Source organism: Ralstonia sp. A12 (assembly GCF_000801955.1).
Classification (GTDB): Bacteria; Pseudomonadota; Gammaproteobacteria; order Burkholderiales; family Burkholderiaceae; genus Ralstonia.
This window is the reverse complement of record NZ_JSZO01000001.1, coordinates 626,628-684,298: the sequence shown is the minus strand read 5'-3', so window position 1 is coordinate 684,298 and position 57,671 is coordinate 626,628. Positions and strand designations below refer to the sequence as shown.

Below are 57,671 nucleotides of genomic sequence, written 5' to 3'. Positions count from 1 at the left end.
CGACCGTGCTGGTGCAGAACGACGACGGCTCGGCACAGACCGGCGACATCGGCAAGCGCATCCTGTCGCTGCTCGACGAGCAACTGCGGTAATCGGCATCATGCGTTACGGCTGCCTGGGTGGGCGATGACACTGAGATTCGCCAGCCTCGGCAGTGGCAGTGAAGGAAATGCGCTGCTCGTCGAATCCACGGATGGAACGACGAGTACGCGCATCCTGCTTGACTGCGGATTCGGTATCCGCGAAACCGTGCGCCGGCTGGAGCGTCTTGGCTGCGCACCGGAATCCCTCAACGCCATTCTCGTCACGCACGAGCATGGTGATCATGTTGGCAGTGCCTATGCGGTTGCTGCCAAATACAACATCCCGGTCTGGACCAGCCATGGCACATATCGCGCCACCGTGAACTTGCGCGGTGCCGATCGAGCCGCCGTGCGCTTTTGCCGTGCCGATGACATGTTCAGCGTTGGTGACCTGCAGATCCTGCCGTATACCGTGCCGCACGATGCGCGCGAGCCGCTGCAGTTTGTCTTCAATGATGGTGCGCGGCGCCTCGGTGTATTGACGGACGCCGGCATGTCGACCGAGTACCTGTGCGCACATCTGGAAAACATGCATGCGCTGGTGCTGGAGTGCAATCATGACCGCGAGATGCTGGCCAACTCGGCGTATCCATGGTCATTGAAGCAGCGTATCGGTGGGGATTTCGGTCACTTGGCCAATGACATCGCCAGCGCGATTCTTGCGCGCGTGAGGCACGCGGCATTGCATACCGTGGTGGCTGCGCATTTGTCCAAGCAGAACAACACGCCGCTGTTGGCGGGCCAGGCAATTGCAGTGGCGTTGGGCATTGATGCTGGCGATGTGCCGATCGCCGATCAGGAGGAGGGGCTGCCCTGGTATGCCGTCTAACGCGGGTGCGGGTGGCCTGTAAGATTCAGATACAACTTTGAGTGGCGAGTGGAGACGGCAACGACGTTGTTCGATCATGCGCCCATGAAAAAAGCCGACCCGAAGGTCGGCTTTTTTGTCTCGCGAGAAACGCGATTATTGCTTGGCAGCCGGAGCCGAAGCTTCTGCAGCCGGAGCAGCAGCAGCGTCCGAGGCAGCCGGAGCGGCCGGAGCAGCAGCAGCGTCCGAAGCGGCCGGAGCAGCAGCCGGAGCCGAGGCTTCCGGAGCAGCCGGTGCAGCGGCCGGAGCCGAAGCTTCCGGAGCAGCAGCCGGAGCAGCAGCTTCTTCCTTCTTACCGCAAGCAGCCAGAGCCACAGCAGCCATCAGCGAGGCGATCAGGAGAGACTTTTTCATTTTTTCGATCCTTAAACTGAATATGGAAAGCGGACAACAGAAAGCGCGATGAATAATTACCGGTAATTATCGCTCTGGAACTACACCTTCTTCTGTGCTTCCAGCCAAGCTGCACAAAGGCAACCCCGGCCAGCAAGCTAGCGACGGATTATAGCGACCTTTACACACCCTGTGTAGTTGAGTCCGGCTTGCTGCACACGGGATTCATGCGCTTTTGTAACGATCTGTTTCAACGCGGATCAGCGCGAACCCGGCCCTGCCAAACGCAGCCAACCTTCTTCATACCAGGCATGCAGCGTGTCCATCAGGTCCGGCTGATCGGCTGCCGCGTCGACGGATGCTCCGCTGGCGCTGCGTTGGTCCGACAACGCTGAGAGCCACGCAAGCAGCGTACCCGGTGGTTCGAACGTGTCACCGTTGATCCAGAAGTGCTGGCCGCTGTAGAGCGCCTGTGTGCGTGCATCCAGCACGACGCCTTCCTTGCGTGCCCGGGCAGTGAAGCGCGCGAGGGGCAGGCGCGGCTGTGTGATGAAGTCGATGTGGTCCTTCGGCTCGGTCAGGTAGGCGCCGAGGAATTCGCCGACAAGCTCGGGCGTCCAGCGCAGCGCGTTGAGCTTCTGTGCGAGCGCCTTGACCATGGCCGCAGGCAGTTCGCCGGGGCGCTCCGTGGGTTTCTGCTCCGGGTCGGTGTAGCGGCCTTCAAAGTTGGTGTCGTCTTCCAGCGTCTGCGACAGGAAGCCGAGGAAGTGGCCGGCCAGCTCGCGGTACGACGGTGATCGGAAGCCGATCGAATACGTCATGCAGTCACCCTCGGCCACGCCGTCGTGCGCGTAGTGCGGGGGCAGGTACAGCATGTCGCCGGGCTCCAGCACAAACTCTTCTTCGGGCTGGAAGTTGGCGAGGATCTTGAGCGGCAGGTCCGGTACGAGGGTGAGGTCATCCTGCGCCGAAATGCGCCAACGCCGCTTGCCATGGGCTTGCAGCAGGAATACGTCGTAAGAATCGAAATGCGGGCCGACACCGCCGCCGTCGGTGGCAAAGCTGATCATCACATCATCGAGCCGCGCGTCGGGGATGAAGCGGAAACGCTGCATGAGCGCTTCAACCGCGGGTTCGACCAGGTTCGCACCCTGCACGAGCACCGACCAGTTACGCGTCTTGCGCGAGGGTAGGGGGCGTTCGTCGAACGGGCCTTGTGTGAACGACCAGCGCCCGCGTGATTGGGCGATCAGGCGGGATTCGACGTCCGGACGTTCAGCCAGGGCCAATACGCGCTCGGGTGACAGCGGAAAGTGCAGCGCACGCATCTCTTCAGGCGATAGCGCCTGGCGGATCAGCAGCGGCTTCTTCTGCCAGTGCGTGCGCATGAAATCGCGCGGTGATAGACCGCCCAGCAACTGTGCCGGACGTCCCGCCGGAAGGGCAGTTTGTGCGCTGCCTTGGACGCCGCCATCGGCAGCGTATAATGGGACTTCGTTCATGGAGTGCGCAATTGAAAATCGCGAAGAATACGGTGGTGTCGGTGGCTTACAAACTGTCCGACGCGCAGGGCAACGTCATCGAGGAATCCGATGAGCCGATGGTGTACTTGCACGGCGGCTATGATGGCACGTTCCCCAAGATCGAGGAAGCGCTCGACGGCCAGGAGCAAGGCTTCGAGACCAAACTGCAACTGGAACCGGATGACGCTTTCGGCGAGTACGACCAGGAGTTGATCAAGATCGAGCCGCGAGACCGCTTTCCGGAGCCGCTCGAAGTCGGCATGCAGTTCGAGGGCGTGCCCGAAGACGGCGACGAAGAAGACGCAGTTGTCTACACTGTCACCGACGTGGCGGAAGACAAGGTTGTGCTGGATGGCAATCACCCGCTGGCTGGCATGGCGTTGCGCTTCGAACTGAAGGTAACGGACGTGCGTGAAGCCACTACCGAAGAGATCGAGCACGGTCACGTGCACGGCGAAAGCGGCATCGAAGTGGTTGACGAAGACGAAGACGACGACAAGCCGCACACGCTGCACTGATCGTCTGATTCTGATGCACACATGAGAAACGGGAGCCTCGGCTCCCGTTTTTTATTGCACCGAGTTTTGTGCCGGTGCGGGTGAGGCTTCTGGCAGTGGCTCGCTGGCGACGCGGCGGCCGCGTACGTGAAACAGCGGCATGCGGCCCGGTGTGACCGACACTTCCAACCATTGATCAAGCGTGGGTGAGCCATACGTGCGGGCGCGCATGACATGCGGGTCTGGCCGGCCGTCCTCGTCCTTGAGCGGGCGGTCGAGCAGGAAGCTCTGGCTTGCGCCGTGAATGAGCAGGACGGCGCCGTCATAGTCGCGCGTGAGGGTGCGCAACTGACGCTTGAGCGCCAGATAACCGTCATGCGGGCGGCGGCGCAGCAGACCGTCCAGCAGGTTGGGTGCGCGACGACGCTCCCAGCCATCTTCGAACAGTGGGTCGGCTTGCATCATGATGACCACACCGGGCGCCTTGCGCTGACGGGCAACCGCAAAGGCGCGCGCCAGCCACTGGCGATTGGCTTCGAGGCGGTCTTCGTACTCACCGTTGCGGCCGCCGGCGGTCTTGTAGTTGTTGTTGTCGCCAGGCACGTTGAGGGTGACGAACAGCACGCCGTCGGTTTCCCAGCGCGTGTTCTCGCGGTAGCTGCGGAACTTGACCTGATCGGACTGGCGCATGATCGTCATGGCGCGCTGACCGAGTGTGTTGTCGTCGGGGTAGAACAACTCGCGCAGGCGCAGCAGACGTTCGATCGGGTCGAAGCGGCCAGCGGCGGGGCGCTGGCAGTCGCTCCAATCATGGTCGCCCGGAATGTAGATGAGCGGCGCGCTCAGGCTGTCGAGCAGATCGTGGCGTGCTTCCAGCAGGCGGTCCGCGCAGGATTCGTCGCGGCCTTTCAGGTTGCCCAGGTGGACGACAAAGGCCGGGTGTTCGGCGTCGATGGCGTCGAGCAACGTGCGTACCGGGCCTTCCTCGTCGGCGCGTTCGGGCACATTGCCGATGACCGCAAAGGTGAAGCTGGACGGGGCGGAAGGCTTGGAATCCTTGGGCGCGGCGGTGGCCGCCATCGAGGCAACCGGCGCCAGCATCGCCAACGCAATGACGATGCCTTTGAGCGTGTGCGAAACCGAGCCGAGCCGGGTCATCAGGCAGATGGGTTGGACAACGCCTTGAGCCGGTACAGCGCGTCGAGCGCTTCACGCGGCGTCATGTCGTCGGGGTCGATGTCGGCCATTGCATCCGCCAGCGCGCTGTTGGCTACGTCGGCGGGTGTCTCGTCTTCATCCTCATCGTCGATGGGGGTTTCCGCTGCGAGGGCGAAGAGATCGAGTTGCGGCGTGGCGCCGGTATCGGCGGAGTGCTGCTCCAGCCAGGCCAGCCGCTTGCGCGCGGCGCGAATGACCGGCTGCGGCACGCCCGCCAGTTGTGCGACCTGCAGGCCGTAGCTTTGGCTGGCGGGGCCTTCTTGCACGGCGTGCAGGAAGACGATGCCGTCGCCGTGTTCCACCGCAGAGAGGTGCACGTTGGCGGCCTGCGCAAACTCCTGCGGCAGTTGTGTCAGCTCGAAGTAGTGCGTGGCGAATAGCGTGTGGCTGCGGTTGTGCGACAGCAGATGGCGCGCGATCGCCCAGGCGAGTGCGAGACCATCGAAGGTGCTCGTTCCACGCCCGATCTCATCCATCAGCACCAGGCTGTTGGCCGTGGCGCGATGCAGGATGGCGGCGGCTTCGGTCATCTCGACCATGAAGGTGGAGCGCCCACCCGCCAAGTCATCCGCTGCGCCGATACGCGTGAAGATGCGGTCGATCGGGCCGATGGTCGCGCCTTCCGCCGGTACGAACGCGCCCACGTAGGCGAGCAGTACAACCAGCGCGGTCTGGCGCATGAAGGTTGATTTACCGCCCATGTTCGGGCCGGTGATGAGCAACAGCTTGCGTGCTTCCTGCAGGACGCAGTCGTTGGCGACGAACTGTTCGACTTGCTGTTCGACCACGGGATGGCGTGCGCGCGCGAGTTCGATGCCCGGGGCATCCGTCAACGTCGGGCGCGACCACGACAGCGCATACGCGCGCTCGGCCAGCGTGGCCAGCACGTCGGCCTGCGCAAGAGCGGCGGCGATGCGCTTGAACTCGGCCAGGTGCGGCAGCAGCTTCTGCAGCAGCTCTTCGTAGAGCAGCTTTTCGCGCGACAGCGCGCGGTCTTGCGCGGAGAGCGCCTTGTCTTCAAACGCTTTCAGTTCAGGCGTGATGTAGCGCTCGGCGTTCTTGAGCGTTTGGCGGCGGCGGTAGTCATCGGGCACCTTGGCTGCCTGGCCGTTGGTGACCTCAATATAGAAGCCGTGCACGCGGTTGTATTCGACGCGCAGGTTGGCGATGCCGGTGCGCTCGCGCTCGCGGGCTTCCAGGTCGACGAGGAACTGGCCACAGTTCTCGGAGATATCGCGCAGCTCGTCCAGATCGGCATCGTAGCCGCGGGCGATGACGCCGCCGTCACGCACCATGGCAGCGGGTTCAGCCATCACGGCGCGCTGCAGCAGGGCGTGGGCGTCTTCGGGCAGCGTGAGCGCTGCATACAGTTCAGCCAGCAGCGGCGCGGCATCGCTCTGCGGGAGTTCTTCGCGAATCTCAGGCAGGCGCGCGAGCGTATCGCGCAGTGAAGACAGATCGCGCGGGCGTGCACTCAACAACGCCAGCCGCCCGGTAATGCGTTCCACATCCGACAGCGTGCGCAACGTTGCACGCAGCGTCTGCCAATCGCCTTCGAGCAAGGTCTCGATGGCCTGCTGACGCGCCTGCGGCACCGCGCGATCGCGCAGCGGATGGTGCAGCCAGTGGCGCAGCAGGCGGCTGCCCATGCTGGTCGCGCACGTATCGAGCAACGAGAACAGCGTCGGCGATTCCTGACCGCGCAGCGTCTCCGTCAATTCCAGGTTGCGGCGCGTGGCGGTGTCCAGGCCGATGAATTCGCTCTCATGCTCGACGGTCAGGCCGATCACGTGGCGCAGCGACTGGCCTTGCGTGGCGGCTGCATAGTTCAGCAGCGCGCCGGCGGCGGCCAGTGCAGCCGTCAACGTTTCCGCGCCAAAGGCGACGAGGCTTGCGACGCCGAGTTGCTCGCGCAGACGGCGCGTGCCGGCTTCCACGTCGAAGTGCCAATCGGGCAATCGTGTGCGGGCAACGTCGATCTGGATGGCGTTGAGCGTTGCATCATCGGCCAGCACTTCAGCGGGGCGGATGCGTTCGAGTTCGCGCTCGAGCTGGTCGGGGCTGCACTCCATCATGCGCAGCTCGCCGCCAACCAGGTTGAGCCATGCAAGGCCGATGAGTGGTGCGCTGCCGCGCTTGCCTGGCAGGTTTGCGATGGCCAGCAGGTGGTTGTTGACCTTGTCGGACAGCAGCGCCGCATCCGTCAACGTGCCAGGCGTGACCACGCGTACGACCTTGCGCTCAACTGGGCCCTTTGTGGTGGCCGGGTCTCCAATCTGCTCGCAGATGGCGACCGACTCGCCCAGCTTGACCAGCTTGGCAAGGTATTGCTCGGCAGCGTGGAACGGAATGCCCGCCATGCGGATCGGGTGCCCGTTGGAGCTGCCGCGTGCGGTAAGCGTGATGTCGAGCAGGCGGGAGGCTTTCTCGGCGTCTTCGAAGAAGAGCTCGTAGAAATCGCCCATGCGATAGAAGACAAGCGTGTTCGGATGCCCAGCCTTCAAGCGAAGGTACTGCTGCATCATTGGCGTGTGCTTGTCGAAGGGGCCGTATTTCGGGTCGATCTCCAGAGCCGGAGCGGAGTGTTCAGCCATGCGGTGTCAATGCTTAGCGCGCAATCGATCGATCGCGCGCGGAAGGTGTTGAATCGCGCAATTGTTGCACAGGTGGGCAGTGGCTTCCTGGCGAATTGTCCGCAACGGAAGGGGCAGAACGTCAGGCGTAGAACGCGGGGTGGTAGGTGACTTCACCGCTGGGCAGCACGCCCCGGAAGATCAGGGCCTGGAAGTACTCGGTCGGCACGCCTGGAAATACGAGCGAAGATTCTGCGCGAAAGTCGAATCGACCGTAGTAAGCCGGGTCGCCGAGTACAACGCAGCCTGCTGCCCCCAGCTTGCGCAACGCGTCCAGCGCAGCGTGCATCAGACCAGCGCCGACGCCCTTGCCCTGGCATGCAGGCAGCACGGAAATCGGCCCCAGTCCAAACCAGCCAGGTGCGCCATCGGCAATCGATACAGGTGAGGTGGCGACATGCCCGACAACGTTGCCATCCATCTCGGCGACAAGCGAAACAGTGAGCGCGTCCGCCGCGCGCAGCGCACGGACGATTTCCTGCTCGTTGTGGCTGGTGTGCTCCGCTTCGCGAAAGGCGGCGATGGTGACGGCTTCGATGGCCTGTGCGTCAGCAGGGGCTTCGGGGCGGATCAATACGTGTGAAGTCATGGCGTCAGGCGGCAAGTCGCGCCTCCAGAAAATCAAGAAAGCACGCAATGCGTGAAGCCAGTTGCGTGTTGCGGTAATAGACCGCGTGAATGGGTTGCAGCACCTCGACCGTGGCATCCGGCAAGACCTGTACGAGATCACCTGCGCGGCGGTCTTCGGCGGTCATGAAGTCGGCCAGGCAGACGATGCCGGCGCCTTGCAGTGCGAGCTGGCGCAAGGTTTCGCCGCTCGATGCCTTGAGCGCAGGCTCGATGCGCAGATGGTCGCCGTGCGGGCCGCGCAGGGGCCACTGGTTGAGCGATTCCGGCTGCACGAAACCAAGCAGGGTGTGGTGTTTCAGGTCGTCTACCGAGCGCGGCCGGCCATGTGCCTTGAGATACGCGGGGCTTGCCAGCACGCGCAACCGGCGGGTGCCCATGAGCCGCGCACGTAGCGTGGAATCGCGCAGTGTGCCGATACGGATGGCGATGTCGGTGTCCTCTTCCAGCAGATCGATGATCAGGTCGTTGGTGTTCAACTCCAGCTCAATCTGCGGATACTGCGCGCGGAAGTCGGGCACCAGCGGCGCGATCACGTGCAGCATGAACGGCATGGCGGCATTCACGCGCAGGCGCCCGGCGGGTTGCTGGCGGCGCAGAGCGATCTGCTCTTCGGCCTCATCCACGGCGGATAGGATCTGCCGCGCCTGTGCCAGAAACACCGTGCCTTCGTCGGTCAGCGACAGACGGCGCGTGGTGCGCGACAGCAGGGTGGTTTCCAGCTTCTCTTCCAGCCTGCGCAGCGCACGGCTCACACCCGAGACGGTCTGGCCAAGCTGCTCGGCAGCGGCCGTGACAGAACCGGTATCCACCACCGTGCGGAAGGCGAGCAGTTCTTCGAGCGTGGTCTTCATCGTTGATTGTCAATTTCTAGTCAAGAATATTCTGCACAAGGCGGACATTTTTGCAAAGTCACGCGCGTCTCGACCGTGCTGACCATTGGGGTGCTCGCCACCTGCGCCTGACTGCTTGCCTATGCGGACTACTCAAGATTGGTGAATACGGTGCCGATAGACCATCCGGAACTCTAAAACCATAGGGAGACGTATTGCGCACATTGCGCAATCGATTCCCACTCCGGAGACTCTGGAATGAGTAAGCTCAGCTTCCGCCAAAAGCTTTGGCTGCCGCTGGTGATCAGCCTGATCGCGCTGACCTTGATCTCGGTGTTCAACGCCTACCAGGCGCGCGAGATCCGCATCGAGGAACGCAAGAACAACCTTGTGAGCGTCAGCACCATGGCCATGAACCTGGCCAAGCAGTACGACGATCTGGCCAAGAGTGGCGCACTGACCAAGGACGAGGCGCAGAAGCAGGCGCTGGACCGCTTCAAGGCGCTGCGCTATGGCAAGGACGGCTACTTCACCATCACCAGTTCCAGCAACGTGGTGGTCATGCACCCGATCAAGCCGGAGTTCATCGGCAAAGACCAATCTGGCTTCAAAGACGCGCAGGGCAACGCTGTGTACGTCCTCCTGACCGGCGCTGCCAAAGACCCGGCAGGTGGATTCACCAGCTACGTCTGGCCGAAAGTCGGCGGCACGGAGCCGGTGCCCAAGACCGCCTTCGCCATCCGCTATGAACCGTGGGACTGGGTGTTCTCGACCGGCGTATACATGGACGACATCAACGCCGCGTTCATGACCTCGCTGTACCAGACGGGCGGCTTGCTGGTGCTCGTGGCCTTGGCGCTGGTGGCGCTGGCGAGTGTCGCCAACCGCAGCCTGCAGCGCACGCTGGGCGGTGACCCCACCTACGCGGCCGACGTGGCCAACCGCATTGCCGGCGGTGACCTGACGGTGGAGATCAACACCCGCGCCGACGACAACCACAGCCTGTTGTACGCCATGGGCCGCATGCGCGGCGCGCTGGTGCAGACCATCGGCCGCATCAAGGGCGCGTCGGACACCATCGGCACGGCCACGCGCGAAATCGCCAGCGGCAACCTGGATCTGTCGTCGCGCACCGAACAGCAGGCCAGCTCGCTGGAAGAGACAGCCTCGGCCATGGAAGAGCTGATGTCGACGGTGCAGCAGAACGCCGACAACGCACAGCAGGCCAACCAGCTTGCCGTATCCGCATCTGACGTGGCAGTGCGCGGCGGCGAAGTGGTGACGCGCGTGGTGGAGACGATGGGCTCGATCAACGCGTCGTCGCGCAAGATCGTCGACATCATCGGCGTGATTGATGGCATCGCCTTCCAGACCAACATCCTCGCGCTCAATGCCGCTGTGGAAGCCGCACGTGCCGGCGAGCAGGGCCGTGGTTTTGCCGTTGTTGCTGGCGAGGTGCGCAGCCTCGCGCAGCGCAGTGCGGCGGCGGCCAAGGAGATCAAGGCGTTGATCGACGATTCCGTCATCAACGTGGATGCAGGCAGCGCGCTGGTGGAAGAAGCCGGCACGACCATGCGCGAGATCGTTGCGAGCGTGAAGCGCGTGACGGACATCGTGGGCGAGATTTCCTCCGCGAGCCAGGAGCAGCGCTCGGGCATTGAAGAAGTGAGCCACGCCGTTACCCAGCTTGACGACGCCACGCAGCAGAACGCCGCGCTGGTGGAAGAGGCGGCCGCTGCTGCGCAATCGCTGGAAGAGCAGGCCGTGAGTCTGACGCAAGTGGTTGCGCAGTTCCGCCTGGATGCCCACGCGCTGCGTGCGCCGGCGATGGTTGCCAAGATTGAATCGACCGTCGCACCTGTTGCACCGGTAGCGCCGGCTGCACCCAAGGCCGAAGCGCCACGCCGAGAACCTGCCAAGCCGAGCGCTGACGCGGCCAAGCCAAAGCTGACGCCGCGCAAGGCACCGCTGCTGCGCAAGGCGGCAGGCAAGCCGATCGACAAACCGGCGGTTGCAGCATCTGTTGCTGCCCCCGCCAGCCTTGCGAAGCCCAAGCCACTGGTGGCCGCCGGCGACGATTCCGATTGGGAAACCTTCTGATCGATTCCCTTCGCTGATCTTGCGGGCGCCATGGCGCACCTGCTTCCGGCGCGGCGCAATCGTGTGCTGACCGGGCTCTGGAGACAAAGATGGACCGCGTTCTGAAGAACACCAGCGTGCGCGCTGGCCTCTTGGCGATTCTGATCACCTTCGCGCTGATGATCGTGGTCGGGGCTGCCGTTGGCGTGATCGCACTGCGCACGACCAATGCCGCGACCGAGCGTGTGCATGACATCTCGGATCGCAGCATGCTCCTGAACGACGCCTACAAGGACATGCAACGTGCGCGCACCGGTATGTCGCGCCTGTACAGCGTGCTGCGCGAGAACATGGACGATGCCGCCAAGACCGCCGCGCTTGAAAGCTCGGAGAAGGGCCTGAAGAAGTCCATCGCGCAGGTGGAAGCGTTCAAGAACGCGCCACCCATCGAGGGTGTGGACGATGCGCTGCGCCAGTCGATCGTGCAGGCTGCGCAAACGCACATCGAAGCCGTCCAGCGCGCCCTGGCAGCACTGCGTGCCGGCGACGCTGCGGCCTATGCGCCCCTCAACTACAAGGACGTGACCGACACGGGCGCAGCCTGGTCGACCCAGATTGAAAACTTCCAGCAACTCGTCAAGAAGCTGGCCAAGGACCAGGCCGATGGTGGTCGCGCGCGCTACGAGACGATCCTCAAGTTCGTTGCGCTGGGCATCGCCATGGCGCTGGCGCTGATCGTGGCTGTGTTCTACGCGCTCAGGGCCTTCGTGATCACGCCGCTCAATGAAGCGGTGACGGTGCTCTCACGCGTGGCCGAGGGCGATCTGGCAGTCCATGTTGAGACCGGTGGCCGCAATGAACTTGGTCGCCTGCTGGCGGCGGTGGCACGCATGCGCGAGAGCTTGGTGAATACCGTGCGCCAAGTACGCAGCAGTTCGGATTCGGTTAACACCGGCGCGCATGAAATCGCCAGCGGTAACCTCGATCTGTCCACACGCACCGAGCAGCAATCGGCCTCGCTGGAGAAGACAGCGGCCAGCATGGAGCAGATGACGTCCACCGTCAGCAACAACTCCGAGAGCGCCCGTCAAGCCAGTGCACTTGCCTCGAACGCCGCCGATCTGGCGTCGCGTGGCGGTGAGGTGGTACGCGGCGTGGTGGCCACCATGGACGACATCAGCGCGGGCTCGCGCAAGATGGCTGACATCATCGGTGTGATTGACGGCATCGCTTTCCAGACCAACATCCTTGCGCTTAACGCCGCCGTGGAAGCCGCGCGTGCCGGCGAGCAGGGCCGCGGGTTTGCCGTGGTGGCCGGCGAGGTGCGTGCGCTGGCCCAGCGCAGTGCGGCCGCTGCCAAGGAAATCAAGACGCTGATCGACGATTCGGTCTCGCGCGTGCAGGCCGGCCACACGCAGGTGTCGCAGGCGGGGGAGACGATTACCGAGACGGTGGAAGCTGTGCGCCGCGTTGCCAACATCGTCGAAGACATTGCTGCGGCATCGGCCGAGCAGACGCAGGGCATCATGCAGATCGGCCAAGCCGTGTCAGAGATGGAGCAGGTGACGCAGCAGAATGCCGCGCTGGTGGAAGAGGCTGCCGCCGCCGCGCAGTCGCTCGAAGAGCAGGCGAAGAACCTCACGCAGGTGGTATCGCAGTTCCGCTTGGATGGTGCCGAGACGGTCGCGTTTGCAGCATCCCAGCTGGCGAAACCCGCCAAGCCTGCTGCCGCAACAGCCACGGCCGTCAAGCCGGCCAAGCCCGTCAAGTCACCGAGCCCAGTGGTTCGTAAGCGTGAACCGAAGTTGGTTGTTCCGCCGACGACCTCCCTCGCAACGACTCCCACGCCTGCCAAGAAGCCGCCGCTGGCCGTGGCTGGTGGCGGTTCTGATGCCGATTGGGAAACCTTCTGATCAGGGCGTAGTACTCGCTGGGCCATCAATGCGCTTGGCCCAGCTCTCCACCTCGCCACGCGCGAGGCGGCCTTCCACGAGCTTGCGCCACGACGGCGTGAGCGGCAGCGCCGCCATGTCTTCCAGCGCGGCGCGATCCAGCATGTTGCGATAGAGCACGTCCAGCACACGCGCCAATGGCCATTGCGGCCACGGGCGTTCGAGCCATGCAAGCGTGTCGCCCGCTCGCAGCGTGCCGCCTTCCAGTACCCGGTAGTACCAGCCTGTGCGGCCTGTGTGTTGTACGCGGCGCGCCATGTCGCGCGTGTCGAAACGGTCGTTGAGCTTCCAGCATGGCTGGCGCAGTTGCGACACTTCCAGCACCACGTTGCCCACGCGCAGGCGGTCGCCCACGCAGATGTCCGCTTCGGTGATGCCGGTGGTGCTCAGGTTCTCGCCAAACGCGCCGGGTTGCGCGAGCACCGGCAGCGCACCGATATCTGCCCGCCACGCGGCGTAGTGGTCGAACGGGTAGTGGTGGATCGCCTTGTCGGGGCCGCCATGCACACGCAGGTCGCCTTGTTCGTCGCCGAGGATGCCGTTGATGTCCACCTGCACCGCATCGGTCACGGGGTGCTTGTCGATGGCGCTGCGTGAGCCGGGGCGCGTGTAGTCGACAGCGCGGCCGGTGAGGATCGTGTCGATGCGGATGGGCGCGGGCAACGTCATGCCGCCTCCGCGCGATCGAGCCAGGCGGTGAACACAGCGCGAGCGCACCGCGCCAGACGTTCAGCAATTGCCGGCGCTTGTGCACGCAACGTGCATGGGTCGATGCCCGCCGCGCCGAGTTCCGCTGCGTGGCCGATCAGCCACGCCTCCAGTTCATCCAGATTCGCTTCCAGGTGGAATTGCAGGCCGAGCGCGTGATCGCCGATGGCGAAGGCCTGCTCTGCGCAGACCGCTGTGAACGCAAGCCGTCGCGCACCGGGCGGCAGGTCATAGCGGTCACCATGCCAGTGAAGCACCGGCGTGCCGTCGGCCAGCGGCGCGAGCGGCGAATCTTCACCCTCGGCGGTGAGCGTGATGGGCGCAAAGCCGATCTCCTTCACGCCCATCGGCTTGACCGCAGCACCCAGCGCTCGCGCCATCAACTGCGCGCCCAGACAAATGCCGAGCAGCGGCTTGCGCGCCGCCAGCCGTTGCGCAACGGCCTCCGCCTCGCCGCGCACGAACGGATACGTCGCATCGTCATACGCGCCGATGGGGCCGCCCAGCACGATCAGCAAATCGGCCGTGGCCATGTCACCGGCCGGCACGGATTGCACCCCCACGTCCACATAGCGCACCGCATAGCCGCGAGCCTCCAACAGCGGCTGCAGGATGCCGAGATGCTCGAACGGAACGTGGCGCAAGGCGAGGGCGGTTTTCATGGCCAGGCAAGAAGGATCGGCAGGTTTGCATTGTATGACACAAGGTGTCATATGTGACAATCTTGGCGATACCAATGACACGATCGTCCCCATGACCGTACGCCTGAAACCGCTGCGCAAGAACCACGGCTGGACGCTTGAGACCCTGGCCGAACGCACCGGCCTGACCAAGAGCTACCTCTCCAAGGTCGAGCGCGGGGTTTCGGTGCCGTCGATTGCCGTGGCGATGAAGCTGGCGCAGGCGCTCGGTGTGCCCACCGAAGACTTGTTTGGCGAGACCGCTTCGTCCGCCGCCATCACCATCGTCCGGGCGGACGAGCGCACGCGCGTTGGCAACGCCGGCACGCAGCCGCTGTACGAGGGGATTGCCACGCAACGCAGCGGCAAGACGCTGCTGCCGTTCGTGATCTATCCACCCGCCGATTTCAGCGCGTCGCCATTCAAGGAGCACGACGGCGAGGAGCTGCTGTTCATCCATCGCGGCGAAGTGGAAGTCGCCTTTGCCGGCCAGACCGTGCTGCTGGCGGTGGGCGATTCCGTGGTGTTCGATGCGCGCATTCCGCATCGGACGCGTTCGGTAGGGGTGGAACAGGCGGAAGTGTTGGTCGTGGTCAGTGCGCCAGATGCCGCCGGCTAAAAATCGCTTAAATCAGCCTTTAGAAAATTGCATCGTCATCCCCTCGAAAAATCAGACTCGGGGGGATGTCACCTTTACGGCACTTCACTAAGATCGCTCCCCGAAAGGGCCGCATCACGTGGCACCCATAACAAGACAAGATCAGGGAGTGAGTTGTGCGAAAGCCCATGTTGCATGTGGTTGCGGCATGCATTGCCGTAGCCGCCCTTGGCGCCTGTGCGCCGATGGTATCCACCGCACCGGCCACGCTGGCCACCGATAACGCGACAGGCTCGTCGCGCCTCCAACTGAAAACGCCCACCGAGATTCGCCTGGAGACGGGCTACACGCGCACGCTCGCGGCAGGCTCCAACTGGCAGCGTGTGGGCACGCTGTCCCAAGGCGCGGTGTATCGCCCGGTTGGCACAATCTTCACGATCGAAGGCCGCCAGGTTCATGAAGCCTATCTCGTCATCGCTGATCAACGTCTGGTCGGGTTCTACCTGCCGGGCGAGCAGGCGTATTCCCCGCTTTCCAAAGCCGTTCCAATCACAACAGGAGAACCACAATGAAGGGAGTTTTGCGCGCACTGGCTTCGGCCATTGGTATCACCGTCCTTATGGCAGGGTGCGCCTCGGGCGTGAAGTATTCCGAGATGGCTTCGACCATCCCGACGATCAAGCAGGACCAGGGCCGCGTGTACTTCTTCCGCTCGTCGTCGCTGATCGGCGCCGCACTGCAACCGGACATCAAGCTCAACAGCGAAGTGGTGGGGCAGTCCAAGCCGGGTGGCTTCTTCTTCGTGGATCGCCCTGCGGGCAAGTACGTTGTGTCGACCGCAACCGAGACCGAGAAGACGCTGAGCTTCGCGCTGGACGCGGGTGAGACCAAGTACGTGCGCACCTCGCCGTCGCTGGGTCTGATCGTCGGCCGTGTTGTGCCGGAGCTGGAAACGCCGGAAAAAGCGCAGGCTGAGCTGCCGTCGCTGAGCTTCGCACCGAACGAGCCGCCGGCAGCCAAGAAGTAACGAAACCGCAGCAGCAAAAAAGCCCGCTTTCTAGCGGGCTTTTTTACTTTCCGGCAGGGCGGGCTTATTCCGATGCCTTCGACCGCGAGAACGGCGTTGTGATCTTGAGCATCTGCACGAAGGCCTTTGGGTTGCCGGCCAGGATTTCGCCCTGGTCCAGGTAGCCGGCTTCGCCGCAGTAGTTGCCAACCAGGCCGCCCGATTCCGTGATCAGCAGCGAGCCGGCGGCCATGTCCCACGCGTTGATGCCTTGCTCGAAGAAGCCGTCGAGACGGCCGCAGGCCACGTAGGCCAGGTCCAGCGCAGCAGCACCCGGGCGACGCAGGCCGGCGCAGTTTTCCGTCATCGTGGTAAACAGGCGGGTGTAGTCGTACAGGCCCTCCATGTCGCGGTATGGGAAGCCAGTGCCGATCAGGCAGTCTGCCAGCTTGTCGCGGCGCGTGACGCGGATGCGGCGGTTGTTCAGGAAAGCGCCCGCGCCCTTGGAAGCGGTAAAGAGTTCGTCGCGCGTCGGGTCGTACACCACGGCTTGCGTGACCACGCCACGCTGCATCAGCGCGATCGACACGCAGTATTGCGGGAAGCCGTGGATGAAGTTAGTGGTGCCGTCCAGCGGGTCGATCACCCAGACGTTTTCGCTCACGGTTTCGCCATCGGCCCAGGATTGGCCGGACTCTTCCGCTAGAATCGCGTGATCGGGGTATGCAGTCTTGATGACTTCGATGATCGCGGCTTCAGCTGCGCGATCGACTTCGGTGACGAAATCGTTGTGTTGTTTGCGCTCGGTGCGCAGGCTATCGACGTCGAAGGACGCGCGGTTGATGATGGTGCCGGCCTTACGAGCAGCCCGGACGGCGATATTGAGCATCGGATGCATGACGGATCTCCGCGCCAGCGCGCTTTTTTGGCGGCAGGCGAACAACACAGCGAATTGTAGAAGAACGAGCGGCGGGCAAGATCCCGCCGTCAAAAGAGTGGCCGTATTGTATATGAACCCCGCCCCCAGCGCCCTGGAAAACACGCCGAACGCCGCGCCCGCTGACCCCGAAACGTTGCGCCAGCGCGCCGCGCGTTGCCGTTTCGTGCTGGTCGAGACCAGCCATCCTGGCAATGTCGGCTCGACGGCACGTGCGCTCAAGACCATGGGATTTGGCGCGTCCGGCAGCTTCGTGCTCGTGCGCCCGCGCGAAGCCGAAGCCCAGTCCCATGCAGATGCCGTTGCCATGGCAAGCGGCGCGGATGATGTGCTGGCCGGAGCCCGCGTGGTTGATGACATTGGCGAGGCACTGGCCGGTGCCTCGCTCACCATCGCCTTGACGGCCCGCCCGCGCGAGTTCGGCCCGCGTCGCATCGGTCCGCGTGCCGCAGCGGAAGAGGTGGCCGCGCTGCTGGCTGCCCCGGACACCACCGTTGCCTTCGTCTTCGGCAACGAGCGCTTCGGCTTGCCTAACGAGGTGGTGGAGCGCTGCCACGTCGTCACGCACATTCCTGCCAACCCGGCGTATGCGTCGCTCAATCTCTCGCAGGCAGTGCAGTTGATTGCGTATGAAGTACGCATGGCGCTGCTGGCCGACACCGGCACTGGCGACACCCGCATGGACGGCGTGGGCTTCGTCGGCGAGCCGGCTACCGCCGAGCAGATCGACGGCATGTTCGAACACCTGGAGCAGGGCTTGGTCGAGATCGGTTTTCTCGACCCCGCCCAGCCGAAAAAGCTGATGCCGCGCCTGCGGCGGCTGTTTGCCCGTACGCAGCTGGAGGCCGAAGAGGTCAACATCCTGCGCGGGATTGCCAAGCGCATGCTCGGCCGCCGCGCCGAGGTTGTCACGCCCCCCACTGGCGCCGCCGACGACTGTCGCTGACCTCCCAGAAGCCGCCCGTTGTTGACCAAGCAGGGCGGCATCCCCATGCATGTCGGGCGAAAACCCTTGCCGTAGAAGGTCAAGGGAATGCCTTACACTGCCCTCAGCGCATTGCGCATATAGATATAACGCTTCACACACGACCCAAGATGTTCACACGCACCCGCGAAGATATCCGCGCCATCATGGAGCGAGACCCGGCCGCGCGCAGCCGCTGGGAAGTGCTGACCTGCTATCCGGGTCTGCATGCCATCGTCATCCATCGGGTTGCACATGCGTGTTGGCACGGCGGCTTCAAGCTGCTGGGGCGGTGGTTCTCGCACCTCGGGCGCTTTTTGACCGGTATCGAGATCCACCCGGGCGCGACTGTCGGCCGGCGTGTATTCATCGATCACGGTATGGGTGTTGTGATTGGCGAGACGGCCGAGATCGGCGACGACTGCACGATCTACCAAGGCGTAACGCTGGGCGGCACCTCGCTGTACAAGGGCGCCAAGCGCCACCCGACGCTCGGCAAGGGCGTGGTGGTGAGCGCGGGTGCCAAGGTGCTCGGCGGCTTTGTCATCGGGGATGGCGCGCGCGTTGGGTCCAACGCGGTGGTGCTCAAGCCGGTGCCGCCGGGCGCGACGGCGGTGGGCATTCCGGCGCGCATCATCGAACGCGATGTGGCCACCGAGGCCCCGTCGGCGCTCAAGCAGGAGTTCTCGGCCTACGGCATCACGCCGGATGCGGACGATCCGGTGTCGCTGGCGCTCAAGCGGTTGATCGACCACAGCGAGCTTCAGCAGGAACGCATCGAGTCGATCCTTTCTGCGCTGGACCGGCTGGGCGCGCACCTGGAGAACTCGCCGAACGATCCGTTCGATGCGAGTGAGCTGAAGCGGATGCTGAAGTAAGGAGGGCGGGTGACGGCAGCCTATGCTGTCACTTGCTCGACCGTCAGTGCATCGTCTTGCAGCTTGAGGAAGCTGCCACGCGGCTGCGCCTGATCGAAATCCCAATCGGAGAGCACCCAGCGTTCACCGCTCGGCTCGTGGTGCCGTTGCGGGCGATGCGTGTGGCCGTGGATCAGCGTGGGCGTGCCTGCGGCCTTGAACAGCGCATCGACGGCTTCCGGGGCCACGTCGCCCATCATCGCGGCGGCGCGCGGTTCGCCGGCCACATTGGCGGACATGGCGCGGCCGGCTTCGCTTTCCGCTCGCATCTTCTGCGCGATCTTCAGCCGCCAGCGCAGCGGCATCGTCAGAAATATCCGTTGCACCCAGCGCTTGCGCGTCCAGTGTCGAAAGCGCATGTAGGCCACGTCGCGTGTGCATAGGGCATCGCCGTGGGCGAGGGCGATGCGTTGGCCATCGACTTCCAGCACGCTGGGATCGGGCAACAGCGTTGCATGCGCGGCAGCCAGGAAGCGCTTGCCGAGCAGGAAATCGCGATTGCCGTGCATGAACAGCACGCGTGTGCCGGCCTTCGCCAGTTCGGCGAGCAGGTTGGCGACGTGCTGATGAAACGGATCGGCGAGCTCTTCATCGCCGACCCAGTATTCGAAGAAGTCACCCAGGATGACGAGCGTGCGTGCCTCGCGTGCGCGCGTGCGCAGGAAGCGCTCGAACGCGGCGGCGGTGGCCGGCATGCTGGCCGTCAGGTGCAGATCCGAAATAAAAAACACCGGCCCGGAAACCCGGACCGGTGTCTTCAGCGCGGATGCCTGTGAGGCGTGCGCCGTGTCGATCATTCGATCACTTCAGCGCTTTCGATGACCACGTCTTCCATCGGCACGTCCTGGTGGAAGCCGCGGTTGCCGGTGCGCACCGAGCGGATCTTGTCGACCACGTCCATGCCCTCGGTCACCTTGCCGAACACGGCGTAGCCCCAGCCTTGCGGCGTCGGCGAGGTGTGGTTCAGGAAGTCGTTGTCGACCGTGTTGATGAAGAACTGGGCCGTAGCCGAGTGCGGATCGTTGGTACGTGCCATGGCAATGGCGCCACGCTCGTTCTTCAGGCCGTTGTTGGCTTCGTTGTCGATCGGGGCCTTGGTGGGCTTCTGGCTCATTTTCTCGCCCGGCTCGAAACCGCCGCCCTGGATCATGAAGCCCTTGATGACGCGGTGGAACACCGTGCCGTTGTAGTGGCCGTCCTTCACATAGGCGACGAAGTTGGCAACCGACTTGGGTGCCTTTTCGGCGTCCAGGGCCAGGGTGATGTCGCCGTGGTTGGTGTGCAGCTTGACTTGGGTCATGGTGAGTTCCTTGGGGTATTGCGGAATGCGTTGCTTGGGTGTTGCTCGGGCGTTACTTGGTGACGATGCTGGCCGATTCAATCGTGATCGGCTTCACGGGCACATTCTGGTGCGGGAACTTGGTGGTGGTTTCCACCGCTTTGATCTTGTCGATGGTGTCGGTGCCGTCGACCACCTTGCCGAAGACGGTATAGCCGTAACCGTCCTGACCAGGGTAGTTCAGCATGTTGTTGTCGACCACGTTCACATAGAACTGCGCGGTGGCGGAGTTCGGGTCCATGGTGCGAGCCATGGCGATCGTGTACTTGTCGTTCTTCAGGCCGTTCTTCGATTCGATCTCAACGGGCGGGCGCGTGTCTTTCTGCTTCATGTCGGGCGTGAAGCCGCCGCCCTGGATCATGAAGCCATCCATCACGCGGTGGAAGATCGTGCCCTTGTAGAAGCCGTCCTTCACGTATTGCAGGAAGTTGGCGACGGTCTTAGGGGCCTTGTCCGGATAGACCTCGACGGTGAAGTTGCCCATCGACGTTTTGAACTGCACGCGCTGGGTTGACGTAGCTTGCGGCGCGGCTGCAGCAGCAGCGGACACAGCCAGTGCACACACGAGCCCGGCAAAGAGAGAGCGGATACGGAGCATGGTCTAGGAGAGCTTTGGGGTGGGGAAAACGGGGTCGGCCGTTTCTTGTGGTTACTTGGCCGGCTTGGCGTTCACGCTGCTGGCAGCGGGCACCACGGCAGCAGGCGCGGCGGGTTTTGCGGGTGCAGCCGCCGGATGCACGCCCGGCACATTGGGCAGGGCATCAAGACGGGCGCGCGCCGTAGCGTTCTTGGGATTGAGCTTGAGCGCGCCCTGATAGGACTGCGCAGCCAGGCGGACGTAGACATCGCCGAGGTTGGCCTGCGCCTGCGCATTCTCCGGCGCCACGCGGCTCGCCATGATGAGGCTGTCGCGGGCGCGCAGCAATTCACCGCGTTCTGCGTAGAGTGCCGCCAGATTGATATACGGCTCGGGCAGTTCGGGGAAATCCTGCGTCATCTGGCCGAATGCGACGATGGCGTCGTCACCACGGCCCAGGCCGGCAAGCGCCACGCCACGCTGGAAGCGGGCCTGCGCGTTGCGCGGTTGTTCGGTGATCTCCTTGTCCAGCTCCGTCAGCGCCTGGGTGTATTGCTTCTTGGCGAGCCAGTCGTCGATACGTTTCTGGCGCGCGACCTGCGGCTGCTGCTGGGTGCTGGGCGTCAGATCGGCCGGCAGGGCAATGCCGGCGGTCTGGGCAAAGGCGGGCGCGGCTGACGTGACAAGCAGGGCGCCCACGATGGCAGCGCACAGGGTTGCAGCGTGCGGGGTTACAGCGCGATCTCGCAGCGGTCTGTTCATGAGAATCGGTTCCGTTATACTCCGCCGCATTCTAACAAACCGTCTTTGTGCGCAGCAGCGGCAATGCGCACCGGAAAAGGTTCTTGGCGGGAAGCAGCCGGGCACGTTGGTCGCCCGCCTCGTCGGCCCTGTTCAGGCAGTTCCGGTAAGATATGCCGCTGGTTTTACAGTGCGTCGCCAGCCGACGTTCTGCGCCCGCCGGCATCCAGCCCAGTACCTCAGTACGTGGCGGCGCACCGAATCTCCCGACACCGCTTCATGGAATCACTCAAGATCTACAACACGCTCGCGCGTGAGAAACAGACGTTCGTCCCCATCGAGCCCGGCCGCGTGCGCATGTACGTGTGCGGGATGACGGTGTACGACTACTGTCACGTCGGGCATGCGCGGGTGGTGGTGGTGTTCGACATGGTGCAGCGCTGGCTGCGTGCGTCGGGCTATGACGTGACCTACGTGCGCAACATCACCGATATCGATGACAAGATCATCAAGCGCTCGGTCGAGAACGGCGAGACCATGAGCGCGCTGACTACGCGCTTCATCGACGCCATGCATGAGGACTTCGCCGCGCTGGGCACGCAGCGCCCCGACCACGAGCCGCGCGCGACCGAATATGTGCCGCAGATGCTGAGCATGATCGGCAAGCTGCAGCACAACGGCTTGGCCTATCAGGCCACCGACGGTGACGTGAACTATGCGGTGCGCAAGTTCCCGGGCTACGGCAAGCTCTCGGGCAAGTCGCTCGAAGACCTGCGTGCCGGCGAGCGCGTGGCCGCCAACGACGCCAAGCAAGATCCGCTCGACTTCGTGTTGTGGAAATCTGCCAAGGCTGACGAGCCGGCCGAGTCGCGTTGGGCGTCGCAGTGGGGCGAGGGCCGCCCTGGCTGGCATATCGAATGCTCGGCCATGAGCTGCGAACTGCTGGGCGAGCACTTCGACCTGCACGGCGGCGGCGCCGATCTGCAGTTCCCGCACCACGAGAACGAGATTGCCCAGTCTGAAGGCGCGACCGGCAAGACGTTCGTCAACACCTGGATGCACAACGGCTTCGTGCGCGTGAATGACGAGAAGATGTCGAAATCGCTCGGCAATTTCTTCACCATCCGCGAGGTCCTGAAGGTGTACGACGCCGAAGTCGTGCGCTTCTTCATCCTGCGTTCGCACTATCGCAGCGACTTGAACTATAGCGACGCCCATCTGGACGACGCGCGCCACGCGCTCACACGTCTGTACACGGCGCTCAAGGACGTGCCCGCTGCTGCCAACGCCAAGCCTGACTGGAACGAGCCGCACGGCAAACGCTTCCTGGAAGCGATGAACGACGATTTCAACACACCGGTGGCGGTATCGGTGCTGTTCGAGCTGGCAAGCGAAGTGAACAAGACGCGCTCGCCCGAGCTGGCCAATCAACTGGCGGCGCTGGCAGGGGTGATGGGCTTGCTGGGGCGTGATCCGCATGCCTTCCTGCAAGGCGGCGTGACGGCCGATGGCCTGGACGCCGCTGAAGTGGACGCGCGTATCGAAGAGCGCCGTGCCGCCAAGGCTGCGCGTGACTTCGCACGTGCAGATGCCATTCGCGCCGATCTGCTGGCAGCCGGCATCGTGCTGGAAGACAAACCGGGTGGCGTGACCGAGTGGAGACGCGCATGAACGCGGTGGCCAAGAAAGCCAGCGCAGTGCGCAGTACGGTTGCCAAGAAGGCGCCGGCCGTGAAGGCACCTGCGAAGAAGGCAGACGCCAAGAAGGTTGACGGCGTTGCCAGCAAGACGGTGGCGGCCAAGAGCACAACCATCAAGGCAGGCAAGGTTGCCAAGGTCATCGAAAAGGTGCCAGCCAAGCGCGCGCCCGCATCGAAGGTGCCCTTGCCCGAAACGCTTGCCACCAATGAGCCGGTGCCGGCCGAAGTCGTGCTGTCCGGCCCGCCTGATTACTGGCAGGAAGCCTGTGCCGATCTGATGAAGCGCGACCGCATCCTGCGCAAGATCATTCCCGCGTATGGTCCGGCGCATCTGGCGTCGCGTGGCGATCCGTTCGTCACGCTGGCGCGGTCGATCGTCGGTCAGCAGATTTCGGTCAAGGCGGCGCAGTCTGTTTGGGAGCGGGTGGTGGCGGTATGCCCCAAGCTGGTGCCCGCACAGTTCCTGCGCGCCGGCCAAGAGAAGCTGGCAAGCTGTGGTTTGTCCAAGCGCAAGGCCGAGTACATCCTGGATCTCGCCGATCACTTCCGCAACGGCACCCTGCACGTTGCCAAGTGGGCTGAGATGGACGATGAGGATGTGATCGCTGAGCTCACGCAGATCCGCGGCATCGGTCGCTGGACAGCGGAGATGTTCCTGATGTTCAACCTGATGCGCCCGAATGTGCTGCCGCTGGACGACATCGGACTCATCAACGCAATCTCGCAGAATTATTTCAGTGGCGAGCCAGTCACTCGCAGCGAAGCGCGCGAAGTGGCCGCTAACTGGGAACCGTGGCGCACAGTGGCCACGTGGTATATGTGGCGCAGCCTCGACACGGCGACCACCTATTGATCTGTTAATTTCGATGAAACGCACAGCATCGTCCGGCGGTCAAAATCCGGTAGAATGCGCGCCTTCAAGAGCCTTTCAGAAGATCCATGAAAACAACCTTCCTGGAGTTCGAGCAGCCGATCGCAGAACTTGAATCGAAGATCGAAGAACTTCGATTCGTTCAAGACGATTCCGCTGTCGATATTTCTGAAGAAATCTCCCGCCTGGCCTCCAAGAGCCAGCAGCTCACCAAAGATCTGTACGCCAACCTGACACCTTGGCAGGTCGCACAGATTGCCCGGCACCCGCAGCGTCCGTACACGCTCGACTACGTCCGCGAAATCTTCACCGACTTCCACGAACTGCACGGCGACCGCACTTTCGCGGACGACCTGTCGATCGTGGGTGGTCTGGCCCGCTTCAACGGCCAGCCGTGCATGGTGATCGGTCACCAGAAGGGCCGCGATACGAAGGAGCGCGCGCTGCGCAACTTCGGCATGTCCAAGCCCGAGGGCTACCGCAAGGCCAAGCGTCTGATGGAACTGGCCGACAAGTTCGGCCTGCCGATCTTCACCTTCGTCGATACGCCGGGCGCGTTCCCGGGCATCGATGCGGAGGAACGCGGCCAGTCGGAAGCCATTGGCCACAACTTGTTTGTGATGGCCGGCCTGAAGGTGCCCCTGATCGCCACCATCATCGGTGAGGGCGGTTCGGGCGGTGCGCTGGCCATTGCGATGGGCGATTCGGTGATCATGCTGCAGTTCGCCACGTACGCCGTGATCTCGCCGGAAGGCTGCGCGTCGATCCTGTGGAAGACCGCTGAGAAGGCACCTGAAGCCGCCGAAGCGATGGGTTTGACGGCGCATCGCCTGAAGGCGTTGGGCCTGATCGACAAGATCGTCAACGAACCGCTGGGCGGTGCACATCGCGATCCTAGGGGTATGGCTTCGATGCTCAAGCGCGCGCTGGCTGAGTCGCTGCGCCAGTTCCAGGGCATGAAGACGTCGGAACTGCAGGCGCGTCGTCACGAGCGGCTGATGGCCTATGGCAAGTTCAAGGAAACCGAAGTTCGCTGATTCGTCAGCCTGCCTGGTCGACAAGGTCGCACAACGCGTTGCCGCGTGTGCGGCCTTTGTTGTTTCTGACGAGGTGCCGACGGTGGCGATTGCCTTGTCGGGCGGGCGTGATTCCGCGGCGCTGTTGCACGCGTGCTCCGCGTGGCGTGATGCCGGTGTGCACGTGCGCCTCGTCGCGCTGCATGTTCACCATGGCTTGCAAGCTGATGCGGATGCGTGGGAATCTGCCTGTGCTCGCATGGCCCAAGCTGCCGGTGTTGAGTTTCATGCGCGCCGTGTGAGCGTTGCCATCGATGCCGGGCGTGGTGTGGAAGCGGCGGCGCGCGAGGCCCGCTATGCCGCACTCGCTGACCTGTGCGCGCAGACCTGCGCGACGATTCTGCTCACTGCGCATCACCAGGACGATCAGGCTGAGACTGTTCTGCTGCAACTGATGCGCGGTGCCGGTCTCGATGGTCTATCCGCCATGCCGATGACGCGAGCGAGCGATGTGACGTTGCTGCGCCCCTGGCTTGATGTGCCGCGCAGCGACATTGAGCACTACGCCCGCGCCCATGCGCTCGAGTGGGTCGACGATCCTTCCAACGACGATGCGCGCTATGCGCGCAATGCGCTGCGGCCGCTGCTGGCGGGCATGGCGACACATTTCCCTGCGTATCGCGAGGCGCTTGCACGCAGTGCGGCCCATCTGGCAGATGCCGCTGCGCTGATCGAAGAGGTGGCGCAGGCGGATCTGGCGCAGATGGCTTCTGCAGGAGAGCTTGAGGTGGCTGCGCTGATGGCGTTGTCCACGCCGCGCCAGCGTGCGGTGCTACGGGCGTGGCTGGCCCAGGCCGGTATGCGCGCGTTGTCCACACGCCGCCTTGAGGATCTGCGTATCCAACTGATTGAGGCACGCGGCGACGGTGCGCTGTGCATTGCATTGCCGGCAGGGCAAATCAGACGTTATCGCGGTGTTGCGCGGATCGAAACCGGTGCCCGTGATACATCCGAGCCGGCTGCTGTCGTTATTGCTGCCGAGCAGTTCGACCCCGCACGGCGGATCGATCAACGTGTGAATGTGGTTGAGTGGGGTGGGGCGTTGGTGTTTTCGCCCGTTGCAGCGGACGGCGTTGCAGCGCAAGTCTTGCAAGCGTCATTGTCCTTGACGCCCCGCCGTGGCGGAGAGCGCATCGTGCTGCGCCCGGGTGGGCCATCACGTGCGCTCAAACAGGCCTATCAGGAAGCTGGTATCCCAGCCTGGGAGCGCCAGCGTTTGCCGTTGCTCTATGCCGGTGAAACCCTGGTTTTTGCGGCGGGGCTAGGCATGGATCGGGCGGCCGCAGGCGGCGGCCCCGGCTGGCGGATTGCATGGTTTGCCACCGCCGAGGGTGCGCGCTGATACACATCTTCACTGGCGAATTGCTTGCCGATCGATGCAAATTGCTGTATTTTCAAAAGCTTTTGCACCGTTCCGCCTCCTCTCGATCTTTCCAAGATGGCTCTCATCGTTCACAAGTACGGTGGCACCTCGATGGGTTCTGTTGAACGCATCAGGAATGTCGCCAAGCGCGTTGCCAAGTGGCACCGTGCCGGTCACCAGATCGTGGTCGTTCCGTCGGCCATGTCCGGCGAAACCAACCGCCTGCTGGGTATGGCCAAAGAGATTTCGGCCCAGCCTGACCCGCGTGAACTCGACATGATTGCCTCGACCGGCGAGCAGGTGAGCGTGGGCCTGCTGGCCATCGCGCTGCATGCCGAAGGTATTGACGCCCGCAGCTACACCGGCTGGCAAGTGCCGGTGAAGACCGATTCGGCCTTCACCAAGGCCCGCATCCAGTCGATCGATGACGAGCGCGTGAAGAACGACCTCGACGCTGGTCGCGTGGTCGTCATCACGGGCTTCCAGGGTATCGACGGCGAAGGTCATATCACCACGCTCGGCCGTGGTGGTTCGGATACCTCGGCCGTGGCGGTTGCCGCCGCGCTCGAAGCCGACGAATGCCTGATCTACACCGACGTCGACGGCGTCTACACGACCGACCCGCGCGTGGTGGACGACGCCCGCCGCCTGGACAAGATCACCTTCGAAGAGATGCTGGAAATGGCCAGCCTCGGCTCGAAGGTGCTGCAGATTCGCTCGGTGGAGTTTGCCGGCAAGTACCGCGTGAAGACCCGCGTGCTGTCGTCGCTGACTGATCCGCTGATGTCGCTCGACGTTGAGATGAACTCGGGCACGCTGATTACTTTTGAGGAAGATTCGAACATGGAAGCCGCCGCCATTTCCGGCATCGCCTTTGCCCGCGACGAAGCCAAGATCACCGTGATCGGTGTGCCGGACAAGCCCGGCATCGCGTATCAGATCCTGGGTCCGGTTGCCGACGCCAACATCGACGTCGACATGATCATCCAGAATCAGTCGGTCGAAGGTAAGACGGACTTCACGTTCACCGTGCCGCGCGGCGAATATCAGCGCGCCCTGGCGATCCTGAATGACAGCGTGAAGGGCCACATCGGCGCCGCCAGCGTGTCGGGCGACCCGAAGGTGTCGAAGGTGTCGGTGGTGGGTGTGGGCATGCGCTCGCACGTGGGCATCGCCAGCAAGATGTTCCGCACGCTGTCGGAAGAGGGCATCAACATCCAGATGATCTCCACCTCGGAGATCAAGATCTCGGTGCTGATCGACGAGAAGTACATGGAGCTGGCCGTGCGCGCGCTCCACAAGGCGTTCGAGCTGGATCAGGCGTAATCGACTGAGCTGGCGCCGGGTGGCGACCCGGGGCCACAGATTCTCACCGCATGTCATGCAGTTGTCGTTGACCGGGTGGGGTGAAGTGGCTAGAATACGCGCTTCGTTGCACGGGCTCCTTCGTGTGACGCAAGTTTGGGAGACGTGGCCGAGAGGTCGAAGGCACTCCCCTGCTAAGGGAGCATCCGGGCCAAAACCTGGATCGAGGGTTCGAATCCCTCCGTCTCCGCCAATTTGGTGGAGAAAACCCCGGAAGATTGCGGTCTTCCGGGGTTTTTGTTTTTCTGGCCCATCACACAGCCCATCACTCGATGTGGGCTAGGTTTCGGATGGGGTTTGGCTCATGTTTAGGTTTCTTGCAGGTGGGCCGACCGGGAGTTGGGCAGTGTGGCCAGGGTGAAGACGTGACCGGCATCGTGACGACAAGATTCCGGCTCCGTATACTTCGGCCATCCGACATTCCACCCAACGAGGCACGTGTGCAACTCCGCGTCGAACTGCCGTCCGGCCCCCTGATCGAGTTCCAAGGTTTTTGCAGGGCAATCGCTCAGACGGTCTGCCCGCTGAGGGAGCGCGGGCTTAAGGGGATGGAGTGTGTCGTGGGGAAGGTGGCGAAGCACGAGGTCGTCACGGCTCCGTCAGCGGATTCGCTGGCCTGGGCACTCCGAGCGGGATTTCAGAGTGTGCTCCTATCCGCAGACGGCCGTACGCTCGACCAGATGGTTGCCGACCAATACAACGGTGCCGAACCCGCTGAGCCGGAATTGCCGTTGGGCAAGCAAGTCGTTGAGTTCTTGTCGCCATACCCGTTAGACGACAATGATCGGCGTGTGCTGGAGGCTCTTTTGCCGCAGTTGCCGCCACTGAGCTATCCGATGTCGGATGAGGCCGCCGCCGCTTTTCTTGACGCCTACCGCGACCTGTCTGGACGCCCTGCGTGGGAGCCGGTCCTGATGGATGCTGTGTATATCGAGCGACGCCGGGACGAGCAGATGCGCGTGATGGAGCAACATCAGCGCGAACTGCGGGAGGAGTTTGCGGCTGGACGCTTTGTTGCCGTGGATCGCCGCCACCTGCGTGTAAAGGCGCTGATGGCTGGCACTTACATTCTGCGCGAGGACGCCATCGCTTACTTGAAGGAGCGTGGACTTACGGGAGGAGATGTTGATGTCGCCCTTGATGTCGCGCCTACTGAGCGCTCAATTGAGCCGGAGCCAGGCGTGGCTCCGGCAGCTATGCCGGCGAAGCTGGACGCCGTTGTACAGGCCGCGCCCAACGAAGCAGCGCTGCCAGCGCCAAATGTGCCTGAAAGCCCAAAAGAGGCCGTGCCAGCCGCTGATGCAGAAGCTTGCTCTCCGGCACCATCGGGCGTAGCGATCAAGAAGGTAGGTAAGGTCGTGCGCTTGGCTCAGGTCCGGGCGCTGACCGGCTTGAGTCGGAGCTCCATCTATAACCGGATGGACGAACGATCGCCGCATTACGATCCAACGTTTCCCCGCCAATTTCCCCTGGGTCTGACGGTAGGCAGTGCAGTCGGCTGGGATGCGGCTGAGGTCGAGACTTGGGTCGCCACCCAGGCAGAACGAGTACCTGAGCCTAGTCCGCGCAGAGGAAAGCGGTCTGATACAGCGTAGGTGTTGGCTCGACTGCGGTGAGGCCATGGCTAGAGGATCTGCTGCACGCTTTCTCCCGCGACCATCCCTGCGAACGGCAGGCAAGCGCCGGTTGGCGAACGTATGGCCCCTTGCGTCGGTCGGCAGTCAACTAGGAAGGGCTTTTCCAACAAGGGCGACCATCTTGAAGTGATGGAAGCTGCGAAATGCCCCTGTGCTGGCCCATGGAGCAGATCATGCAACTGCCCATGGATGGGCCTTTCAACGTCATCGCGTTGACAGCTACGCGTCAGGCACTTGCTTGACGAATTCACATCGAGCTTTGGCTGTTCTTCACACGCCCACCAGAAAACAGCGTCTTCGCCGTCCGATCGTTGCCGGTCGGCATGCCGGGGCTTCGCAACTCAGGTGTTGCAATTGCGCTGCGGTATTTTCACAGATCAAAATCGATGTTTTGGAAAGCGTTGGATTCGGCTGAATTAGGTTGGAAATAATCACCTCAAAGTCCAATTTTTACGGCACTTGACCGGTAGTTTCTGGCTTGCTTATTGTGAAAGAGATTGGCGCCGTTGTGGTGCTGTTGCTTGGGTCCGGGCCAGTCGGACCCTCTCGATCAGGAGGGCATGAACGGAATGCACATCGGGTAAAGAAACGGTTCCACCATATTTTCCGACGCAAGTCGAACGCTGATGACATGGTCATCACGTTCGGGGCTGTTGGGCAGCTTCGGTCCGTAGTAATTGGTATTGTGCGGCGGCGCGGCTAACCATCGCGTCAGCTTTTCTAAATCCATATATCCCGTAAATAGTTTTCCGGCCCGGTACGCCTGTGGCCGGACGCCTCATGCCGCCTATTTTTTGGCGTAAGGAGTCTTGCATGCACTCAACTCAATTTGTAGCGATCGGTACTGATGCCGTTCACGCCAGCGATGTTCATATTCGCGCATCCGAACGACCAGACCAGTTGCCTGTCGGCAAATCCATTATCCCGCTGTCGCTAACGGCAGTGTGCGCAGTGTCGGCCAGTGCGGTGTCGCTTGGTATTGCGATGTACGGAGGCTGGCAGCGTGGCGGCACGTTCATCGAGCAGGTGACGAGCGTGGCGCTCGGCGGCGTGGTGGTCCTTTGCACGCATCTGTTGCCCATGTGCTGGAGCACGTTCCGCGCAATGCCGCGAGCTACCGCGTTCGTATTGTGGTGTGTCAGCGTTGCGGTCGTACTGTATGGGCAAGTCAGCTTCTTCATGGTCTCGCAGCAGCATGCAAGCAATCAGCGGGCAGCAGCGGTTCCTGCGACCGTCATGCCGCCCGGTGCGAGTCCTCCATCAGGCCGTAGTCTTACGGAGATCGCGCAGGATGCTGCCAAGGTTAGCGCTGACCTCGCCCGTGCGGAAATGCGCCGTTGCGTGGCCGACTGCTCGGCGCTTAAGACACGCAAGACCATCCTCGCAGCGCAGCTTGCGGCATTGGATACTGAGGCGAGCGAGGCACGCCGCCGCGAAGCCGAAGAAGACCGCCGGAACGACCAAGCTGACCGCGATGAAGCACTGCGCGCGACGTTGCGTGCCGATCCGGTCGCGTCGACGGTCGCATCCTGGTTTGGCACGACCGAACGCCGACTCGAACTGTTTCTTGCGGTCGCCTGCGCGGTCGTGCTCGAAGGCGCTGCCATCATTGGCTGGCTGCTGGTGCAGATTGCCTTGGCTCGTACAGGCGGTCGCGCAGTGGTCGCATCCGATCGCGACGCTGATGCGCCGAACCGTGAGGCGGTCGTGTCGGAACGTCAAGTGGTCTTACCTGTATGCAGCCCTGCGACCGGCGACCGAATAGTCCCGGCCGATGGTCGTGCAGCGGTCGCGTCAGGCCAAGCGGTTACCGCTGTGGAAAACCCAGGTGGCCCGGACACGTCAGAAGATGAACTTCTGCTTGCCCGAATCCATGAGGCTGTCCTGATTGGGCACCTCAAGCCGACACAGGAGTCGATCCGCAAATTTCTCCGCTGCCGGCAATGGACGGCGGGCAGCCTGAACCGTCAATACCTTGCTCGCTATGGCAGCACACCCAGCCAAGGGAGCCACATTGGGAAGAATGTCGTGGAAATGTCGCTTGGTGGCGCATCTCCGCACGCCTTGTCGGACGTGACGCGTGTGCGGCAGCAGAACAAGATCCATGTGCCAAGCATCGCTATGCCCGCCATGGCGTACGCGTGAGGAGGATCAAGCATGCCAATCGTGGAGTATCCAAACGGAGAGGCCTTCTATCAATCGCCGATGGCCCAGGGCTGTTACCCGACGCACGTCTTTCCGCCCATCATCGGAGAGGCCATTTGGGAGGTTAGCCAGATTCTCACGCTGCCGGTCGAATTGTCGGCTCAAGCGGCGTTGGGCACGGTGTCGCACGTTTGCCAAGACTTCATTAGCGTCCAGTGTCCAAACTTCGATCCGGCGCCGTGTTCCCTTTTTCTAATGGGGGTCAGCAATTCCAGCGCCGGAAAGTCGCCGGTGGAACAGCGCTTTCTTCGCGCGGTGGTGGCCCGCGAGCGCCAGCAAGAGGAAGACGTTGCGGCCAAGATGCCGATCTACTTGGCAGAGCTGAAGATTTGGCAAGATGATGAGCGGCGGCTGGCCAAGGATTACCGCAGCGCAGAGCCCGCTTCAGATGAAGCCCTGAGCATTCGCGAGATGCGTCTGCAGCATGAGCAGCAGCGACCGGTGAAACCTGCGGTCCGGGAGCAACGGTACGCTGAATTGTCGCCGCAGGGGCTGCGGGATGCACTGGTTGCCAACGGCACCATCAGCATCATATCGGCCGAGGCCGGACCGGTTATCAACGGCATGACTTTCGGCCAGCCAGCGATGTTCAGCGGCTACTGGAGTGGCGAGGACCGACCGGTCGGCCTTGTCAGCGGAAATCGTCGACCTGTGGCGCCACAGTTGACCATATCGGTCATGAGCCAAACCGATAGGTTCTCGGATTACATGGAGAGCCGAGGCAGGGACGCTTTCGGAACGGGCATGTTAGCGAGAACACTGATTGTGGCTCCTCAATACAGTGATGTATCTGGGCAAGAGACGTGCGTTGAGGATGTGCCCGAGCCGAAGCTCGGACTTTTTAACGAGCGGGTCAAGCAGATTCTGGGGCAGGTTGTTCCTGCGCCTCGTGAGCGCACTGTGAAGAGGTTGTCCGAGGGCGCCAAACGCTATTGGAAGCTTTTCAAGGACGCGATTAACCGATGGCTGGTTGGCTCGTGCCATTCCGACAGCATCAAGTTCTTCTTTCGCAAGCTCGCGCAAAACGCAAGCCGAATTGCTGCGCTTTTTCACTATTTCGAGGGGAAACCTGGTGATATTTCGCCCGAAGCGATGAAGAGCGCGATTGCCCTGTGCGAGTGGTACGCAGACGAATACATTCGCGTGTTCACGCCCTATGCACCGTCCAAGCTGCAACAGGAGGCCGAGGCAATGCAAAAACTTCTGGAATGGCTTCAGGAGGCGGCGGCGAATCCGTTTCGATATTCGCAGTTGAAACCAGGGCAGTATACCGAGCGAGATCTGAACAACTTCTCGCCGATCCGAAAAAATCCCGCATTGCTGGCAAGTGCAATTGATGCGCTTCAGCGACAGGGGTACATCTCTATTGTTCCAGGAAGAAAAGGAGGGCGGATTATATTGTTTCCAGCAAACAAGTTTGCCGAGATCATGCCCGATTTTCATGCGACTCACCCTCGTATGATTGCTGCTCGCGTGAAAAAAGCGATTGCAGACATGGGGGAGAGTAATTTCGGTGCGGTTGTGTCCGCGAAGCAGGGGACATATGTCGTGCGGGCGAACGACAAAATGGTACACACTGCAGCTCAAGCAGGCGATCCGAAACATGTCGTGCACGATTCGAAGGATTTTCGTGCAGTCAAGCAGGAGATTCAGAAGCAGGCAGGGGAGGCTGGTCTAGGTCACGTAGAGTTGACGAGTACCTACTATTATCGTGACTAACTAAAAGCCGACAAATTGTTGATGAGCGCGTGCGGACTGTACGCGCTTTTTTTTGTCTCCCAAATCGGCGCTTACTACTTGAAGCTCTGCATGTCTGCTCCCGTGGGTCCGCGGGCTTGCTCACTTTATTGATGGAATGGTAGGTAAGGTCGAGGGATGTGTGACATTGTTTTCAAATTTGATCGTGCTACGTTGCTACGGTAGCAATGTAGCAACGTAGCGCAGGGGGCCTGTGGAGCCCTCAAGGCGCATTAGCCCCCTTCATGTACCGAATTGGTGCCATGAGGTCGCTAGCGATGTGGAGACATCTGTGGCCGAAAACCGCGACTCCTCATTGTTGCCGGAAGCGTTCAAGTTTGTCCCTCGCGGGCGAGGCTTTGGTGAGCGAATAATGGTTTTATTCCGGATAACTCCGGAATTTTGTTTGCTAATGAAGTTCCTATGTTTTTCGGGAGTCATGTTTGTCGAATCTCATTGTCTACGAGGCTTTCGTAGTGATCTCTCCATACTGAAACGGTATTCCTGCTATATAGAGTTGTTTTTACATTTTCTCGGAGTATTTCTACCCCTTCTCGGAGTATGTATCAGGATATTTCTGCACCTTTTCAGCATCTCCTGAAGATATCCTTCTGCTTTCAGGGGAGTGGTCGTGTCCTCCGCTTCTTCTCTCCTTCTACTCACCCAGAAAGGAGGGGTTGCCCAAACATCCTCTCCAAGAGCTGACGAGAGAGTGCTTGTGTCGCTCAAGTGACAGGCAGGTGTGTCAAGACTCCGCAGCCTCGGTATACGTTAACGGCATAGAAAAGAATTCGCTTCCCTCATGACTTGATTCAATCCACTGGAGAAGTTGTCATGAGAGTCAATGTCGAGAACCCTTGCGCTGAAAGCGTTGTAGTACCTGAATGCAATACGTACTCCCACTCTGGCTTGAGCCTTAGCTACTGGGCATTGGGTGAATACCACAGGCGCTCTTTTGATCTAATGCTCTTCATGAGGGCGGCACTGGAAGGAGAACAGATTCCTTTTGAGATTCGAGGTGAGGGAGGGCGCAAGCAGGTGGTCCGTACTCGCCGTGCTGGAGATGCTCGTAACCTATCCAGCTACTTTAGCAAGTGTCAGGGTCTGATGGATCTGTATTCGCCAGAGGAGGCGTATCGTCCTGACTTTCAGTTGTTCTTCGACTGCTACCGTAACCACATGTTTGGGCGTCTCGGGTTGGGTGGGTCTTTTACTCAACGACTCCCCAATGGAATGCTGGCTGCCGAGATGTTCAATGACTTCGTTGGCTATCTACGTGAACAGGCTATCGAGCGTAAGGTAGCAAAGGCATTGTGGAGGCTGAAAAAGGAGGGAGTGAATTACCAGCGAGAATCCATCGACAGGTGGTTCTCTGGTGCTGCGGCGCTGGATCGCGGAATGCTCCCGTTTCGAGCAGAACTACTGTTCCCAGAGTGTGCGGCTGTGGAGTCGGAAATGCTGCCGCACCTGTGTTGGCGTTTTATCGACGGGCAATGGGTACAGCTACCGTCTATAGATCGACTCGGAGATGGCAATGCCGAGTATCACTGCCGAATCGATGTACATGCTGCCATGGATGCGCGTGACCTGTTCTTCGGCGATAAACGCGGAGTCGACTCTGATCTGTTTGACGTATTGGGTCCGCATCTGGGTAAGGTGGAAGTCGGTGGCCGCCATGGCGCACTACATCTGCATGTCGTTTACCTAATCGACGTTAGCAAGTTGCCGACTCTGCAATGGCTACAGAGCCGGTTCAGTGCTCGCTGGGCACGGGTGACGGGTGGACGCGGCTACGTCTTCTATTCCCATGAGCGTGAGGACCGCAGCGAGTTGGAGGCGCAGGGCAAATGGGTGCTGGAGGTGCAGCATCCCAGGGAGGTCGAGCGCTGGGAGAAGTTGAAGCAGTACGTAATGGGCTACTTCGCCTCGGACGATCAGTTGCTCTTCGCGAAGCCGACTGAGCGCTCTCGAGCGCTGACGAGTGGGCGCACGTGGCGCTGAGCAAAAAAATACATGACTGCCTCATCTATTGACTCATGAAACCGAGTCAGTGGAACGCGATGAAGAAACGTCGCGCATGCAACCGTTTTGGAGAGGCAGTCAATCATGATCAATGAGCGTGGTTATGGAAGGGTGATCGAATACATCGAGTGGTCGAGGAATACCGAGGGCAAGATGGAGCGGGATGATCAGGTGACAACCTTGCTGCCAAGCTTCAATCTGCTGGGACCTACGCTGATTAAGCTGGAGGACATGGCGCGCAGCATTGGAAGCGGCTGGGGCGACATCGGCTTTGAAATCGCTCCTCGGAAACGGGGACGTGAGATTGCCGTGCCCTCTGCGTTCGGCAAGGAATACTTTCCCGTATTGAAGCGGTTTCAGCGATCTCACGCATTTGCCGGGCGCTACATATTCAGCGACCGCGTTGAGGCAGTGCGCGAGGCACTGATGGAGTTGGGCCTGTTTCCCGACGTTTTCACCTTTGCCAAGCCCAATTCGCGTGACGCTCGCACCAGCAAGCGGCATGCCGAGATCTTCAACGAGGTGATCGCCAAGACGACTGAGATCATGCGCTCCCCGCAGTTCGAGGAGCGCATGCAGGCCCGTTGTGCGGATGCTAAGTGTAACGAGGCAATGGGCTTGGCGATTGAGCGGCAGGCGTTCGAGGCCGAGTCTCAGCGCGCGGTGTTGCTGTTGACCATGGGGTACCAGGAGCAGCACCGACGTCAGATCAAGCCGGATGAGATTGAGAAGCACCGCCAAGCACTCTTGGACCTCTGCGGCACGGACGTACTACTGAGCCGCATCATCGTTGACTATATCTGGACACAGGGCGAGGGCGCTGAGAGCGGCTTGCATCTGCAAATGATGCTCTTTCTTACCGCCGATTCGCTCCGCGAGCACCATTTACCCACGTTACTCGGCGCGCATTGGAGGACGGCGACTGGCGGAAAGGGGCAGTGCTGGCATGACAACGCCCACGCGGCGTTGCACCAGAAGTATGACTATCCCATCTGCACCGGCATCATTGATCGGTACGACGAGGAGAGGCGTGAGGCGCTGCGCATGTACATCCACTACATGACCAACGCGGATCAGCTTCTATGCATGCCGCGATTTGAACGTTGCGCTGTGTTTGGGACGAGCCTGATCCGGGAAGTGGTAGAGGAATCTGTGTGTCAGCCGGCCCACCCATCCCCAGGGCTTGACACGGGCGCTACGGCCTCGGCCGCACGCCAGGCTGGCGAGGGTGTCGCGACGATCGCAGACGAGGTGGCCGATGATTTTCCCAAGATTCACGAATTCATCGAATGCATGCGCAACGCCGACGGCATCGAGTTCAACGGCCAGCCGGCGGTGGCCAGGCTTCCAAGCTTCAACGTGCTCATGCCCCTGCTTGTCCCGATGGAAGAGATGGCGCGTGACATCGCGTCCAGCGAAGCTCGTGTGAGCTTCAAGGATACGCGCTACTTCTATGCCTTGAAACGGTTTCAAAAACACTGCGCCTTCTCTGATCGATATGTCTTCAGTCCCCACGTCGAGACCATCCGCCAGGCGCTTTACGCGTTGGGGCTGTATCCCGATCGCTTCGCCTTTGGCGAGCCTGATGCCTATGATCGCCGGCTTGGGAAACCGCATCGGGTAGTGTTTGACGAGGTGGTAGACAAGGCGCAGGAAATCCTCCGCTCGGCGCCATTCGCGAATCAACTACGCGCGCACCAACACGACATGCAGCACGATGAAGCCATGGGCCTTGCGGTCGAGCGACAGGTATTCGCGGCGCAGTCCACGCGTACCGTGCTGATGCTGAGCTTCGGCTATTGCTATCCGGATCGAGCCCAAATCACGCCAACGGAGATACAAGCCCACAGCCGCGCGTTCCTTGAGCTCTGCCGCACCGATCCAGTGCTAAGCCGCGTCGTTGTTGATGACATCTGGATGCTCGATGGCGGGGAGGAGTCTGGTTTGCGTCTGCACGTACTGTTCTTCTGCACAGAGGACACATGTCATGACTTCGCCGTCTCGGACTTGCTCGGCGAAGTATGGCTGAGCCTGACAGGTGACGTGGGCCAATGGTGGAATGGCTATCCCAACAAGGGCTTCCACGCAAAGCACCGGCATGGTGTCTTCATGGGGGCGGTCGATTGGAGGGATCAGCAAAAGCGCCAGGCACTGCGCAGGAACATCCGCTACATGGCCCAGGCGAGTCGGTACTTGCGCATGAGCTGCTGGGCAGACGGCCCATTGTTCGGCACGCGCCACGAGCATGAGGCGCTGCCATTGGAGCGTCCGCACATCGCATAGCCGCGGGAGGAGGCCGGCGCTGTTAGGCAAGCGTCGGCCGATGTGCGGAGTTTTGATTCAATCGCGGCTGAAAGCCCCGTAGAGTCGCGGGGTCGATTGACGTTTGGCATCCTCCGACGCCTTTCCTGCAGCGGTACTGGTGATTTGTGCGAAGTACCTGCCTTTCTCAGAGAGATGCCCTGGGGATGCGGGTTGATCTCGTTCGCATCTTTCGGCAACAGGTTGCCGTCGTCTAGGCCAGCATTGGCTCGCGCCGTTTGCGAATAGCGCTCAAGATACAGGTGGCGCTACGCCATTGCGATATCAAAGGTGTAGGACCAGCGCGCCATCACGCTCGCCAGGCTGTTCCGATTATGTTGCCGAAAGGGGATCACTGCGGTTATATGCAATGAACGAAGAGCGAAAGCGGGTGTGCGGTCAAACTCCATTCGGTACGGCTCTGCATCGGAGCAAGTAGGAGCGTCATGAGCAACACAGCGATCGGGATTGACCAGAACACTTCTCTCTTTTATGAGGGTTCCCCAAGTCTCTATGGGCACGCGATTTGGCCTTCGCCATTCATGTCCATCGCGGCCTATGTCGGTCAATCGTCCGACTGGAAGCGCGGCCAGCATGTTGTTCGCCTTGAGGATGCGCCCATGCTGTTCCGCGAAGACTCATTTGACCCCGTCGCACGTGTACGTCGCGGCCGCTTGTACACCCGGCGCACTGATGCGAATCCAGCGGATTGGCGCGTCCAACGGCATCCTGCGTACGCTGCGCAGGCTCAGAGTAACCGATCGGGCCCGAGTACTTACGTAACTGCTGATCCACAAGGCTTTATCCTAACGCGGCTTGTAACGTTTCTGTCGTGGACGGCACCAGTTCAGCTATTCGACACACGAAGGGATGCTGTGCTGGTGTTGGGCTCGGGTGACCGTGCTACGGCTTACCCTGTCCTTGATGTCGAGCGGCTGGCAACCGGGGAGGAACTGATTACCATCAGGACGAGAGGCAATCTGAGTGGTTTGCCCGAGCTCATTGCGGCGTTGCTGCCGCAGCAGTACGCCAACCACATCCTCGAACATTACGAGAAAGCTGCTAGTTCAGCGTTTCGTGACGATGCTGAGAGCGTGATTGATCGATGCCGGGAAGCTGCCTCTGCTGCATTGAACGCAGAGCGATTGAATGCTGGAGAAACTGACAAGGTAGCGGATCTGTCGGAGCTCGGAAAATCATTTGAGCCCCGTGGCAGATATGTCCTTGCTAAGGCGGCGCAAATCCTTGCTCTTTTGCACTCGCGGGGCAAAGCCGCCGAGCAGATGAAGAGGGGGACCGTACCGCCCACCGAGGCAGATGCGGAAGCAGCCATCGCGCTACTTGGCCTTATCTACAGAGAGCTTGGCTGGGCTCGCTAGCCTGTCTGACCTGATTTCGCGGATTGATTTCTCTCAACTGCAGCGCCGGTTATTATGGCAACAGTTCGATGCAGTCCGGAAAATGGTGGGAATACGGCAGGGGCCGCGGCGTAGGTAACTAGTAGTGTGCCGCCTGCCGCGAACCAGAGCGTAGACCATAATCGGTGGGGTAATCGCATGGCGGGGATATACCAGCGCGGCTCAGAGTGGCGGCAGTGGGACTTACACATCCACACGCCGGCTTCGTTTCATTGGACTGGCAAGCGGTTCGACGCCGATCCAGCGTCCGATGTCAATCGAGCTCTCGTCGACGAAATGATCCAGGCGCTGAATGCTGCCGAGCCGGCCGTATTCACGCTCATGGACTATTGGACATTTGATGGCTGGTTTGCGCTTAAACGCCGCCTGAAGGAAGTTGGTGCGCCGGCGCTGCAAAAAACTGTCTTCCCCGGAATTGAGCTTCGGTTGGCCGCGCCCACCAAGTGCCGGCTCAACGCACATGTCTTGTTCTCGAACGAGATCGAGGACCAAGCGCTCGACGATTTCAAATCGGCCCTTGAGGTCGAGCTGGTCAAGCGGCCTCTCTCCAATGCAGCCCTGGTCGCCCTTGCACGACACGTAGGTGCCGACAAGCTTAAACATCATGGTTTCGACAAAACCCTGGTCGACACGGACGATGCTCTTGCTTTGCAAGCCGGTTCGACGATAGCCGAAATCAATTGCGAGTCGTACAAGGAGGCAATCAAGCGTGTGCCTCATGGCCAAGCCATCGGATTCATGCCCTACGATACGAGCGACGGGCTTGGCGAAGTCAAGTGGCAGGATCACTACGCCTATTTTCTTGACCTGTTCCAAAGCTCACCAATCTTCGAGTCCCGGAACAGCGACCTCAGAGGCGCCTTCGTGGGAGAGGAGACGCCAGGTAACGCCAAATTTTTCAAGAACTTTCAGGTTGGACTCAATCACGTCCCTCGGCTGGTCGTGTCTGGGAGCGACGCGCATTGTTTCGTAGGCGTCAAAGGCAACAACGACAAACGAGGCTACGGCGATTTCCCGTCTGGGAAGGCCACGTGGATCAAAGCCGATCCGACTTTCCAAGGACTTCTGCAAGCCATTATGGAGCCGGCGAAACGTTCCTACATTGGCGAGCGTCCGCCCAAGCAGGTCGAGATTGAGAACAACAGGACCTATTTCATCGGCGCTGTCGAGATTGAGAAGGTCTCCGGCGCTACAGTTGTCGGAGATTGGCTCGACGGGGTGAAGCTGCCGCTTAACCAAGACCTCGTCGCGATCATTGGCAACAAGGGTAGTGGCAAGAGCGCGCTCGCGGACGTGTTGGCGCTGCTCGGGAATTCGCGTCAAAAGGCGCACTTTACCTTTCTCAAGAAGGACCGCTTTAGGGGTAAATCGGGGGACCCCGCGAGGCAGTTCCTGGGCAAGCTGGCCTGGCTTGAAGGAAGCATCGAGCAGCGAAATTTGAACGAGGATCCGCCACAAGACAAGGTCGAAATGGTCCGGTATATCCCGCAGGGCCACTTCGAAGAGCTTTGTAACGCTCACGTCTCTGGCCGTTCCGATGCGTTTGAGAAAGAGTTGCGAGATGTCATCTTCTCGCATACTGACGAAACGATCCGGCTTGGCGCGCTCGATTTCGACCAACTGGTTGAGCAGCAGGAACAAAGCTTCCGGTCCCAACTGAACGAGCTTCGCAAAGACCTTCGAGACGTCAATCAACGAATCACCGCAAGTGAGGAGCAGCTTCAACCGGAGGGGCGGCGGGCGCTTGAGGAATTGCTTGCACTCAAAGCTCGCCAGATCGAGGAACACAACAAGATCAAACCTGCTCCCGTTTCCCCACCAGGGGAGGCCCTGTCGCCGGAACAGAAAACGGCAGCAGCGGATCTTGAGGGAGTATCCGAGAAACTAAGAGCCCTTGACGAGTCGGCCAATCAGGCGGCCGCGACCCGAGCGCTGCTTGCAGGCAAGTCGAAGGCCGTTCAAAACACGAGAGAACGTCTTCGACTCCTTGAGCGGGCGCACAAGCAGTTTGTCGACGAGACGGTCAAGGATTTGGCGACCCTAGGTCTGAAAGTGGAGGATCTTGTCACTCTCGCGATAACGCCTCAGCCGTTAGATGACGTCGTTGCATACGCGTCAGGCGAGCAGGCAAAGCTCGACCAGGCTGCTATCGTTGCGGCCACCAGTAGGGACGCGTTGCTCAAGGAGCGGGCCAACCTCCAGGCGAAGCTCAATGCGCCGCAGCTTCTCTACCAGCAGAACTTGAAGGCGGTCGAGGATTGGAATACTAAATTAGCCGAGTTGGTTGGGGCTGCCGACGCTCCCGATACGCTCGAGGGCCTGAAGGCGAGGCTGGCACAACTTGATGCTCTTCCAGGGATTTGGGAGGGGTACCGTGCTAAACGGACGCAGCTTGCCGGTGAAATTTTTGACGTGCTCGGAGCGCAGAGGAAAGCGCGCGAAGACCTGTTCAAGCCGGTGCAGGACCTGATCCAGGGCAACAGCCTTATTCGCGATGACTACAAGCTCCAGTTCCGGGCAACCCTCGGTGGTTCGCTCGAACCGCTCTCGGATAGCCTCTTCACCCTGATTAAGCAAAATGCAGGCGAGTTTCGTGGGGGAGATGACGAGAGCTACGGTGTTGTTCGCAGGCTGGCAGAACAACACGATTTCAACAAACGCGATGAAGCTGTCGGTTTTGTGAGTAGCCTTTGCGACAAGATCGTTGCGGCCGCTGCGGGAAATGGTGGGAAAGCGTCCATCGGCATCCGAACCATGCTGCGCAAAGACAAGTCTCCGACGGATGTGTACGACTTGCTGTTTGGGTTGTCGTTTCTCGAGCCACGATATTCACTGCTATTTCAGGATACGCCCATTGAGCAGTTGTCACCCGGTCAGCGAGGTGCGTTGTTACTGATCTTCTACCTGCTCGTTGACAAAGGACGGAATCCGATTATTCTCGACCAGCCGGAGGAGAACCTTGATAACGAAACTGTTGTGGGCCTGCTTGTGCCTGTGCTGACCGAGGCGAAGAAGCGTAGGCAGATCATCATGGTGACGCACAACCCCAATCTTGCTGTCGTGTGTGATGCCGAACAGGTCATCTGGTGTAGCTTCGACAGAAAGGGTGGGTCGAAGATTTCGTATGTTGCTGGCTCCATCGAAAACTCATTAATCAATGGTCGTGTCGTGGATGTGCTTGAGGGGACGAAGCCCGCATTCAATAATCGACGGGTCAAGTACCACTGAGGCGCATCGCACGGTATGCGAGAGATGGCCTGTGCGATCCGAAATGTGCGCGAACTAGCGCGGCTAGTGCTGACAAGTAGTCATAACCTAGCTAGGTTGCATCAGCTTCGACCATGTCGGATAGTGGCCATGCAGCGATCTGCGGAGGATGTGAATCCGTTTTCCAATTGCTTACGAAAGGCCTGCGCCTCGCGACTGTGGATCTTGCCGAGCTGCAGTCGCTGATCAACTCTTCGGCGCGCGAGTTGATCCAAACCGATTCCTAGGCTCACTCCAATCTGGGGAGTGGGGCGCAGAACGTACAATATCGAACTTCAATGCGGTTGTTCGATGGGGTGGTTGTGCAAAGGCAGTATCGGTGGTTGTTCGCCACGCTGTGCGTGGCAGTCTTGACTTCGCTTCCGGCGCACGCGCGGAGGAATATGGGCGGCGTTGATGATGCGACAGGCGTGTATGCCGCCGTTGCACCGATCGAGCGGGCGAGGCCCAATCCAAAGCTGACACCAGGAGCCATTGACCCGCGCGTCACGCAGGCCAACATCCGCGAGACGATCTGCGTGCGCGGTTACACCAAGACCGTGCGGCCACCGCAGCAATTCACGCATGACCTCAAGGTGCGACAGATCCGGCAGTACGGCTACGCGGACAAGCGGCTGCGGGACTATGAAGAAGACCATCTCGTTGCGCTGGAGATTGGTGGCTCACCGGACAGTGCCAGGAATCTCTGGCCCCAGCCTCACCACGTGATTGGCAACTGGGGTAGCCTCGCCAAGGACCGGTTGGAGAACCGCCTGCACACGCTGGTGTGCCATCGCAAGCTTCCTCTAGCGAAAGCCCAGCAGGAGATGGCGCACGACTGGATCGCGGCCTACAAGCGCTATATCGGGCCCAAGGCGCCTTATCGCTAAGTGTTGTTGCCGGACAGGCGCCGCGCTTCCTAGCGTTCGATTCTGATGCTGTCTTCGCCGAATTGGCGGTTCACTTCATCCGACGTCACAGACCCATCGAAGTTCGATCGTGGGCGTCCGGCTCTGTATTGCATAATTCATGAAACACCTCGTCCAACATGCGCGTCGCAACGAGACGAGCATCGACCTGCGCTGCAACGCAAGCCAGGGCTGATGGGCGATGACGAATCCGGAATTTACTAATGCCACTCACTCTGCCACAACTCGAACGTCACTTGTTCAAAGCCGCTGACATCCTTCGCGGCAAGATGGATGCCTCAGAGTTCAAGGAATACATCTTCGGCATGCTGTTCCTCAAGCGATGTTCCGACGTATTTAATCAGCGTCGCGAGGAGGTGATTCGGCTGGAAATTGAGGCCGGAAAAACCGAAGCGGAGGCACGCCAGTCGGCCGAGAACTCGCGCTGGTACAAGAAGGAGGGTTCCTTCTGGGTCCCGCAGCAGTCTCGCTACGAGTTCCTGCTCAACGAAGCTCAGCATAACGTTGGTGACTATCTGAATAAGGCTCTGACCGGTATCGAGACCGCTAACACGAGCCTGTATGACGTGCTGGAGCATATCGATTTCACGCGCAAGGTCGGCCAGAGCAAAATCCCTGACATCAGGCTTCGGCAACTCATCACCCATTTCAGCCTGCACCAGCTGCGTAACGAGGACTTCGAGTTTCCGGATCTGCTTGGCGCAGCCTATGAGTACCTGATCGGCGAGTTTGCTGATTCCGCAGGCAAGAAGGGCGGCGAGTTCTATACCCCTCGCTCGGTCGTCCGGATGATGGTACGGCTACTCAAGCCTGAATTGAAGCACGACATCTACGACCCGTGCTGTGGTTCTGGCGGCATGCTGATCGCTGCAAAAGAATATATCGATGAGCATGGCGAGGATGGCCGTAAGGCCAACTTGTTCGGGCAGGAGTTCAACGGTACGGTGTGGTCCATCGCCAAGATGAACATGTTGTTGCATGGCATCAGCACAGCGAATCTGCAGAACGACGACTCTCTGGCTGAGCCTCAGCACGTCGAGGGTGGCGAACTGATGCACTTCGATCGCGTGCTGACCAATCCGCCGTTTTCTATCAACTGGGGCAATACGGAGAAGAACGCTGACGGCACGCCTGCCTGGGCGCCGAAGTTCCCGGAGCGATTCAAGTATGGTCAGGTGCCGCTCGGCGCCAAGAAAGCCGACCTGATGTTCCTACAGCACATGCTGGCCGTCACCCGTGATGGTGGCATGGTCGCGACCGTGATGCCACATGGCGCGCTGTTTCGGGGAGGCGAAGAACGGACCATCCGCGCTGGCATCATCGACGACGATATTCTGGAAGCCGTGATCGGCGTCGCACCTAATCTTTTCTATGGCACTGGCATCCCAGCCTGCATCCTTGTTTTACGTCAACGCGCGCAAAACGGCGCCAACCGTGTCAGCGGCAAGCCCAAAGAGCGCCAGGGCAAGGTGCTGTTCATCAACGCCGACAGGGAATACTTCGAAGGCAGGGCCCAGAATTACCTGCTGCCTGAAAATATCGAAAAGATCGTCACCACCTTCGACGAATTCCGAGCCATCGACGGCTTCTCGGCCATCGTCGATAACGCCACCCTCAAGGCCAACGACTGGAATCTCAACATCCGCCGCTACGCCGACAACGCGCCGCCGCCTGAGCCGCACGACGTGCGCGCCCATTTAGTGGGCGGTATCCCCAAGGCCGAGGTGGCCAGCAAAGCCAGCATGTTCAGCGCCCACGGCCTGAATCCGATGGACCTGTTGGTGGAAAGAGACGCCAAGTATTACGACTTCTTGCCTAGCCTAGACAAACGGCAGGCGCTCAAGCCGACCATCGAAAGCAATGCAGGTCTGGTCGCCAAGGAAGCCGCCATCCGCGTCGCATTCGAGCAATGGTGGCAAGAGCACAGTGCACGCATCACGGCATTGTCTGGGCAAATGGACAACGCCGCCAGCCTGGTGGCCCTGCGCAGCGACTTGCTGGCCAGCTTTAGCCAAAGCCTGGAGGCCATCGGACTGCTTGATCCCTTCCAGGTGCGCGGCATCGTTGCCGGATTTTGGTACCAGACCAAGTACGACTTCCTCACCCTGATGGCGCGCGGCGCAAAGGGCGTGGCGGACGCCTGGCGCACCAGCATCGTCACCGCGCTGGAAGACAAGGCCAGCAAAGAAAGCCCGCTGGAGCACAAGCTGGTCAAGTTCCTGATGAGCGATTTCGTCGAGGCCATCACCGAACTGGAAGCCAGGAAAGCGGAACTGGACAGTCAGATCAAAGCGGCCAGTCCCAAGGATGCCGAGGGCGAGGACGGCGAAGCGGCCGAGGCGGTAGAGGACGATGCCGATGAAGAGAACGCTGTGGACGAAGTCCAACTCAAAACCTGGAAGAAGGAGCTCTCCGCCGTCAAGAAGCAACTCAAGGCCAAGAACGACAGCTTCAAGCAGCACATCGGTGCCGCCGTGGAAGGACTGACGCCGGAGGCCGCCGCCGAGTTGCTGCTGACCATCCTGCACAACGACATGCAGGCCATCGTGGAGCGCTATATTGCCGCGCAGCGCAAGCAGATCGTGGGCACGTTCGAGAACTGGTGGGATAAGTACCGGATGACGCTGACAGAGCTTGAGGGCGAGCGAGATCGTGCCGCAAAGGCGCTGCAACGGTTCTTGAAGGATATTGGCTATGTGTGATTGGAGTCAGCACAGTTTGCGTGAGCTGGTTGCCGCACCAATATCTGGATCGAGGCCTTCCGGTGGGGTACGCGAAGATACTGCGGGTATTCCCAGCCTTGGCGGAGAAAACATCCTTATTGATGGCGGGTTGACATTCGATGTTCTCAAGCGAATCCCACGCAAATTCTTTGCGCTTATGACAAAGGGGCACCTCCAAATGGGGGACGTCCTGATCAACAAAGACGGTGCTCAAACTGGCAAGGTCGGCTTCTACGAAGGTGAGTTTGAAGAGGCTGCAATAAACGAACACCTATTCATCTTAAGATCAACAAATGGCGCTATTAATCAGCGTCTTCTCTACTATTACCTGCTGCAGCGCGACACACAGCGTTCAATTGCGCGGATGATTACTGGTTCCGCGCAGCCAGGCTTGAACAGCAAATTTGTCGATGCTGTTCGCATTTCAATACCAAAGAGCGATCTTGAGCAGAAGTACATCGCTGATGCTCTGTCGATTCTCGACGCCGTTATTCAAGAATCCGATGCGATTATCGCTAAACTCAAGATTGTCAGACAAGGTTTACTCTATGACTTGCTTACGCGCGGCATAGACGCCAATGGCGAAATCCGCCTGCATCGGGCTGAGGCTGCGCACCTTTACAAGCTGTCGCCGATTGGGTGGATTCCGAATGATTGGATGAGCGGAACTCTCAATTCCTGGCTCGACGGTAAACCGAAGAACGGGTATTCCCCGCAAGAGGCGGCTGAATGGACGGGCATCCAAATGCTGGGGCTTGGATGTTTAACATTGCAAGGCTTCCAGCCTCTTCAACTAAAACCAGCACCACGCGGTGACAAGCGGCTTTCAAATGCGCTGCTATCCGATGGGGACCTACTCATGAGCCGTGCAAATACACGCGATCTCGTGGGCATGGTCGGCGTGTATCGGGATGTTGGAACACCCTGCACCTACCCTGATCTGATGATGCGTTTGCGGCCATCATCCGAAACGAGCGCTGAGTTCTTGCAGTTTGTCCTGCAGGCACCAGCGGTTCGTCGACAAGTTCAGGCGCATGCAGTTGGGACATCTGGAAGCATGGTCAAGATCAGCGGCAAGATCGTAAGTAACCTAGCGGTGGCAGTACCAGGAAAAACCGAGCAGAACCAGATCCTCGCGCTATTGGCTGCGGGTGATGCTCGATTGAATACTGAGTTAGAAAAAGCGGCGGCTCTACGTGACCTCAAGGCTGGCCTTATGGACGATCTCCTTACCGGCCGCGTCCGCGTTACACCATTGCTGGCTGAAGCCGCCTAACAACAAAGGAGCGCGTGATGGGTTGGGAACTCGATGACGTCGAAAAGCCATTCGTCGCCCAATTGCAGGCACTGGGCTGGACGCACATTGAGGGCTGCCTCGACGATCCGAGAGTCACACGCCGCGCCAGCTTTGTCGAGGTATTCCAGGAAGGCGTGCTCCGCGAACAATTGCGTGCTCTGAACCTGCGCCCCGACGGCCAGTGCTGGCTGGACGATACGCGTCTATCGGAAGCGGTAGCGGCCATTACCCGGTTGGGCACGCACAAATTGATCGAGGCCAACGAGAAGGCCACTGAGTTGCTGATCAAGGGGATTACCCTTGAAGGGCTACCCGGTTGGGATGGCGGACGTGGCCAGACGATTCACTATATCGACTGGGAGACGCCGGCCAACAACCGCTTCTCGGTGGTCAATCAATACCGAGTCGATTGCCCACCTGGCTTCAACGCGGGCAAGGCGTTCATCGTGCCCGATTTGGTGCTGTTAGTGAACGGTATTCCGCTGGTCGTGGTGGAATGCAAGAGTCCGTCCATCCCGGAACCGCTGGCCGAGGCGGTTGACCAACTGCGGCGCTACAGCAATGCACGTAAGGCCGCCTTCGAAGTGGACGACAACGAGGGGTGCGAGGCACTGTTCTCGACCGTACAACTTCTGATTGCGACATCCTTCGATGAGGCGCGCGTCGCCAGCGTAGGTGCTGCTTTTGAGCATTATGCGCAGTGGAAGACCGTAGTGGGTCCGGACGGTGCGGGCAACGAGGCAGAGATCGCACACGCTCTGGGTAAGGCTGCCCTTTCGGAACAAGAGCGCCACGTTGCGGGCTTGCTTGCACCCAGTCATCTGCTGGACGTGGTGAAGAACTTCATGCTGTTCATGCAGGTGGGCGGACAGACGATAAAGGCGGTCTGCCGATATCAGCAGTACCGTGCCGTCAACCGTGCGATTTCTCGCTTAAAGAATGGACAGACTCGCCTTCAGCATGGTGAGCATGACCAACGCGGCGGCATCATCTGGCATACACAGGGTTCGGGCAAGAGCCTGACCATGGTGTTCCTGGTGCGCAAGATGCGCACCGATCCGGAGCTTCGTCGCTTCAAGATTATCGTCGTCACCGACCGCAAGGATCTGCAGGGCCAGTTGTCCGTTACAGCGACGCTGACAGGGGAAACGGTCGAGGTGGCCGAAAGCGCCGATGGCGTGAAGGCGCTTGCGCGGCGCCGAGGGCCAGCCCTGGTTTTTGCCACCATTCAGAAATATCGGAATGCCGACACGCAAGGCGATACGCTGCCTGCGGCGGTCGGTACGGTCGCAGGAGTAGCCTCCAAGGCCTCTGGCAAGACTGACGAAAAATTCGAAGTGTTGAACGAGGATGAGACTATCCTCGTCCTGATCGATGAGGCGCACCGCACGCAGGCCGGTGATCTACACGCGAACCTGCTGGCGGGATTGCCAAATTGCGCCCGGATCGGCTTCACTGGCACGCCGATCATCATGGGTGAAAAGAAGCGCACCCATGAAATTTTCGGTGAGTTTGTCGATCGCTACACGATCAAGGAGGCTGAGGCCGACGGCGCAACGGTGCCCGTGTTGTATGAGGGACGGACCGCCAAGGGGGCGATCAAGGACGGAGCCAGCCTTGATGGGCTTTTCGAGGATCTATTTCGTCAGCATACTCCGGAAGAGTTGGAAGCAATCAAACAGCGGTACGCCACCAAGGGGCACATATTCGACGCCCCGGCGTTGATTGCCGACAAGGCTCGCGACATGCTTCGCCACTACGCGGCGAACATCCTACCGAACGGATACAAAGCGCAGGTGGTCGCCTACAGTCGGCTGGCGGCGATCCGCTATTTTGACGCACTCCGAACTGCCCGCGATGAGCTGCTCGCTGAAGCTGAGGCGTTGTCTCCCGAAGACAAGGAGCTTGATGATGAGGATTTGTGTCGACGGTCCTGCAAGTTGCGAGCAGCGGTTCAGGCTTGGCGTTACCGCGAAACGCTAGCGCAACTGGAGTTTGCGCCCATCGTCTCCGGTGGCAACAACGATGACCCGACATGGAAGCCATGGACGGACGGTGCAGCGCAAGCTCAGCTCATCAAGCGCTTCAAAAAGCCGCTTTTTCACGTCAAGCCTGATAAGGCAGATCCACTTGCATTCTTGGTGGTGAAGTCGATGCTGCTTACTGGCTTCGACGCACCTATCGAAGGTGTCATGTACTTGGATCGCCCCATTCGCGAGGCCGAACTATTGCAGGCCATCGCTCGCGTCAATCGAACGGGCTTCGGGAAGCGCTGTGGCATCGTGGTCGACTACTATGGGGTTGCGCAACATTTGAAGCAGGCGCTTGCTGCCTATGCTGACGAGGATGTGGAAGGTGCGCTGGCTAGCCTGAAAGACGAGGTGCCGGTGTTGCGTGATCGACATCTGCGCGTGGTGGACCTGTTTCGCAAGTGCGGCATCGAATCGTTGGACGATACCGACGCCTGCGTCGACGTGCTCGGCAGCGAAAAGCTGAGGGCTGAATTTGCAGTCAAACTCAAGGCTTTTCTTGCCTCGCTCGATACAGTCTTGCCGCGTCCCGACGGGCTACCGTATTCCGGGGACGCAAAGCGTCTAGCTTATATTTACGCTAGAGCCCGGAATCGCTACAAGGACACGCCAGTTCTCGGCAAGGATATTGGCGCCAAGGTTCGTAGGTTAATCGACGACCATGTGATCTCGTTGGGAATCGACCCCAAGATCCCGCCGATTCAACTCACCGATGCCGAGTTCGACACCCATCTGTCGCGCGTAGCCAATGACCGTGCCAAGGCCTCTGAGATGGAGCATGCGATTCGATCGCATATCCGCAAACACGTTAACGAAGACCCTGTGTTGTACCGTAGGCTCTCGGAGCGGCTGAATGACATCCTCAGAACGCTGGGAGAGCAATGGAATGACGTCATTGCTCAACTTCAAACCATGATCGATGAATTGCGTACCGGCCAGGCCGGGGCCGAGGACACCCCGAGCGATCTCCCCGCATATTGCGCGCCGTTTCTCAGAACGGTAACGGACGTGATTTGTGCCGGTGCGGTGCCGACAGATGTCGAACTGCTCCGCCTCAAAGACGTGACTGTGGAGCTGGTGGAACTGTTGGTGCAGGAGCTGCAGAGCAACCGGAACATCTGGAGCCCGCATAAGCTCGCCGCGCAGGACGAGTTGAATGGGCGGCTCTTCGACTACGTGATGCGTCTGAGGCCGGCGCTTGCCAATGCTGACAAGGCTGGGGTGTTGGCGGATCGGTTGATGGAGCAAGCCCGCGCCAACCATGACACGCTGGTGCAGGTGTGACGCGATGCTGGCGCCAGTCAAGTTGATCAGTCCGCAGCCTGCCAGCACTGCGTCGGGGTTGAGCAGCCACTTCACTGTCGATGATCTGCGGTTTACCGTGCGGCGCAGTGAGCGGCGCAGGACGATGCAAATTACCGTCGAACGAACCGGTGAACTGGTCTTGTGCGTGCCGCCAGGTGTGGACGAGGCTCATTTGCGCGAATTCGTCGCGGACAAACGATTCTGGATTTACACCAAGCTGGCAGAGAAGGACCGACTACAACGCTCGATACCTCGCAAGGAGTTTGTGGGTGGCGAGGGGTTCCTGTATTTGGGCCGCAGCTATCGATTGAAGTTGGTGGATGAACAGGATGTGCCCTTGAAACTTATCAACGGCTGGTTTGCTTTGCGGCGGGATGCGTTGCCGGCCGCGCGTGAGCACTTCATCCGCTGGTACAGCGAGCGGGCAAAAGCCTGGTTGGCTGGCAAGGTGGTTGAGTACCGGTCTCGCATGGAGGTAGCGCCTGCGGGTGTCAAGGTTCAAGATCTCGGTTATCGCTGGGGATCGTGCGGAAAGGGCGATTGGCTTTACTTTCATTGGAAGTCGATCCTTCTGCCAGCTCGCATCGCCGAGTACGTCGTGGTACACGAGGTTGCTCACTTGCATGAACCCCACCATACCCCCGCGTTCTGGCTGCGTGTCGAGAGAGCGATGCCTGATTTCGCGCAACGCAAAGCTTGGCTCGCGGAACACGGAATCGATGTCGAAGGAATCTAACAACGATGGCGGAATTCTTTACCAGTGATCACTTCAAGCTGCTCAATAAGTGGAGAGGGCAGAAGCGGGACGAGACCAATCCGGAGCAGAACCGTGCTTACGAGGACCTGAAGCGCGCGTATGAGATTACCGAGGCATGGGCGAAGTCCGTCCAGGAGACGTTGTTTCCTCTGGGCCGTGTAGAGATTCGCAAGCGCCCAACGAACCAGGGCAACAACTTCGCCGGTTATAACTGGGCCAAGGTTTACCCCTCCGCAGAAGCTCCCAAGGAGCTTGCTTACACAGTTGGTATCGGCGCTGAAGACGGTTTTGTGGTCAAGATCGACACCGTTGGCCTAGACGACACAGATCCGCTTCGCAAGGCTTATGTTGCGCTGCGAGGACCCTACGACAACACCTCCCCCTTTGTAGCTAGGTTGCCCGCGTCAGACGGACTGGCAATGTCTCTGGAGCAATTGACCGCATGGAGCGTAGAAGCGATACGTGGGTTCAAGCTTCGCTATGACGAAGTTGTGGGAAAGCTCAACTTGGATGCCACCTTTAGCGACGAGGATTTGCTGAAGCATTTCGACGGCAAGCCAGCCTTCAAGACGTTCCGTGCCTCATGGTCATCCCACGACAAAGCACTTTTTTGCCAGTTGGCACGGACCGTTCATGCCGCTGGCCTAGACTGGTGGCACATGAGCAAAGGCGTCCAGGTACGTTTTGGCAGAAAGAACCCCGGAAGCGAGCGAGCGGTTGGTGTGCTGGGCGTCATTCGCGGCACGCGGACGCGAAAAATCTCATGGACGCGAGACATTGGCCCGTTATCTAAACTCAACCGCGCGCCGTTGACATCGGACTTGGTCGCGAAGATCGAGGTGGCACTGTCCGAGCGCGATTCACTGGACGATTGGTCGGTACAGCGCCCCGGTTTGTGGCCCGATGACTTGCGCGACGATTCGGCGGAGCCGGGAGACGAGCCCGACGACGAGGAGACCACCGACGTCGATACGGTCCGGCAGCCTATCAATCGCATCTATTACGGTCCACCCGGTACGGGAAAGACCTATGAGCTATCGCGCCTGCTCAAACGGGAATACGAACAAGCTATGGCTGCGGTATCCGGCGAAGAATGGCGAGAGCAGTTTATAGCCACGCGTATTGCCGGTCTCACTTGGTGGGAAGGCGTTGCCGCCGCGCTAGTCGATCTGGGCGGTAAAGCCAAAGTTGGGGAGCTCTACGAGCATCCGTTCATTCAAGCGATCGCCACTGCCAAAGGGCGTATTCAGAACGTCAGGCCGACGCTGTGGAATACGTTGCAGCATCACACCATCGAGGAGTCGCAGACTGTTAACACCAAGCTACGGCTGGCCCCTGCCGTGTTCGACAAATCGGTGGACTCAGTCTGGCAGTTTGCGGGCGAATGGATGGATTCTTGCGCGGATCTCATTGAGACGGCGAAGGCCTATCGAGCGGGTGCGCCAATGTCGGGGGCGGTGCGCCGCTACAGCTTCGTGACCTTCCATCAATCTTACGGTTACGAGGAGTTTGTTGAAGGGCTTCGGCCCGTGCTCAACGGCGAAGCCGAGAGCGGTGAAATCCAATACGAGATCCGTTCTGGCGTCTTCAAGGACCTGTGCCGCCGGGCTCGCTCAGCACCGGATCAGCGATTCGCAATGGTGATTGATGAGATCAACCGGGGCAACATCAGTAAGATCTTCGGCGAATTGATCACGCTGATCGAGCCAGATAAGCGCGAGGGTACGGAAAACGCGGTGTCCGTTACGCTGCCGTATTCTGGCGAGCCGTTCTCCGTACCGGAAAATGTCGACATCATTGGCACGATGAACACAGCGGACCGCTCCTTGGCGCTGTTGGATACGGCGTTGCGCCGACGGTTCGAATTTGTGGCGATCATGCCGGACGCTCGGGACGAGCCAGGGGCGCCACTGCATGGTCTGCGTGTGACGATTGGAGAGCAGGTCATCGACGTTCCCCGCATGTTGGCTGCCATCAATCAGCGAATCGAAGCCCTCTACGATAGAGATCATTGCATCGGTCACGCCTACTTCACCGCGCTGGGCCAGGTGCCTGACGGCGACGAGCGTTTGGTGGCGTTGCAACAGGTGTTCAGCAATCGCATCCTGCCACTATTGGAGGAGTATTTCTTCGAAGACTGGCAGAAGATCCGGCTGGTGCTTGCAGACAACCAAAAGCCGGAGGCAGTGAGGTTTGTCACGGAGAGTCGGGACCACGACGGGGAACTGACGCGTCTGTTCGGCAACGATCACGGTCTGGATATTTACGGTACCAAGCGGTGCTACGGCGTTCAGGATGCGGCCTTCTCCAATCCGGACGCCTACATCGGTATTTACCAGACGCTCGCCGCGTGAGGCCACGAGAGACTGGATGAGTGGCATTACGATCTACGAGTTCGACGCTCTGGTGGCCGACGGCACCAACCTGACGGAGGCGGAAGGGGTGCACGCCATTCCGACGAACGTGTTCGACTGGCTGGACCTTGAGAGCTTGCGGGGAGAGGATGGCGAGGCTGCGTGGTTGCGTCCGGTGCGGCGGCGCGGTCGGCGTGCCGTTCAGGTAACGAGTTTCGTTGGCGTTGTCCGCGCCCCCGACGGATTCCAGATTGAGGTGTTGCCCAAGGTTGGCAAGGTGATCGGTGGCGGGGCCGTCGAGGCGCGACAGCTGCTGCTCGACATGCTGTGGTGCCTCAACGGCTTCCGGCACATTCGGACCGACCGGGCTAAGGTCGCGGCTGCCCACATGCCTTTGCTCGAAGTCTTCATCGGCGAGTTCCTGCTGAGCGTCGAACATGTCGTCAAACGAGGGCTTCGCAGCGATTACACGAGTCGGCAGGGCAACTTGGTGTCGTTGCGCGGCAAATTGCGAATGGCACCGCATCTGCGAGAAAACCTCTGCCGGGCGGATCGGTTCTTCACTGAGCATGACGAGTACACTCCGAACCGCCCTGAAAATCGGCTGCTCCATGCGGCGCTGCGTCGCGTTCTGGCATTGTCGACATCGCAGGCAAATCAACAGTTCGCGCGAGAACTGTGTTTTGTGTTCGCCGAGATTGCGCCCTCTAATCTGCCGGATCGTGATTTCCAATGCGTGCGGCTTGACCGAGGGATGAGCTACTACAACGATGCGTTGGCTTGGGCTCGCCTGATTCTCGACGAGGAATCTCCCTTGACAGGAATTGGCAGGCATCGTGCGCCTTCGCTCCTGTTCCCAATGGAGGCGGTATTCGAGGCTTTCGTCGCGAAGCATATCGCCGGCCAGTTGATTCGTCCGTTGCATCTAAAGGCCCAAGCCAGAAGTCATCACCTGGTTCGCCATTGCGGGCAGGACTGGTTTCGCCTCAAGCCGGATCTGCTTGTCCAAGATGCCACGCGCGATGTGCTGGTACTCGACACCAAGTGGAAGCTGCTGGAGAGCCTGAAAGCGAACGGTACAGCCAAGTACGGTCTCGCTCAGAGCGATTTCTACCAGCTTCAGGCATACGGTCAAAGCTATCTGGAGGGCAAAGGCGACGTTGTCCTGATCTTCCCTAGGACGGCTAGTTTCGATAAGCCACTGCCGGTATTTGAGTTCCCCAAGACGACCGAATTGCGACTATGGGTCTTGCCCTTCTGTTTGAAAACACGGCGGCTGGTCACGCCAGTTGAGGCACCGTTCCTCGGTAGATTCGAAGGCGCTGGTTTGGCTGCAGACGTCGCGTCAGCGTCGTAGCAAGGCCCAATGGCATGATTTGGGTGTTTGCGCAGACTCCAACTGAGATAAACAGCCTTCATTGCGGTGCGTTTATCTGTGGCATGCTGGCGCGGAGTTGGACGGCATGCAGAGCGGAATTGAGGAAGAGATGGCAACAGCGCGTGCTGGTACAAGAGAAGAAGCGCTGCGACTGCTGAAGACGGATGGAATCGCAGTCATCGAGCTGGACTATGAAACCGGCTGGCAGGATGCCGTGGAGTTGGGCCGCATGGGGCAGAAGGTCGGAATTCGCGTCGAGTTCCGTGGCCAAGAGAACATCGCCGTTCGATCGCTGACTGCACTAGTTGCTGGACTTTCCCGTCCCAAGCTGACATTCCGCCAGCGCAACCTCTATTGCTTGTTCGATTTAGGCGCGCTCCCTGCGGGCGAGTTGGTACGGCTGGAGGCCAAGGCTACTGCATTGGGTGATTACCTTCTTGCCGGCCACTTGGCGCATGACGTCGACGGCCATTGGACGTGACGGGGGCACTCCAGGGCGAGTGCTGATCTCGTCGGCATTCACCACGCGTACTGCGACGCAATGCTATCCCAGCAGATCCCCCTGCATGGGGGCCGCAGTTATCGGAGCGCTGGCTATCTGGCGTGACCGCTGCATATGGTCGAGGCGCTTGAGTGCGCGCGCAATAGTGCCGAGTTCGTGGCGGATCGCCTCCGCGGCGGATGGCGTCAACAGTCCAGCGGCGGTGTCGATGGCCGCAGCCAATTCAGTCAAGCGAAGTAACGCGTTCTTCGTCGGTTCGACAGGGCGAGCGTCTTCGCAAGGCAGCATGAAAAAGGGAGCCGCAGGCTCCCTTTGTCGTTTCATGGGTTAGCCGTTCAGAGCGGCATCCTTGACCTTCTTCAAGGCGCGCACCTTGACGCGCACCGTCGCCGGTTTGGCTTCGAACCACTGGTCCACGCCGGTGAACGGATTCTTGCCAAAGCGGCGCTTGGTCGCCGGCACCTTCACCGACATCACCTTGAAGAGCCCCGGCAAGGTGAACTCGCCGGCGCCCTTCTTGTGCAGGGCGCCCACGATGGTGTTCTCCAGATGGAGCAACACCGCCTTGACCGCCTTGGCCTCAACCTGCGCTTGCTCGGCTAGGTGAGCCACAAGGCCAGACTTGGTAAACGTGCCCTTCAACGGTTTCACCGGTGCTGCCGCTACGGCGGTCTTCTTCGCCGGCGCTGCCTTTTTCGGTGCTGCCTTCTTTACTGCTGTCTTCGCTTTGGTCGCCATAGAAAAATCCGGTATTGAGTCAATGAGGCATGCACGTTTAGCGTATCGCGGACGATTCGCTGGGAGCGAGGATAGCAAATTCAGTATCAACTGCAATCCTATGCATAGCAGACGGAGCTGCGGCCCGATGGCGGTCAGGCTCCGGCCTTCGTGCTCTCGGCTATGTAATCCTGCAATGGTGTGGGCGGTAGGGGATTTACCCCCGACCAGCGAGCGAGTTGCACTACCGTCGCGATCTTGGGACGCCCGGTCCGTTCGCCGACGTGGCCGGGCATTTTTCTCCTATATGCCGTCGCAGGTGTTGCAGTGGTGCAGGGCTGAAAGAAGAAAGACTCCACTCCAGGGCGGTAGCACGCCGCCCCATCTTGTGTGCTCCTTCTCTTCACGGTGTATGCGATGACCCAACAAGAACAGTTTTCCTCGACCCTTGCCGCTCTCAACAATGCGACGGCTGGACTGGGCGCACGGCTTCAGGCGATCGCCACCACCGCCAAAGCCGCGATTCCGAAGTCCCAGGAGGGAACCGGGCCCGGTGATGTCGTTGTGCTCGACGCCCAGGGCAGATTGCCAGCCATAGATGGTAGCCAACTCACCAATCTGCCAGTCCCGCAGGGCGTTTCGCCAGTGTTCACCATTGAACTTGGCCATTCAGGGCAAGCGAACGGTGGGCGCGGCATCGACATGGGCAGTTGGTATCAACTTGACTTCCGGGTGGGCGTCGACACGTACAACGGCTTTCCGTACACCGCAAATAACGACGGTACGATCATCATCCCATCTGGCGTCTACCTTGTTATCGGGAGCGCCAAGATCCTTGTGCTGACTACCGACACTTACCAGCTTCCTGCCCAGATGGTGTTCGCCGCCGGCCAGAACATCGCGTATCCCGGCATTTACTAGTACGCCGTTCAGCAGTATCCCGACGCGCCGATCACCACCGCATCGACGTCAGGTGTGCTCGGCATGCTACGGGTTGGCTGCGTGCAGGCAAGTTGGAATGGCAACACCCCGCTGTGGATGGGTTTTGCGAAGGTCCTCGGCTCCCAGAATCAAACGCCACTCGCCTTGCAAGGCTTTATGTCGCTCGTCAAGATCGGCTAGCACTTGATGGTCGGTCCTAGAACGTAGTGAACGATGAGATGACCCACAACGATGCTTGTGCAAGCCAGCGCCACCCAGGCCAACACGAGGCCGTTTCGCCGCCTGATATTGGCTTGCTCGGGCGCTGATAGGCTTTCTGCCGGGCTGGGCAACACCTTGATGCAAAGGACGACCGAGAAGATTGTGCAGCCGATCAGGCAAGCCGCGACCACGAGACCTTGCGATTGAGAGCTGTTCATGGTTTTTGGCAAAGCGGCATGGGAGCGCCGCGTCATCGTCCGGTTAGAACTATTTGGCGTATCTGACAGTGATGGTGCCGGCCAGCTTGTTTTTCCCGATCTCATAATCGGGGTTCATGGTCGCTAGGCGATGCGCGGCAATGCCCACCGCAGAGGCGACGCCGACAACGCTGGCGATACCGGAGAAAAGTGAGCCCGCCATGGCCGCTGCCCGATACTCTGTGTAGACGCGGCAGCGCAAACCGGCTTTCTCGATCCAACCCTC

The 57,671-nt window shown here is 60.5% G+C and carries 46 protein-coding genes and 1 tRNA gene (2 of these 47 cut by a window edge); 32 read left to right on the top strand and 15 right to left on the bottom strand.

The window, feature by feature from the left end:
* Both bamC and PI87_RS03095 read left to right on the top strand, forming a co-directional pair.
* Positions 1–92: the 3' portion of an outer membrane protein assembly factor BamC gene (bamC, locus tag PI87_RS03100; RefSeq protein WP_039596177.1), read on the top strand. It extends 1,117 nt beyond the left edge of the window; the window shows 92 of its 1,209 coding nt (coding positions 1,118–1,209); the start codon falls outside the window, past its left edge; its stop codon occupies positions 90–92.
* Positions 93–126: 34 nt separating this feature from the next.
* Complete coding sequence (locus tag PI87_RS03095; protein ID WP_039596176.1) at positions 127–912, top strand: MBL fold metallo-hydrolase; 786 nt, start codon at positions 127–129, stop codon at positions 910–912.
* A gap of 135 nt (positions 913–1,047) precedes the next feature.
* Here the strand turns inward: PI87_RS03095 and PI87_RS28415 are convergent, their stop codons facing one another.
* The gene (locus PI87_RS28415; protein WP_084209871.1) at positions 1,048–1,305 is read right to left on the bottom strand and encodes a hypothetical protein; all 258 of its coding nucleotides are present in this window, start codon (positions 1,303–1,305) and stop codon (positions 1,048–1,050) included.
* Positions 1,306–1,544: 239 nt separating this feature from the next.
* Positions 1,545–2,786: a ribosomal protein uL16 3-hydroxylase gene (locus PI87_RS03090; protein ID WP_039596175.1), complete on the bottom strand. Its 1,242-nt coding sequence runs from the start codon at positions 2,784–2,786 to the stop codon at positions 1,545–1,547.
* An 11-nt stretch (positions 2,787–2,797) separates the two neighbouring features.
* On the opposite strand from PI87_RS03090, the gene PI87_RS03085 reads away from it, so the two are divergent.
* Positions 2,798–3,325: an FKBP-type peptidyl-prolyl cis-trans isomerase gene (locus PI87_RS03085; RefSeq protein WP_039596174.1), complete on the top strand. Its 528-nt coding sequence runs from the start codon at positions 2,798–2,800 to the stop codon at positions 3,323–3,325.
* A gap of 51 nt (positions 3,326–3,376) precedes the next feature.
* Here the strand turns inward: PI87_RS03085 and PI87_RS03080 are convergent, their stop codons facing one another.
* From PI87_RS03080 to PI87_RS03065, 4 genes are all read right to left on the bottom strand, one after another.
* A complete protein-coding gene (locus PI87_RS03080) occupies positions 3,377–4,462 on the bottom strand; it encodes a metallophosphoesterase family protein (protein ID WP_039596173.1) in 1,086 nt (361 codons plus the stop codon).
* Positions 4,462–7,116: a DNA mismatch repair protein MutS gene (gene mutS, locus PI87_RS03075; protein ID WP_039596172.1), complete on the bottom strand. Its 2,655-nt coding sequence runs from the start codon at positions 7,114–7,116 to the stop codon at positions 4,462–4,464. Before mutS ends, PI87_RS03080 begins: the two co-directional genes overlap by 1 nt.
* Positions 7,117–7,237: 121 nt before the next feature.
* Positions 7,238–7,744, bottom strand: coding sequence for a GNAT family N-acetyltransferase (locus PI87_RS03070; RefSeq protein ID WP_039596463.1), 507 nt, complete (start codon positions 7,742–7,744; stop codon positions 7,238–7,240).
* A 4-nt stretch (positions 7,745–7,748) separates the two neighbouring features.
* On the bottom strand, positions 7,749–8,636 hold the full coding sequence (locus PI87_RS03065; RefSeq protein WP_039596171.1) for a LysR family transcriptional regulator: 888 nt from the start codon (positions 8,634–8,636) through the stop codon (positions 7,749–7,751).
* A gap of 237 nt (positions 8,637–8,873) precedes the next feature.
* Here PI87_RS03065 and PI87_RS03060 point away from each other — a divergent pair, with 237 nt between their 5' ends.
* Entirely contained in the window at positions 8,874–10,715 is a 1,842-nt protein-coding gene (locus PI87_RS03060) for a methyl-accepting chemotaxis protein (protein WP_039596170.1), read from the top strand.
* Positions 10,716–10,804: 89 nt separating this feature from the next.
* Positions 10,805–12,607, top strand: a complete 1,803-nt coding sequence (locus tag PI87_RS03055; RefSeq protein WP_039596169.1) for a methyl-accepting chemotaxis protein — start codon at positions 10,805–10,807, stop codon at positions 12,605–12,607.
* Here PI87_RS03055 and PI87_RS03050 read toward each other — a convergent pair whose 3' ends face one another.
* Both PI87_RS03050 and PI87_RS03045 read right to left on the bottom strand, forming a co-directional pair.
* Entirely contained in the window at positions 12,608–13,315 is a 708-nt protein-coding gene (locus tag PI87_RS03050) for an MOSC domain-containing protein (protein WP_039596168.1), read from the bottom strand.
* Entirely contained in the window at positions 13,312–14,016 is a 705-nt protein-coding gene (locus tag PI87_RS03045) for a glutamine amidotransferase (protein WP_039596167.1), read from the bottom strand. Before PI87_RS03045 ends, PI87_RS03050 begins: the two co-directional genes overlap by 4 nt.
* Before the next feature lie 91 nt (positions 14,017–14,107).
* On the opposite strand from PI87_RS03045, the gene PI87_RS03040 reads away from it, so the two are divergent.
* From PI87_RS03040 to PI87_RS03030, 3 genes are all read left to right on the top strand, one after another.
* Positions 14,108–14,653, top strand: a complete 546-nt coding sequence (locus PI87_RS03040) for a helix-turn-helix domain-containing protein (RefSeq protein WP_039596166.1) — start codon at positions 14,108–14,110, stop codon at positions 14,651–14,653.
* A gap of 224 nt (positions 14,654–14,877) precedes the next feature.
* Positions 14,878–15,204 carry a hypothetical protein gene (locus tag PI87_RS03035; RefSeq protein ID WP_442965452.1) on the top strand — a complete coding sequence of 109 codons (327 nt, stop codon included), beginning with the start codon at positions 14,878–14,880 and terminating at the stop codon, positions 15,202–15,204.
* Positions 15,201–15,659 (top strand): DUF2846 domain-containing protein, encoded by a 459-nt coding sequence (locus PI87_RS03030; RefSeq protein WP_039596164.1) that lies wholly within the window; start codon positions 15,201–15,203, stop codon positions 15,657–15,659. Before PI87_RS03035 ends, PI87_RS03030 begins: the two co-directional genes overlap by 4 nt.
* 64 nt (positions 15,660–15,723) lie before the next feature.
* Here PI87_RS03030 and PI87_RS03025 read toward each other — a convergent pair whose 3' ends face one another.
* On the bottom strand, positions 15,724–16,536 hold the full coding sequence (locus PI87_RS03025; protein ID WP_039596163.1) for an inositol monophosphatase family protein: 813 nt from the start codon (positions 16,534–16,536) through the stop codon (positions 15,724–15,726).
* A gap of 112 nt (positions 16,537–16,648) precedes the next feature.
* On the opposite strand from PI87_RS03025, the gene PI87_RS03020 reads away from it, so the two are divergent.
* A complete protein-coding gene (locus tag PI87_RS03020; protein WP_039596162.1) occupies positions 16,649–17,521 on the top strand; it encodes an RNA methyltransferase in 873 nt (290 codons plus the stop codon).
* 149 nt (positions 17,522–17,670) lie between these two features.
* Positions 17,671–18,417 (top strand): serine O-acetyltransferase, encoded by a 747-nt coding sequence (gene cysE, locus PI87_RS03015; protein ID WP_039596161.1) that lies wholly within the window; start codon positions 17,671–17,673, stop codon positions 18,415–18,417.
* Between the two features lie 20 nt (positions 18,418–18,437).
* Here cysE and PI87_RS03010 read toward each other — a convergent pair whose 3' ends face one another.
* The 4 genes from PI87_RS03010 to PI87_RS02995 are packed head-to-tail and all read right to left on the bottom strand — an operon-like array spanning position 18,438 to position 21,134.
* The gene (locus PI87_RS03010) at positions 18,438–19,253 is read right to left on the bottom strand and encodes a UDP-2,3-diacylglucosamine diphosphatase (protein WP_039596160.1); all 816 of its coding nucleotides are present in this window, start codon (positions 19,251–19,253) and stop codon (positions 18,438–18,440) included.
* Positions 19,250–19,756 carry a peptidylprolyl isomerase gene (locus tag PI87_RS03005; RefSeq protein WP_039596159.1) on the bottom strand — a complete coding sequence of 169 codons (507 nt, stop codon included), beginning with the start codon at positions 19,754–19,756 and terminating at the stop codon, positions 19,250–19,252. Before PI87_RS03005 ends, PI87_RS03010 begins: the two co-directional genes overlap by 4 nt.
* 52 nt (positions 19,757–19,808) lie before the next feature.
* Complete coding sequence (locus PI87_RS03000) at positions 19,809–20,393, bottom strand: peptidylprolyl isomerase (protein ID WP_039596158.1); 585 nt, start codon at positions 20,391–20,393, stop codon at positions 19,809–19,811.
* Between the two features lie 51 nt (positions 20,394–20,444).
* Positions 20,445–21,134, bottom strand: coding sequence for a hypothetical protein (locus tag PI87_RS02995; protein ID WP_039596157.1), 690 nt, complete (start codon positions 21,132–21,134; stop codon positions 20,445–20,447).
* 258 nt (positions 21,135–21,392) lie between these two features.
* Here PI87_RS02995 and cysS point away from each other — a divergent pair, with 258 nt between their 5' ends.
* The 21 genes from cysS to PI87_RS02890 all read left to right on the top strand — a co-directional run bounded on the left by cysS (position 21,393) and on the right by PI87_RS02890 (position 55,307).
* Complete coding sequence (gene cysS / locus PI87_RS02990) at positions 21,393–22,784, top strand: cysteine--tRNA ligase (protein ID WP_039596156.1); 1,392 nt, start codon at positions 21,393–21,395, stop codon at positions 22,782–22,784.
* Complete coding sequence (locus tag PI87_RS02985; RefSeq protein ID WP_039596155.1) at positions 22,781–23,665, top strand: DNA-3-methyladenine glycosylase family protein; 885 nt, start codon at positions 22,781–22,783, stop codon at positions 23,663–23,665. The genes cysS and PI87_RS02985 overlap by 4 nt, the downstream gene beginning before the upstream one ends.
* Before the next feature lie 86 nt (positions 23,666–23,751).
* Positions 23,752–24,720, top strand: a complete 969-nt coding sequence (locus tag PI87_RS02980; RefSeq protein ID WP_039596154.1) for an acetyl-CoA carboxylase carboxyltransferase subunit alpha — start codon at positions 23,752–23,754, stop codon at positions 24,718–24,720.
* Positions 24,689–26,101: a tRNA lysidine(34) synthetase TilS gene (tilS, locus tag PI87_RS02975; RefSeq protein WP_039596153.1), complete on the top strand. Its 1,413-nt coding sequence runs from the start codon at positions 24,689–24,691 to the stop codon at positions 26,099–26,101. The genes PI87_RS02980 and tilS overlap by 32 nt, the downstream gene beginning before the upstream one ends.
* 96 nt (positions 26,102–26,197) lie before the next feature.
* Complete coding sequence (locus PI87_RS02970) at positions 26,198–27,448, top strand: aspartate kinase (protein ID WP_039596152.1); 1,251 nt, start codon at positions 26,198–26,200, stop codon at positions 27,446–27,448.
* Between the two features lie 138 nt (positions 27,449–27,586).
* A tRNA-Ser gene (locus PI87_RS02965) sits at positions 27,587–27,680 on the top strand.
* 247 nt (positions 27,681–27,927) lie between these two features.
* Entirely contained in the window at positions 27,928–29,082 is a 1,155-nt protein-coding gene (locus PI87_RS29390) for an AlpA family phage regulatory protein (protein WP_198139503.1), read from the top strand.
* An 807-nt stretch (positions 29,083–29,889) separates the two neighbouring features.
* Positions 29,890–31,269, top strand: coding sequence for a hypothetical protein (locus PI87_RS27990; protein WP_157003064.1), 1,380 nt, complete (start codon positions 29,890–29,892; stop codon positions 31,267–31,269).
* Between the two features lie 12 nt (positions 31,270–31,281).
* Positions 31,282–33,048: a DUF3987 domain-containing protein gene (locus tag PI87_RS02950; protein ID WP_039596151.1), complete on the top strand. Its 1,767-nt coding sequence runs from the start codon at positions 31,282–31,284 to the stop codon at positions 33,046–33,048.
* An 852-nt stretch (positions 33,049–33,900) separates the two neighbouring features.
* Complete coding sequence (locus PI87_RS02945; RefSeq protein WP_157003063.1) at positions 33,901–35,067, top strand: hypothetical protein; 1,167 nt, start codon at positions 33,901–33,903, stop codon at positions 35,065–35,067.
* A 105-nt stretch (positions 35,068–35,172) separates the two neighbouring features.
* Positions 35,173–37,371: a hypothetical protein gene (locus tag PI87_RS02940; protein WP_039596149.1), complete on the top strand. Its 2,199-nt coding sequence runs from the start codon at positions 35,173–35,175 to the stop codon at positions 37,369–37,371.
* Positions 37,372–37,835: 464 nt separating this feature from the next.
* Positions 37,836–38,768, top strand: a complete 933-nt coding sequence (locus PI87_RS02935; protein WP_039596148.1) for a hypothetical protein — start codon at positions 37,836–37,838, stop codon at positions 38,766–38,768.
* A 177-nt stretch (positions 38,769–38,945) separates the two neighbouring features.
* Complete coding sequence (locus PI87_RS02930; RefSeq protein WP_039596147.1) at positions 38,946–42,035, top strand: TrlF family AAA-like ATPase; 3,090 nt, start codon at positions 38,946–38,948, stop codon at positions 42,033–42,035.
* 422 nt (positions 42,036–42,457) lie between these two features.
* Complete coding sequence (locus PI87_RS02925) at positions 42,458–42,943, top strand: hypothetical protein (RefSeq protein WP_232313928.1); 486 nt, start codon at positions 42,458–42,460, stop codon at positions 42,941–42,943.
* Between the two features lie 242 nt (positions 42,944–43,185).
* On the top strand, positions 43,186–45,684 hold the full coding sequence (locus PI87_RS02920) for an N-6 DNA methylase (RefSeq protein ID WP_039596146.1): 2,499 nt from the start codon (positions 43,186–43,188) through the stop codon (positions 45,682–45,684).
* Complete coding sequence (locus tag PI87_RS02915) at positions 45,677–46,981, top strand: restriction endonuclease subunit S (protein ID WP_084209869.1); 1,305 nt, start codon at positions 45,677–45,679, stop codon at positions 46,979–46,981. Before PI87_RS02920 ends, PI87_RS02915 begins: the two co-directional genes overlap by 8 nt.
* Before the next feature lie 17 nt (positions 46,982–46,998).
* Positions 46,999–50,316, top strand: a complete 3,318-nt coding sequence (locus PI87_RS02910; protein WP_039596144.1) for a type I restriction endonuclease subunit R — start codon at positions 46,999–47,001, stop codon at positions 50,314–50,316.
* 4 nt (positions 50,317–50,320) lie between these two features.
* Positions 50,321–51,073, top strand: a complete 753-nt coding sequence (locus tag PI87_RS02905; protein WP_084209868.1) for a M48 family metallopeptidase — start codon at positions 50,321–50,323, stop codon at positions 51,071–51,073.
* 5 nt (positions 51,074–51,078) lie between these two features.
* Positions 51,079–53,448, top strand: a complete 2,370-nt coding sequence (locus PI87_RS02900) for an McrB family protein (protein ID WP_039596143.1) — start codon at positions 51,079–51,081, stop codon at positions 53,446–53,448.
* Positions 53,449–53,464: 16 nt separating this feature from the next.
* Positions 53,465–54,805 (top strand): McrC family protein, encoded by a 1,341-nt coding sequence (locus tag PI87_RS02895; protein ID WP_052321378.1) that lies wholly within the window; start codon positions 53,465–53,467, stop codon positions 54,803–54,805.
* A 130-nt stretch (positions 54,806–54,935) separates the two neighbouring features.
* Complete coding sequence (locus PI87_RS02890) at positions 54,936–55,307, top strand: hypothetical protein (RefSeq protein WP_039596457.1); 372 nt, start codon at positions 54,936–54,938, stop codon at positions 55,305–55,307.
* Positions 55,308–55,655: 348 nt separating this feature from the next.
* Here the strand turns inward: PI87_RS02890 and PI87_RS02880 are convergent, their stop codons facing one another.
* Complete coding sequence (locus PI87_RS02880) at positions 55,656–56,066, bottom strand: HU family DNA-binding protein (protein ID WP_039596141.1); 411 nt, start codon at positions 56,064–56,066, stop codon at positions 55,656–55,658.
* A gap of 396 nt (positions 56,067–56,462) precedes the next feature.
* On the opposite strand from PI87_RS02880, the gene PI87_RS02875 reads away from it, so the two are divergent.
* The gene (locus tag PI87_RS02875; RefSeq protein ID WP_157003062.1) at positions 56,463–56,966 is read left to right on the top strand and encodes a hypothetical protein; all 504 of its coding nucleotides are present in this window, start codon (positions 56,463–56,465) and stop codon (positions 56,964–56,966) included.
* 489 nt (positions 56,967–57,455) lie between these two features.
* Here PI87_RS02875 and PI87_RS02870 read toward each other — a convergent pair whose 3' ends face one another.
* A protein-coding gene (locus PI87_RS02870) for a hypothetical protein (protein WP_084209882.1) crosses the window boundary here: on the bottom strand, positions 57,456–57,671 show its 3' portion. Its footprint extends 129 nt past the window's final position; 216 of the gene's 345 nt are visible here — the last part of the coding sequence; its start codon lies off the right edge, out of view; its stop codon occupies positions 57,456–57,458.

Bases quoted from the DNA above. Each gene is read 5' to 3' on its own strand.
- PI87_RS28415 (WP_084209871.1), bottom strand. From the start codon at position 1,305: ATGAAAAAGTCTCTCCTGATCGCCTCGCTGATGGCTGCTGTGGCTCTG.
- PI87_RS03070 (WP_039596463.1), bottom strand. From the start codon at position 7,744: ATGACTTCACACGTATTGATCCGCCCCGAAGCCCCTGCTGACGCACAG.
- cysS (WP_039596156.1), top strand. From the start codon at position 21,393: ATGGAATCACTCAAGATCTACAACACGCTCGCGCGTGAGAAACAGACG.
- PI87_RS03035 (WP_442965452.1), top strand. From the start codon at position 14,878: ATGGTATCCACCGCACCGGCCACGCTGGCCACCGATAACGCGACAGGC.
- PI87_RS03025 (WP_039596163.1), bottom strand. From the start codon at position 16,536: ATGCATCCGATGCTCAATATCGCCGTCCGGGCTGCTCGTAAGGCCGGC.
- PI87_RS03080 (WP_039596173.1), bottom strand. From the start codon at position 4,462: ATGACCCGGCTCGGCTCGGTTTCGCACACGCTCAAAGGCATCGTCATT.
- PI87_RS03020 (WP_039596162.1), top strand. From the start codon at position 16,649: ATGAACCCCGCCCCCAGCGCCCTGGAAAACACGCCGAACGCCGCGCCC.
- PI87_RS02900 (WP_039596143.1), top strand. From the start codon at position 51,079: ATGGCGGAATTCTTTACCAGTGATCACTTCAAGCTGCTCAATAAGTGG.
- PI87_RS03055 (WP_039596169.1), top strand. From the start codon at position 10,805: ATGGACCGCGTTCTGAAGAACACCAGCGTGCGCGCTGGCCTCTTGGCG.
- PI87_RS02935 (WP_039596148.1), top strand. From the start codon at position 37,836: ATGAGCAACACAGCGATCGGGATTGACCAGAACACTTCTCTCTTTTAT.
- PI87_RS03030 (WP_039596164.1), top strand. From the start codon at position 15,201: ATGAAGGGAGTTTTGCGCGCACTGGCTTCGGCCATTGGTATCACCGTC.
- PI87_RS02940 (WP_039596149.1), top strand. From the start codon at position 35,173: ATGATCAATGAGCGTGGTTATGGAAGGGTGATCGAATACATCGAGTGG.
- PI87_RS02875 (WP_157003062.1), top strand. From the start codon at position 56,463: ATGACCCAACAAGAACAGTTTTCCTCGACCCTTGCCGCTCTCAACAAT.
- PI87_RS02970 (WP_039596152.1), top strand. From the start codon at position 26,198: ATGGCTCTCATCGTTCACAAGTACGGTGGCACCTCGATGGGTTCTGTT.
- tilS (WP_039596153.1), top strand. From the start codon at position 24,689: ATGGCAAGTTCAAGGAAACCGAAGTTCGCTGATTCGTCAGCCTGCCTG.
- PI87_RS02950 (WP_039596151.1), top strand. From the start codon at position 31,282: ATGCCAATCGTGGAGTATCCAAACGGAGAGGCCTTCTATCAATCGCCG.
- PI87_RS02880 (WP_039596141.1), bottom strand. From the start codon at position 56,066: ATGGCGACCAAAGCGAAGACAGCAGTAAAGAAGGCAGCACCGAAAAAG.
- PI87_RS02985 (WP_039596155.1), top strand. From the start codon at position 22,781: ATGAACGCGGTGGCCAAGAAAGCCAGCGCAGTGCGCAGTACGGTTGCC.
- PI87_RS03090 (WP_039596175.1), bottom strand. From the start codon at position 2,786: ATGAACGAAGTCCCATTATACGCTGCCGATGGCGGCGTCCAAGGCAGC.
- PI87_RS02890 (WP_039596457.1), top strand. From the start codon at position 54,936: ATGGCAACAGCGCGTGCTGGTACAAGAGAAGAAGCGCTGCGACTGCTG.
- PI87_RS03000 (WP_039596158.1), bottom strand. From the start codon at position 20,393: ATGCTCCGTATCCGCTCTCTCTTTGCCGGGCTCGTGTGTGCACTGGCT.
- PI87_RS03065 (WP_039596171.1), bottom strand. From the start codon at position 8,636: ATGAAGACCACGCTCGAAGAACTGCTCGCCTTCCGCACGGTGGTGGAT.
- PI87_RS03045 (WP_039596167.1), bottom strand. From the start codon at position 14,016: ATGAAAACCGCCCTCGCCTTGCGCCACGTTCCGTTCGAGCATCTCGGC.
- PI87_RS02915 (WP_084209869.1), top strand. From the start codon at position 45,677: ATGTGTGATTGGAGTCAGCACAGTTTGCGTGAGCTGGTTGCCGCACCA.
- PI87_RS03010 (WP_039596160.1), bottom strand. From the start codon at position 19,253: ATGATCGACACGGCGCACGCCTCACAGGCATCCGCGCTGAAGACACCG.
- PI87_RS02905 (WP_084209868.1), top strand. From the start codon at position 50,321: ATGCTGGCGCCAGTCAAGTTGATCAGTCCGCAGCCTGCCAGCACTGCG.
- PI87_RS03050 (WP_039596168.1), bottom strand. From the start codon at position 13,315: ATGACGTTGCCCGCGCCCATCCGCATCGACACGATCCTCACCGGCCGC.
- PI87_RS02930 (WP_039596147.1), top strand. From the start codon at position 38,946: ATGGCGGGGATATACCAGCGCGGCTCAGAGTGGCGGCAGTGGGACTTA.
- PI87_RS03040 (WP_039596166.1), top strand. From the start codon at position 14,108: ATGACCGTACGCCTGAAACCGCTGCGCAAGAACCACGGCTGGACGCTT.
- PI87_RS02925 (WP_232313928.1), top strand. From the start codon at position 42,458: ATGGGCGGCGTTGATGATGCGACAGGCGTGTATGCCGCCGTTGCACCG.
- PI87_RS03095 (WP_039596176.1), top strand. From the start codon at position 127: ATGACACTGAGATTCGCCAGCCTCGGCAGTGGCAGTGAAGGAAATGCG.
- PI87_RS02895 (WP_052321378.1), top strand. From the start codon at position 53,465: ATGAGTGGCATTACGATCTACGAGTTCGACGCTCTGGTGGCCGACGGC.
- PI87_RS02920 (WP_039596146.1), top strand. From the start codon at position 43,186: ATGCCACTCACTCTGCCACAACTCGAACGTCACTTGTTCAAAGCCGCT.
- cysE (WP_039596161.1), top strand. From the start codon at position 17,671: ATGTTCACACGCACCCGCGAAGATATCCGCGCCATCATGGAGCGAGAC.
- PI87_RS03005 (WP_039596159.1), bottom strand. From the start codon at position 19,756: ATGACCCAAGTCAAGCTGCACACCAACCACGGCGACATCACCCTGGCC.
- mutS (WP_039596172.1), bottom strand. From the start codon at position 7,116: ATGGCTGAACACTCCGCTCCGGCTCTGGAGATCGACCCGAAATACGGC.
- PI87_RS02995 (WP_039596157.1), bottom strand. From the start codon at position 21,134: ATGAACAGACCGCTGCGAGATCGCGCTGTAACCCCGCACGCTGCAACC.
- PI87_RS02945 (WP_157003063.1), top strand. From the start codon at position 33,901: ATGAGAGTCAATGTCGAGAACCCTTGCGCTGAAAGCGTTGTAGTACCT.
- PI87_RS03060 (WP_039596170.1), top strand. From the start codon at position 8,874: ATGAGTAAGCTCAGCTTCCGCCAAAAGCTTTGGCTGCCGCTGGTGATC.
- PI87_RS02910 (WP_039596144.1), top strand. From the start codon at position 46,999: ATGGGTTGGGAACTCGATGACGTCGAAAAGCCATTCGTCGCCCAATTG.
- PI87_RS02980 (WP_039596154.1), top strand. From the start codon at position 23,752: ATGAAAACAACCTTCCTGGAGTTCGAGCAGCCGATCGCAGAACTTGAA.